Here is a 57,671-nt window from a genome sequence, read left to right as displayed (position 1 = left end):
TTGCAGGCAAAAGGTGCACGTGTTCTATTAGGAAATCATGAAGCCATTATGCTAAAAGCCTGCCGCTCTGGTCATCCTAAGCCGTGGAATCATTGGGTGGAACTTTGCGGTGGCGAGGCAACACTTGCAAGCTATGGTTATCAGTTAGACGATTTTAAGGAAGTCATTGAAGATGAGACATTACCTAGCTTTATTCAGTCCTTACCAAAGCTCGAAGAACATTTACAGCTTATCGAAACCTTTGATACTTACATCGAATTAGAGGATGCCATTTTTGTACATGGCGGTGTTGTTCCTGGTGTAGCTTTAGCAGAAACAGATCCCTTGCAATTTTTATGGATTCGCGAAGAATTTCATGCAGGTTATCAAGGCGAGAAAACTGTAATCTTTGGCCATACACCTACCTATAGACTTCACCAAAACCCAACAGATTACAGTGTCTATTTTGGCGAAAATAATATCATTGGTATAGATGGTGGAGCTGTTTTTGGAGGTCAGTTACACGCATTAGAATGGCCAAGTCATCAAATAATATCGGTGGAAAAGGAAAAGCCAACAAGTGTAGAATAACCTGTTGGCTTTTCGTGCTGAATGAAGATAATAGTTTTAATACAATTTAAAAATAACACCTACTAAAGAGTAAACAATAACCGTTGTAAATAAAATTGTCATATGGATAAGTGAGAAAACAAACATTTTTGTCGCCCACTTTATTTGATCTTTATTACTATGATAACCGTAAATACTCATCACAAGCCATGCAATGCTTAGCAATAGAGCAACAAGCATAATGCCAACACTTAAAGTGCCAAATAAAAAACTTGATAATATTAATAAGATTAAATAAAAGTTCGTTTGATAATAAGTACGACGCATCCCTTTTACAACTGGAAGCATTGGAACGCCGGCCGCTTCGTAATCAGCATGCTTACGAATGGCAATGGCATAGAAATGGGGCATCTGCCAAATAACCATAACTAAAAATAGACCAAGTATCGCAGGATGTGTAATATCAGAAGAAACAGCGGCCCAACCAATATAAGCTGGAATCGCCCCACCTACACTCCCAATTTCCGTATTATAAATCGTATGTCGTTTTGTCCACATTGTATAAGGTACTACATATAAAAATACCCCTAAAAGACCAAAGCCCGCAGCTAATGGAGAAGCAAGGGCCAACACAGCTGCCCCGATAATGAGCATGGCAAAAGCTAAAGTTAACGCTGTTTTAGCTGACATTTCACCAGTTACAGTTGGTCGACTTTGCGTACGAGGCATTATTGCGTCAATGTCGCGGTCATACACATTATTAAATGCTCCAGCAGCACCAATAACAAGTGCTGAGCCAATCGTTGCGAAAATAATTTCAGGTATATTCTCTACAAAAGTCATTTTATTTTTGTACATACCTAGCGTTAAACCAGCCCACATAGGAATTAAATTGGATTTAATGATTCCTGTTTTTACTGTCTGCGCTAAAATAGAAGAGCGTGAGGACTTCTCCAAAGACTTCTTGGAAGATTGTAGTTTGTGCTCCGTTTTTAGATTTTGTTCCATTCATCTTAATTCCTTTTCTCTCTTAATTTCTACACGCTTTACCATTAGAAAGCGACAAATTTTGCATTAGTCATATCAAATTATTATTCTACCTCTTTTAGATAGAGTCTGTCTCAATGTTCACATAAAGTACATCATTTTCTTACTCTTTATATTCTACCCAACGAAAATAGAGATACACGTTCATTCACAACATCTTCTATGATACCACCGACTGACGTGAATTTGAACCTAATTGGCTTGATTCTTTGCATATTACTATTCAAGTAAAACAAACTACTCTATACTAAGGTGTATGTTTTAACTATATAAAGGAGTGTCTACCACGTGAAATACGGATTTATCGGCCTTGGAAATATGACAACGGCCATTATTAAAGGAATGTGTAAAAGCGGAGATTTTGATCCTACTTTTATTTATGGCTATAATCGTACCAAAGCAAAAACAACAAAATTAACAACCTCTTACGGTATTCAAGCCGCAAGCTCTATTGAAGATATTATGTCGAATTGTGACGTCATTATCCTCGGTGTCAAACCCCAAATGTTACCAGATGTTTTACCAGAGGTGAAAAAGCATTTACAAGACAACCATGTCATTGTTTCTATCGCGGCAGGTAAAAACATTTCATATTTTCAAGGTTATCTATCTGAAATTACCCCTATTATTCGTGTAATGCCAAATATTAATGCGCTTATCGGTGCCTCTACAAGCTGCTATATAGCGAGTGAAGAAGTATCAGATGTGCAGCTACAGCATGTCATTTCACTGTTCGAAACAGTTGGCACAATAATCGAGGTCCCTGAACACCTATTTTCCATATTTACAACGATCGGTGGTGCTTCACCAGCCTTCACCTATATGTATATTGACGCTTTGGCACGTGCTGCTGTACGTGAAGGGATGCCAAAAAACATGGCTCTTGATATTGCAGCAAATGCAGTACTCGGCAGTGCAAAAATGATTATACAATCTCAGGAACATCCTTGGGCCCTTGTAGATCAGGTATGCTCACCGGGAGGAACAACTATTCAAGGTGTATCCTCATTACAAAGTAATCATTTTGAAACAACGATTCACGATGCAGTTACTGCAGTGACCGACAAAGATCGAAGCTTATCAAAATAGAGCTTGATTGATCTACTAAAGAATAAAAATAAAACCGAGACATCTTTCATGTCTCGGTTTTCATTTCATTGAATATTATCCTGTAATTCCTGTGCTAAAAATGCAGTTAAGTCACGTAGGTTTTCTGGTGTAACACCATGACCGTCTGGATACTGCTTAAATGTCACAGTCGCTCCAAATTGCTCAAATATTTCTTTACTTTCAGTACCCCATTGCGACGGGATGACATAATCATAATCACCATGAGAAATAAATGCATGTAAGTGATCGATTGGGCGAATTGCATATTCCACTGTCACGAATTTCGGTGTGTAGCCACTTAAAGCTACTATTCCTGTAATTAAATTACCCATTGCAAAAGCAAGTGACTGTGCCAAAACTGCTCCTTGACTAAATCCAAGCATGTACACTTTATGTGGATCAACTTGATATTCATCAATTGCCTCTAGCACAAATCGTTGTAGAGCCACTAATACTTTATCGAAAATTTCACGGTCTGGTTTACCGATGTCTTGGATTGTGAAAAAAGCATAGCCAGGCTTTTGCGTAATAGGTCCACGTAAACTAAAGATATGACATTGCTCTTTAAAGTCCTGCACTAACTGTGGTAAATCATCTTCATTGCTTCCCATTCCATGCAATAAAAAAATCGCTGGATATTTTCTATTTGGATCCATATTCGTTGGTTGTGTATGTTTAAATGTAAATGGTGTATTCATTAAAAAATTCCTTTCAGGTGAACTTAGTGTCACCTTATTATACTGCAAAAAATATCTAGACAAAAACAGGATTGCTTCGTTATCATAAATAGTTTTTGGTGCGTACGATACGACACTTGGAACACGATGTTTTTATAAACGAAAGCGTTATTATAGAACGTATGCTTTTAGCCTTCATTTCTCTCTCAACTCGCTCTAAGGCACTGCAATCGACTTATATACATGACATAAAACAAATATTATCTCAACTTTTGTAATGAGCCAAACTATATTAACTTTGTCTTATTAATAAGACCATCAGTATGATAAGCAATATAGCCGTTAACTATACGAATCGTTTCTTGTGGATCTGCGTTAAATAGCACTTTTGATTGCTCTGGAGTTGAGGCAAGTACCGTTAATAAATCTATGCGCATTGAATGTCCAGCAGAGCTATAAGCATAATCGTAAACAATATCTTCCTCTGTCACATTGTCTGTCACATATTGTTTATGAAACAATTCTTTAGCGGCATCCATTTGTTCCGCGACCTGCTGACGAATACGCATTTGATGCATCAATAGCTCTTCCTCAAGTACAGTGGCCTTTAACCACTCTTTCTTTTCAAGCATCTTCAGAAATTCGTTTTCCCAAACTTGCTCATTTTCAGTAAAATACAGCATATTCATCATTAACATATCCCAAAAATCAATTTGAGACTGTGCCGATTTACGCTGCATCTCTATTACTTCTTTAAAGTGCTCCTCAATCTTCGTAATATTCATATTGCGCACTAAATGATTACATACATTTTCAATAAATTTATTTGCGACTTCTTGTGCCATCAAAAAACCCGTCCTTTATATCTACAAATCATTTCCCCACTATCATACCATGATTGTAGAATAGAAAGAAACGGTTGACGTTTAGGTCTACAATGTAGGCTTTCATAGTTTTACATAGCAAACAAAAAAACATCCTTGTTATAAGATGAAACAAGGATGTTGCATGAACACTTTATACTTCAGATGTAGTAATTGAATCTAAAATAGACTTTGCATCATTGTGAAGCGATTGATAGTTCTCCTGTAAAATATGCGGAGGTACAGGTTTGCTGAATAAGAAGCCCTGTACAGTATCACATTTGCTGTCTATTAGATATGATAGCTGTTCTATCTCTTCTATTCCTTCTGCAACTACCTTTAACTGTAGATGCTTTGCCATAGAGAGAATCATGTCAACTAGTGCCTTATCTGTAGAGTCCGATTGTATTTTCTGAACGAAAGACCGATCGATTTTTAAACAATCTATAGGAAAATCCTTCAAATAAGATAATGACGAATAGCCCGTTCCAAAATCATCTACAGCGATCGTAATCCCAAGCGCCTTCAATTTGTGTAAAATCGTCGTCATATGATCAATATTGATGGTCATACTTTCTGTTATCTCTAGCTGTAAATATTTTGGCTCTAATTGCGTTTTCTCAAGAACATCGTGAATTATTTCAACTAAATTTTGCTGAAAAAGTTGACCTAATGACAGATTGACTGCCACTTTAATCGGTGGCAATCCAGCTGCTTCCCAACTCTTTACTTGTTTACATGCTGTTTCTAGTACCCATTGTCCTATAGGTATAATTAATCCCGATTCCTCAGCAATTGGAATGAAGACTCCCGGCGAAATCCACCCCTTTTTTGGATGCTGCCATCTAACTAAAGCCTCTACTGACTTAATTTGACCCGTATGTAAATCTAGTTGTGGTTGATATTCTAAAAAAAGCTCTTGCTTCGCTAATGCATCATGTAAATCAGTTTCTAATAAAAGTCGTTCTGTCGTTTCATTAGATATTGAAGACTCATAGAACCTAATGCGTGTTGGCGTTTTCTGTGCTTCGTGCATGGCATAAAATGCAAATCTAATAAGTTCCTCTTCCCTATAAGAATCAGTTGGAAATAAAGCAATACCAATATTTAATTGACTATTGAGAGAAAAATGTTGTACTTGAAATGATTCTTCCATGACAAGTTGGAGCCTTTGACTTAGCTGCGTCAATTGATGGGTATCATTCACCTGATCAATATAAACGACAAAATAATCTTCTCTTAGTAAGCATAGTAAATACTTTTCTGGTAAAACATTTTTCAATCTTTGCGCGATTAGACTTATCATTTGGTCTGCATATGTACTACCTAAAGACGCTTTAATAGCAGCAATTCTTTCTATACCGATAGCAAGAATTGCCTTTTGGGATTTAGATATGTATAACTCTCTCTTTAATGATTCCATTAAAAAACGTTCATTTGGTAAATTCGTAATCTCATTATGGTAAGCCATATGATGCATCTTTTCACGAGATTTTTCTAAATGCTCTTGTGTATCAACTAACTGCTGAAAAGGTTTTTCAATAGATGAAAAATAAATAGCTCTAAATAAAAGATAAGATGCACCTAACTCAAACATATGTCCTATGAAGTTTTTAATATCAGAAACATCTTGATACATGGTATAAAGAAAATCACTCATTATTAAATAAATCGAACTACATAATAATAAAAATATAATTTTAGGTGCTTTTTTAAACTTTAGAAGTAATAGAGCCATAATCACCAAATGGAAAGCTACAGCTATATATTGCAAAGTATTTTTTAAAACAGTGGGACCTTCACTTTCTATCAAAAGTGGTGGCAATATAGGCGTTGGGGCATAGATAACGACAAAACAACCAGTGATTATTACAAACGGTAAGCTATAAATAAACCAACGATAAATCGATTTTATTTCCTTTTCCTTTATAAAAAAAATAATGAGAAAACCAATCGATAATAGTAATCGACAAAACATGTAAAACCATGTTGATGCATACGGCGTACTTTCAGTAATAAAAAATGGCATTCCTTTATAGGAAAGTGCGTGAGCCATTTCTAATAAGCTAATCGTTAAAAATAATGACCCAGCATAGAGGACTTTATTCGATAAAATATAAGGCGTAATTAACCATGCCTGAATCGAAATAGACATTGTCACTACAGTAATAAGCATTTCCATCATTAAATGAAGCGTTACATAATTGTTCTCTCCAAATATCCAATAAAATTTATCACTACCCAAATCAATTACGATTAATAACACCAGTGATAATAGGATAAATTGAATGCCCTGCTTCACAAATGAAAAATCTTCATTAAATTTCCACATCATAACACCCCTTCTTAATCTCTAAATAATCTCCTTCCATATACTGTTTTATCGATGTATTTAGGATAATTATACTATAAAACTAACACTAAGAACCAACTTTTCAACTAAATAAAAATAAAAATTTAGGACTAAATATTAAAATAAAGTGAAGCTTCAATCAGTAGGAGGGGTTCTTCATCCTACACTGAATATTAATCTTCACTTATCAGGCTTTTTCGAGATAAAAAGTATCACTACAAAAAACATGTGCTGAATTAAAATAAAAAAGATGCCTCAACTTATTGAGACATCTAATAATTTTTATGAAAATACATAGCTATCCATATTATCTATCGTATTTTGGATAGCATCTTTTAAGGAACGCTGATGTTCGCCACAATCAGCTATTGCCTCTTCTAATGTAATCGCAGCATTTGCCATAAACGGTGCCATCTGCAAATCCTTCGCTAATTGAATAAGAACAAGTGCTTTATTCCATTTCCAACGCGCATTTTTTGGATCCAAGTTAATAGCTTGCTCTAAGTAGCCAAGTGCATCAAATGGCAACCACCCAAAGCGATGCATAGTTTGACCTGTGATGCCCCAATATAACGCCTTGTTAGGGTTTTCTTTTACTGCTTGTCTAAAACAATGGACACTCTCATTGTAATGATGTGCAAACAAAAACAGTTCACCTTGTGTAAAATATGATTGTGCCTTCTCATTTGAAGTACCTGTTGTTGCTACATCCTCAAGTTCTTTAATACGCTTTGAAAACTCTGTTTCATCTTTTATCGCACGAATTTCGACTACGGTATCCGATTCAGGATAACTTTCATCCGCTCGTTCTGCATGTTGAGTTTCAACAACCAGTGCAGACTTTGGATAGCTAGCAAAATCGTACTCTTCTAATAATTTAATATATTTATCAGCTAACACTTTCTCATTTTCATCTGTAACTTGTTTAGCCGCCTCATAACACTTCATTAGCTCACCATTATAAAAATAATCATCCATTGTCATTCAATCTTCCTCCAATGTACAACTCTTCAGTATATTTAGTATACACTACAAAATTCAATTATGCCTCGGCATAATTACGTCCGGAGGATTTAACTAGAAATTAAAAAAAGACTGTTCAAAAATAACTTTTGATCCAGTCTCCGCTTTACTTATTTTTTTAATACTTCTTTATTTAAAAATGTACGTAAATCTTCTTCTGATAAGGCACCTACAAAACGTTGAACCTCTTTACCACCTTCAAAGTGAATGAATGTTGGTGTGTATTCAATGTTATATTTATCCCCTAATTCTCCGTATTCATAAACATTTAATTGGGCAATATCAACACCAAGCTCCTTGGCAATAGGCATTAACTCAGGTGTAAAAGCTTTACAGTGCATACATGTTGGACTGAAGAAATAAGCATTTACATCTTCACCAGCTTTTATTTTTTTTTCAAGCTCGTCAGGCAACATAATATTTTGGTAATTTTTATCATCCAATTGATCAATTGTTTCTTGTTTTAGTTCTTTGTCGCCATAAAGTTTCTCTGCGTTTTCTAATTTGCTATTGTTCGAGACTTTTGTTAGCACAATAATTACTGCAAATAACAAAACAATTACCGAGCCAATAATTAGTAGTTTTTTCATGGGAATGTGTTCCTCCTTTTTTACACCAAAAAATCCTAGTTTTAGTGTATTCGCGATTGATTATAAAGTGTTTTTAAAACCTAGTAAACTAATAAGTCTTCGGAAATAAGTTTTTCCATAATTCAAACATAATCTGGCCCAAATTTGGGAACATACATATATAATGCTCAATACGAATATGGAGTGGTTAATATGAAACACACTATCCGAAATATTTTTCAAATTTATAAAAGTGATATCCATAATATCTTAACAAACTGGGTAGTTGCTGTCATTATTGGTGGACTCATTTTTTTACCTTCTCTTTATGCGTGGCTCAATATTTATGCCTCTATGGATCCCTATGCTCATACAGCCAACATGAAAATTGCTATTGTCAACGAAGACACAGGAGCGAATGTTAGAGGAGAAGATATTAATGTCGGTAACGAGGTAGTAGACAATTTAAGTACCAATCAAAACTTTACTTGGGAATTTACCTCTCATGAACAAGCCATTGATAATTTAAAAAACGGTAACTATTTTGCGGTTATTGTTGTCCCTAGTGATTTTTCTCAAAAACTGACCTCTATAATATCAAATGTGCCTACTAAAGCGCATATCGATTATTATGTAAATGAAAAAATAAATCCAATCGCACCCAAAATTACAAGTAAAGGTGCAAGCGGACTGACGCAACAGGTTTCTAGTGAGTTTATCTCAACTGTCAGCGGAACACTTTTTTCTATTTTTAATACGGTCGGTGTGGAGATGGAAAAGGAAATTCCAGATTTTAAGAAATTCGAAAATTACATTTTTACAATCGAACATAACCTTCCTGATATCGGAACATTTTTAGCAAAAACCGCTAAAGGTGGAAAAGAAGCTGAGACTTTACTGAACCACACGATTACCCAAGTTCCTGAGGTTGAAAAATTAACAAATGATGGTCTAACAACTATCAACTCAGGCTTAAAATTGATTAATGAAGCTGATACATTGTTCAACCAGTTGTCCCCTATCATAAAAAAAGATCTAGAAACTGTACAAAATATTGCCCAACGATTTACAGATATAATAGGGAAAATACAAAATGCTAATGTAGATTCAGCTACCATTGCACAAATAAAGGATACGATTAAAAATCAACTGGATGCATCCCGTGATAAAGTAAACTCTAGCATCCAAACACTCGAAGCACTTCAAAAATTAACACAAGCTGATGCTTCGACTCGTAAACAGCTTGAAAACAAGGTGCAAAACATCCTGACGGCCCTACAGCAAAACAATTCTGAAGATGTTAAGACTTTGCTAACAAATAATAAAATTATTGAACAGCTTGAAGCTATCCGTGGAGATTTACAGGCAAATCCTAGTTTTACTGATTATTCTTTAAGCTCTTTAACAGCATTAAATCAGCTGAATACTTTATTAACGGACGCCTCAAATAAAGTACAGCAATTAAATAATATTGATGTCGAAACAATCAAAAAAGATCTTGCCGATGTTCAAAATGTTGCACAAAATGCTTCTAACAATCTTCATCAATTTCTTACTAATTATAACGATCATCTAGAACCACAAATTCATACGACCTTGACTTCTGCAAAAAATACGTTAACAAATGCATCAACCATGCTAACAAAAGTAAAAAGTGTACTGCCTCAGGCTACAGATCGTTTAACAAATGCTAAAAATATGTTAGCAACAGCTAATAAGACAATTGGTACAGTACAATCAGATTTTCCTGCTTTAAGTACAAAAATTAAAGATCTTGCAGACAAACTAAGAAAATTAGAAAGCGAAGCTGATATTTCTAAAATCGTTCAATTATTGAAAAACGACGTTAACGCCGAGCGAGATTTCTTTGAGGAGCCTATTAAGCTTGAGGAACATAGAATGTTTCCAATTGCTAATTATGGAACAGCTATGACACCTTTTTACACTGTGCTTTCCATTTGGGTTGGTTGTTTATTATTAATTTCTCTTTTATCTGTAGATATTCACGACAATAATCAATATAGTATTCGCCAAATATACTTTGGACGTTTATTAACATTTGCAACTTTTTCATTTATTCAAACGCTCATTATTACAATAGGAGATATTGTTATTTTAGATGGGTCAATTAGTGCTCCTTACTTCTTTATTCCATTTGGGCTATTTATTAGTTTAGTGTTCATTACGGTTGTCTATACGCTAGTATCCGTATTCGGAAATGTTGGAAAAGCGTTAGCCATTGTTATGTTAGTGTTGCAAATTGCCGGTTCCGGTGGCACATATCCTGTAGAATTGCTACCCAAGTTTTTCCAAATGATAAATCCATTTCTTCCGTTCACTTATGCGATTGGAATGATGCGAGAGGCAGTTGGTGGTATTATTTGGTCAAAGGTCTGGATTGATCTTGCCTTTTTATCTTTCTTCTGGCTCATTTTCATTCTATTTGGTTTCTTCATGAAAAAATTACTGAGTGAGAAAATGGAACTTTTAATGAACAAAACACGCGGATTAGATATATTTCATTAATTTTTGCTAGCGCTTCTTGTAAATCCTAAAACGAACGATGTTATAATGGAAGTATTGTAAACATGTAGGAGGCGCTTTTGTTGAAAAAACTACTATCTATTTTTACTTTGTCGTTATTAGTGTTAAGTGCTTGTGTTGAAGATCATCAGGCTGTTGAAAAAAATCAGAATGAAGCGCAAAAAGAAGCTTCACATGAAGAACATGGACATGCTTCTGGAGATATTCAGGAGGAAACTGCTTCTGCTGATGTTTTACCATCGTTTTTAAATAATAAATCAGAAGATATTCGTTTAGTGTATCAAATTGCTGGTCAGTCTACAGAAATTTTAGAATGGATGCCATGTTATTGTGGATGTGGCGAATCAGCCGGACATAAAAGCAATTTAAACTGCTTTATTGAGGAAAAACGTAAGGATGGCACAATTGTTTGGGATGATCACGGTACTCGTTGTCTCGTTTGCCTAGAAATTGCTGTACAGTCTGCAAAAATGCATAAAGATGGTATGAGCCTGAAAGAAATTCGTCAAACAATTGATAACACATATAAAGAAGGCTATGCAAAACCAACACCGACTGATATGCCTGCATAATAACAAAAAACTCATCGTTCTGATGAGTTTTTTTGTTATTTAACGAGTCGTAACACCGTTTTAAAATGTGGATGATCTGCACGTTGTAGTAACTCGTATAAAATCATTTCCATGCTTGTTGGTAAAATCCCAAGTGCCTTCATCTTCTCAAGCCCTAGCTCTTTATTGGCCTTTGTACGAGAGGACACTGCATCTGCAACAACTTCAACCTCAAACCCTTGTTCTTTTAGCTGTCGAGCTGTTTGGTAGACACAAATATGTGTTTCGATACCTGTCACAATAAATTGAGAACGACCACTTTCCTTCATTGCATCGACAAACTCTTGCTCCTGGCATGCACTAAAAGCCATTTTAGCTATAGGTTGTTGACCTTGAATATGCTGAGCAATATCTAATGCTGTCCCACCTAAACGGCTAGGATTTTGTTCAAGCCATAAAATAGGTACCTCCAAAGCTTGCATAGCTTGTACCAGCTTGGCCACATTTTCAATCACCGCTTCACTTTCGTCAACAATTGTCGCTAACTTCCCTTGGACATCGACGACAACTAAACACGCTTCTTCTATTGTAAACATTTAAAACACCCCTTCTATCCGTATTCACAATTCATTATACCGAAAGTTACTTGGTTTATGTTGTAGGTTAGAATAATTCCCCGCCCGAAATTTGATTAGTTTTTATGTAAACCAATATTATTTTTAATATAAACCACATTTAAAACTGAATCAGTGCTAGAAATCAGTCAATGTTGGCTGCTTTTTTTGTTCCTCTCTCTCTACCTAACTATCCCTAGACTACACCTACGGAAAGCGTCCTTCTGGAGTGGAATGTGCAAGCGAGTACTTATTTAGCAAAAGAGATTTCATTTAAACAAACACGAACATTTTATAATTCTACCGTTTTAGCAACGTGTAAATCACGAAACATCAACTCATATATACACATCCATTTTCAATTTGTTCGTATTTAAAGCCAAAACGCTATTATGAATTTTAACTCAATTGTGTATATTTTGTTGCGAGCCTGTCATTATTCTGCTCGAATAGTGAGAATTTTATTTTTTCTCTTGAAAATTAAGTTATAATCCAGTAAAGTGCTTTTAACGGTCAGTATTCCGCTTAATCTATTACCTATATATATAAAGTTGCTAGATGACTATGAACTGATTGTAAAAGCCCGATAGATTCAAATTAGTAGGGACTAAAAACCCTATGATTAAGGTTTAACCTTATAAAACAAACAAGGAGTGTACCACTTTGACACAACGAGCATACAATTTTAACGCAGGCCCTTCTGCCCTACCACTAGAAGTATTAGAAAAAGCCCAACAACAATTAGTAAACTTCCGTGACTCAGGCATGTCAATTATGGAAATGAGCCACCGTAGTGCCATTTTCGACGAAGTACATAATGAAGCAATTGCTTTATTGAAAAAGCTTTATGCTATCCCAGAAAACTATGAAATCCTTTTCCTACAAGGTGGAGCTAGTCTTCAATTTACTATGATACCGATGAACTTCCTACAAGCAGATCAAAAAGCAAGCTACGTATTATCAGGATCATGGTCTGAAAAAGCTTTCAAAGAGGCTAAATTATTTGGTACGCCCGTAGAAGCTGCTAGCACAAAAGAAAATAAATACCGCAATATCCCAACTTTAGCAGACATTCAATTCAATGAAGAGGATGCCTATTTGCATATCACTTCAAACAATACGATTTACGGTACACAATGGAAGAAATTCCCTGAAACGGGTAATGTACCATTAATTGCGGATATGTCTAGTGATATTCTTTCTAAGCCAGTTGATATAAGTAAATTTGGTCTTATTTATGCAGGGGCTCAAAAAAATCTTGGTCCATCTGGTGTAACAGTAGTCATTATTCGCAAAGATTTGTTAGAGAAAGCGAATAAAAATATTCCTACGATGCTAAAATACTCAACGCACGCTGACAGCAACTCTTTATACAATACACCACCAACTTTTGGTATCTATATGTTAGGTGAAGTATTAAAATGGGTAGAATCAAAAGGTGGCGTTGCTGATATTGCCAAGCATAATGAATTAAAAGCAAAAGTAATTTATGATGCTATTGACAATAGCAATGGATTCTATACTGGTCATGCAACACCTGAAAGCCGTTCTTTAATGAACATCACTTTCCGTGTTGCTGATGAAGAGCTTGAAAAACAATTCCTTGCAGAAGCAAAAGCAGCAGGATTTGTTGGACTTAATGGACACCGTTCTGTAGGCGGCTGCCGTGCTTCTACTTACAATGCTGTACCATTAGAGGCTTGTGAAGCATTACGTGACTTTATGGTAGAATTCCAACAAAAACATCAATAATATAATAAAAAGACGAATGATAAATCATTCGTCTTTTTACTATTTACAGAAAGAAGCCATATACCCGTATAGCAGCAAATACCTTCTATTCAATATTAAAGAAAATACATCTTTTTAAATGCCTAGCGGACATATTACCAATCTCCTTTCACTCAAAAATCATAGATTATTAGAGCGATGCGCAATAATAGTCGGGAAAGACCTTTGTACAAAAAAGGGGTGGTTCCAAATGAAACCTCACTTGGAACTACCCCTTTCTTCAAATATTGTCATGTCAGATTTTACAAAGTTTCATGCTTACACTCTGGACATTTACCATAGATCTCAAATTTATGATTTTCAATTTCATAGTCTGGCAGCTTTTCTCCAAGCATTTCCATAGGGCAGAGATTTAGCTCCTTAACATTGCCGCAATCCATACAAATAAAATGATGGTGATGATGTTCAGATTCACAATGCATACGGAAATTTCGTTCCCCAGATAACTCAGTTTCCTCCAGTATTCCTAGCTTCACAAACGTTGAAAGGTTGCGATAAATCGTATCAAAACTCATACCTGGAAAATCTTTTTTCAAAACATCTAATAAATCTCGAGCAGTTAAATATTTATCTGTTGCTGCAAACATATCTAATATTAACTCCCGTTTATCTGTTTTTTTAAAGCCGTTTTCTTTTAAAATTTCCCACGCTCTTGAAACATTCACTGCGCTACCTCCTCCCGTTTTGTAGCCATTTTAAAAACTATTTTCTTCACTAGTATTACAAGTAACAAAATTAAGATAGAAGTAACGACAATTGTACCACCGGGTGCTAAATCTAAATAAAAAGCACTGACTAAACCGATTAACACAGCCGTTTCGCCAAAGACAATTGCATAAATGATTGTTTGCTTAAAGCCCTTTGCAAGTCGCATTGCAGCAGCCACAGGTAACGTCATAAGTGATGATACAAGTAAAATACCGACGATGCGCATACTTGCAGCAATAACAAGCGCTGTAACGATCATAAATAAGAGATGAATCCAACGTGCAGGCAGACCGCTAGCTTTAGCATATTCCTCGTCGAAAGATAAAACAAAAAGTTCCTTAAAAAATATAAATAAAAAGATAATGACAACTGCAGCAATTCCTACCACTACCCATAAATCCTGACGTGATACAGCTGACACTGAACCAAATAAATAGCTCATTAAATCCGTGCTAAAGCCACTCGCAAGCGAGATAAATATAGCACTAATACCTATCCCACCTGACATAATAATTGGAATAGCAAGCTCTTCATAGTGCTTATATAAACGTCTAAGACGCTCAATTAAAACCGAACCGCTGACAGATGCCAATATGCCTAAGTAAATCGGATTTAGCATTGCTAAAGCTGTAACAGATTGACTGATATATAAGCTTCCCGCTATTCCCGCGAGTGTCACATGTGACAAGGCATCAGCAATAAGCGAAAGCCTGCGAACGACAATAAAAACACCTAATAGCGGTGCCAATATGCCAATTAATAGCCCAGAGAAAAAGGCATTTTGTAAAAATTCATAGTTAAAAATTGCTTCAATCATTATACCTTCTCCTTCTAGTGAATCTTTCTCACTGAATGGCCATACCAAGCATCAAGCGCATCATGAGAAATTGTATCAAATTCATTTTTGTAACCGTGGAAATGTATAGTTTGATTTAAACATGCTACATGACTGATACGATTCGACACTGTATCAACATCGTGTGTAACAAGAATCATTGTAATTCCCTGTTCCCGATTTAATTTCGCCAGCATATCATAAAATGACTGCACATTCTCATGATCAATGCCGACAGTTGGTTCATCCAATATTAGTAGCCTCGGTTCACTAACTAATGCTCTTGCAATAAAGACACGTTGCTGTTGCCCACCAGATAGCTCACCAATATTACGATTGATAAATGCTTCCATCCCAACAGCTTTTAATGCTTCCAATACTTTTTCCTTTGCATCTCGTCCAGGTCTTTTAAATAATCCTAATTTTTTCGATAATCCACTTTTCACTACTTCTTGGACAGTTGCTGGAAAACCCGAATTGAAGGCATTAGACTTTTGTGACACATACCCTATCCATTCACGATGCTTAAAAGTTGAACTTGGTTCACCAAATAGCTTTATTTCTCCAGACATTGGTTTTAGTAATCCTAAAATAATTTTTAATAATGTAGATTTCCCTGAACCATTCGGGCCAAGAAGTGCTAAAAAATCTCCCTCTTCTACACGGAAAGAGATATTTTTTAATACTTGCGTATAGTCATATTGAAAAGACACATTTTCAATGTCAATTAATGATTTTTTCATGTATGTTCTCTTCTTTCTAATTCATAATCATTACGATTTAACAAGTTGTAAGTATATATGAAAGTACAGTTTTTGTAAAGAAAATAAGATTGCTATTCTACTGTTTTCGATTTCGAGTTGGTATAGACATTGATTCCAATACATTAATGTGAAGCTTTTCATAGCTAGCACGACGTTCACAAGAATGATTTTTGTTTCAAGAAACTAAACAACTTTAAAAGGAGGATTAGCTTTGAGTATTCAATTTTTACAGCAATTAACACAAAGTAGTGATAAGGAAGTTGTTGCGATTGCACGTGCTGAAGGATTTGAAATTACTACTTCTGAAGTAAGAAAACTCCGTCCTTATTTGGAGCAATTCTCATTTACGTGGCTCTTTTTAGGTATTCCAAAAGATATTCTTGTAGAGGTAGAAGCTGTTTTAGGTAGAAAGCGTTCCAGACAACTAATTGCATTGTTTACGAAATAATCAATTTCTCCAGGCGTAATTGTAGCTGACGCTTTGCTTTCGCTACAGTAAACATTGCCGCTGTCGCTTCGCTTTCTCACAGATAAATTGCCACAGGACGTGGCGTTCTTAGACTGAGTTCCTCTATTTTAGTATGTGTTTAGACACCCATTGAAATAAAGGATCGCATCAGCATTCATCTCATCACCATGAAAATAAAAAAAGCCCGAAAATCAGCAACTATACCGCTGATTTCGGGCTTTTTATTCTATCCTCTTAGAGCATCGATTAACTCTGGTTTAAACTCTCCATTACGAAGCATTTCAATTTCATGTTTATAAGGAGCCGATTTTGATTTGGCATCACTATTTAAAGCAACAAATGGTGTTTCTAAGATTTTAGGAACCTCCATTAATTGTGGATGATGCACAATATTTTTTAATGCATCAAAGCCAATATGACCAAAGCCAATATTTTCGTGACGGTCTTTTCCTGCACCACGGACATTTTTTGAATCATTGATATGCAGGACTTTGATACGATCAACACCTATTAATTTATCAAACTCATTTAAGACGCCATCAAAATCTTCTACAATATTATAACCAGCGTCATGCGTATGACATGTATCAAAGCATACTGAAAGACGCTCATTATGTGTTACGCCATCTATAATTTTAGCAAGTTCTTCAAAGGAACGACCACATTCAGTTCCCTTCCCCGCCATTGTCTCTAATGCGATTTGTACAGGGTAATCCTGTGACAGTACTTCATTTAAACCTTCAATAATCTTGGCAATACCTGCGTCTGCTCCCGCACCGACATGGGCACCTGGATGCAATACAATTTGTGTTGCTTCCAACGCTGCTGTTCGTTCGATTTCAGTTTGTAAAAAATCTACACCTAGACGGAAAGTTTCAGGTTTTTCTGTGTTCGCAATATTAATAATGTATGGAGCATGGACAACAATATTTGTCATGCCATGCTCTTTCATGTGTAGTAAACCATTCATAATATTAAGATCAGCAATTGCTTTACGACGAGTATTTTGCGGAGCTCCTGTATAAATCATAAAGGTATTTGCCCCATATGAGAGAGCCTCTTTACTTGATCCGAGCAGCATTTCTTTTCCACTCATTGAAACATGTGATCCAAGTAGCATTTAAATGCCTCCTTATTTTTTACCGCGAGCTTTTAAACGACGTTCACGTTTTTTAACTTTTTCCATTTCCCATTTCATATTACGCTTGTATCCTGGTTTTACTTTTTTCGGCTTACGCACTAATGCTTTTGCTTTCGCATCGATTTCATTTTCATGCTTCACACGGTTTTTACGTGCATGGCGATCCTTTAGTTCAGACCATTCGCCATCTTTTACATCTTTTTGAACAAATGGAATACCCATTTTCTCAACACGTACTACTGCATCCTCATCTGATGGCTCAAACAACGTGATAGCAGTTCCTTTATTCCCTGCACGCGCTGTACGTCCCACACGATGAATAAAGAATTCTAAGTCCTCTGGAATTTCGTAGTTAATGACATGTGAAATTCCTTGAATATCGATACCACGTGCCGCAAGATCTGTTGCAACGATATATTGATAGTCCAATTCTCGAATTTGCTTCATCATCTTCTTACGATCACGTGGACTTAAGTCACCATGTATTTGACCACAGCGAATCCCGTTTTCATTTAAGTAGCCAGCAACGTGCTCTGCTGTTTTACGTGTGTTAGTGAAAATTACCGCTAAAAACGGATTGATTCCTTCAATGACTTCCAACAAACGTTTGTTACGTGATTTAGAACGCACTGGTACAAGCACAAAGTCAATTCCTTCTGCGACCGGGCGTTTATCGTTCATATGGACATGAACAGGTGCTTCCATATATTTTTTTAAGAAAGGCTGAAGCTTTTCTGGAATTGTTGCTGAGAATACAAACATTTCAAGGTTTTCTGGCATTTGGGAAGCAAAACCATCGATTTCCTCTATAAAGCCCATATCGAAGGCTAAATCTGCCTCATCGACAACTAAAATTGGTGCCGTATGCACAAATAACGCTTGCGCTGAAACGAGATCACGAATACGTCCTGGCGTTCCGACAACAATTTGTGGTTGCGTTTTTAACTTATCAATGGAGCGTTGCTTGTCCGTACCTCCAATAAATAGTTTCGCTTGAATAGTTGTTCCTTCAATTAATTGATTTAATGCATCAAAAATTTGTTGTGCAAGCTCACGTGTAGGTGACGTAATAACAGCTTGTACTTCCTGCTTGTCAGCATTAATTCGTTGCACAATAGGAATTAAAAAACTATGTGTTTTTCCCGTCCCTGTATGCGCTTGTCCGATTGCACTCTTTCCTTTTAATAGTAGCGGAATGATTTCCTTTTGAATCGGCGTTGGTTCTGTAAAGCCAAGTTTTGCAATTGCGTCCTGCAAAAATGGCTGAAAATTATAATCAGTATATTTTGACATAATTCGTTCCTCCTAACATCTTTCTCATTGTATCATGATTCAACTTTTAGGTATATTAACGTCCTATTATCTAAAGCATGAACATAATTGTATATTTTTATCATAGCTGTAGCGAAGCCCTTATCAAAGTTACTCGAAATACTGTGAATATGCAATAAAAAAAGCGCTAACCTTTGTTTTTTGATACACTTTATATTTATTATTTTGTCGACAAGCGGATAGCACTATAATGCTATTGGAAAAATCCAAGAATTAGTATTTTTTATGTCAATTTATTGTTAACTAATGCTTTGAAGAATTACCATATGTTACGATAAAAATGTAAGATACTAGAGGAGGTTGACTTATTATGAAAGCAGCAAGATGGTATAAAGCAAAAGACATCCGTGTAGAGAACATTGAAGAACCAGTAATTTCACCTGGAAAGGTAAAAATTAAAGTACATTGGACAGGGATTTGTGGTAGTGATTTACATGAATACGCAGCTGGCCCAATATTCATTCCTGTGGAACAACCTCACTATGTCAGTAAAGATATTGCGCCAATTGTTATGGGACATGAGTTCTCTGGTGAAGTAGTAGAAGTTGGCGAAGGCGTTACAAAGGTACAAGTTGGAGATCCTGTCGTTGTAGAACCTATTCTTGCATGTGGCGAATGTGCTGCTTGTAAAAAAGGGAAATATAATATTTGTAAGCACCTAGGCTTCCACGGTCTTTCTGGCGGTGGCGGAGGTTTCTCTGAATATACAATGGTAGATGAAAAAATGGTACATAAAATGCCTGAGGGGCTTTCCTATGAACAAGGTGCACTTGTTGAACCAGCGGCAGTAGCATTACATGCAGTTCGTCAAAGCAAACTAAAAGCTGGCGATACAGCAGCTGTCTTTGGTACTGGGCCAATCGGTCTTCTTGTAATCGAGGCTTTACGTGCAGCTGGAGCAGCAGAAATTTATGCGGTAGAACTTTCAGCAGAGCGTGCTGCTAAAGCATTAGAGCTAGGCGCTACAGCAGTTATTAATCCTAAAGATGAGGATGCAGTAGCTCGTCTACATGAATTAACAAATGGTGGCGTAGATGTTGCATTTGAAGTAACAGGTGTTCCTGTAGTATTACAGCAAGCTATTGATTCTACAACATTTGAAGGAGAAACAATTATCGTTTCTATTTGGGAAACTGAAGCTTCTATTCTGCCAAACAATATCGTACTGACAGAGCGTTCTGTAAAAGGGATTATTGCTTATCGCGATATTTTCCCAGCCGTTATGGAATTAATGAAACAAGGTTACTTCCCTGCTGAAAAACTTGTAACGAAACGAATTACTCTTAATGAAGTCGTAACAGAAGGCTTCGAGGCACTAATGAAAGAAAAAAATCATATTAAAATCCTTGTAAATTCACAAGCTTAATTTATTTATAGCGACAGGTAGAGAAAACTAAGAAGCTTTTCTCTACCTGTTTTTATTTGTTAAATTTTTATCCCTCTATTGCTCATCATCATAACGTAGGGTTGATTTCCGTTCCGACTGGGCGCTTTGTTGCTGACGCTTCGCTTTCGCACAGAGCAGAGCTTCCTGGGGCGTCCGATGAGCCGCTTCGCTTCGCTGCAGGGTCTCGGGCCAACACGATGTTGGTCACGAAGGCGTTATCACAGGATGTGATGGTTTTAGCCTTCGTTCCTCTATCGCTGATCCCCGAGGAGTCGCCCAGCCTCCACTCCAATCAACTTATATACATGGTAAACTTATTAACAAATGTCATCCCTAACTTTTGGTGATGAACCTATTTCTCATCCATTTTTTTCATAATATCTAGATTGGCCATTAGGTAGTTTACCTTATTTTCTCCAAAAGTTCCCAACGTCCGTTTTTCCGTATTTGCTGCTATAATTTTTTCAATCTCATCCTTCGCAAGCCCACTTGCTTGGGCAATTCGATCGACTTGTAATTCTGCAGCCTTCACACTAATATGCGGATCCAAACCTGAGCCTGAAGCGGTCATTAAATCAGCGGGTATGTCTTGTCGTTTTACGGATGGGTTTGCTAGTAAAAACTTCTCGATATCTGCTTCTATCCGTTTCTTTAATTCTGGATTGGATGGTGCATAGTTAAACGTTCCAGAGCTAACACCACTATAGTTCACCTGGCCATTTTCGTCTGGTATCGTATCCTCTTTCGTATAGACATTATAATTAACAGAGGAGACACGCCCCCAGAAATATTCCGGTGCAGTAAAAGCTTGACCGATTAATTCTGAACCAACAGCTTCACCATCTGCTTCTATTAAACTACCATTTGCTTTATGATGAAATAACCCTTGAGCTAATGCAGTTACTGCAAATGGGTATATAAAACCACATAAAACGAACATTGTCATTGTGATTAAAAATGCTTGCTTTGAATTCTCAAAAAGTTTTCGCATGTCCTTCCTCCTATAACCCAAACGTATGGAATAGTGGTCCAATTAGTAAATCAATCAACTTAATGCCGATAAAAGGAGCGATAATTCCGCCTACGCCATAAACAAGTAAGTTTTTATTTAATAATTTTTCAGCACTCATCGGCTTATACTTAACACCCCTCATTGCAATAGGTATTAATAGTGGTATAATCACTGCGTTAAAAATTAAAGCAGAAATTATCGCACTTGATGGAGAATTGAGATGCATAATGTTTAATGTCCCCATCTCTGGTACTGCGACCATAAGCATAGCTGGAATAATTGCAAAATACTTTGCGATATCATTTGCAATACTGAACGTTGTTAACGCACCTCGAGTCATGAGCAACTGCTTCCCTATTTCTACAACTTCAATAATTTTAGTAGGATTTGAATCTAAATCGACCATGTTCGCAGCTTCCTTTGCTGCATTTGTTCCTGAATTCATGGCAAGACCTACGTTAGCTTGTGCTAATGCAGGGGCATCGTTCGTCCCGTCACCAGTCATAGCTACTACTTTCCCTTGTGCCTGCTCATCTTTAATAACTTGAATTTTGTCTTCTGGCTTACTTTCTGCAATAAAACTGTCCACCCCTGCTTCCTTTGCAATAGCTGCTGCGGTTAATGGATTATCTCCTGTACACATGATCGTTTTAATACCCATTGCTCGAAGCTGATCAAAGCGTTCCTTAAGTCCGGCCTTTACGACATCCTTTAAGTAAATGACACCTAAAATTTTATCGTTTAACGCTACTACTAGTGGTGTTCCACCAACAGAAGATACTTGTTGAATCAGCTGTTCCAAATTTGTAGGAATGCTATGACCTGCTTTTAAGCTCTCTTTTTTTATCGTATCATAGGCTCCTTTTCGAATTTTTGTGCCATCCTTCATATCCATACCACTCATACGAGTCTGTGCGGTAAAGGGAATATGTTCACTTGACTTAATAATGTTTTCTTCATCGTTAGTATTCACCCCTAATTCACAAGCAAGTGACAAAATAGACTTTCCTTCCGGTGTATCATCTGTTAAAGAACTAAGCCATGCAGCTTGCATTAAATCTTTACTGTCCACCCCTTTTACTGGGAGAAATTCAGCTGCCATGCGATTTCCATAAGTGATAGTTCCAGTTTTATCCAAAATTAATGTGTCTACATCTCCACATGCCTCTACGGCTCTTCCAGACATCGCAATAACATTAAACTGAGTAACTCTATCCATTCCTGCAATACCGATTGCCGACAATAATCCACCAATGGTTGTAGGAATTAAACAAACTGTAAGGGCAATTAATGTTGCGATAGAAATCGGTACATTTAAATAAGTTGTCATTGGATAGAGCGTCACAACAACTAATAAGAAAATAATCGTTAAGCTTACTAAAAGTGTATTGAGTGCTATCTCGTTTGGCGTTTTTTTACGACTGGCTCCTTCAATGAGCGTGATCATTTTGTCTAAAAATGATTCCCCAGGCATCGAAGTAATTTCGATCATCAGCCAATCACTCGTAACCGTCGTACCACCTGTAACTGATGAAAAGTCTCCACCCCGCTCCTTTACAACAGGGGCAGACTCACCTGTTATCGCCGATTCATCCACAGTAGCAATTCCCTCAATAACTTCTCCATCATTTGGAATAACCTCTCCTGCCTGAACTAAAACAATGTCACCCTTTTTTAATTCATGTGCCTGTTTAAGTATTTCAGAACCATCACTAAGTAAGACACGAGCCTGTGTAACTGTTTTAGTATTTTTTAACGTTTGAACTTGTGCCTTTCCTCGGCCTTCAGCAATCGACTCAGCAAAGTTTGCAAATAGAATGGTTACAAAAAGAATGACCGCGACGATCGCATTATACAATCGATCATGTTCTCCTCCTCCGCTACCAAACATATTCGGAAAGAGGGTTAATAACAGCACAAACATAAACCCAACTTCTACTACAAACATAACTGGATTTTTCAGCATATATAGTGGACTAAATTTCTTTAAAGCGTCTATAATCGAGCTTTTTAGCATATTGCCCGTAAGCAAACCTTTTCTTGCTGTTTCCATAGGTGTCTCTCCTTATTTATGAATAAAGTTGTAAATGCTCTGTAATTGGCCCGAGTGCTAATGCCGGTAAAAATGTAAGAGCACCAATCATTAAAACGATAGCAACAAGTAAAAATGTAAAAATAGTATTATCTGTTTTCAATGTTCCTACCGAGTCACTGTGAAACATTTTTTTCGCTAATAGAGACGCTATTGCGAGTTGAATAATGATCGTCAAATAACGTCCGAAGAACATGGCGAGCCCTGTCGTTACATTCCAAAATGTTGAGTTGTCAACTAATCCTTCAAAACCTGAGCCATTATTTGCTGAGGCAGACGCAAATTCATATAGTACTTGAGATAAACCATGTGCCCCTGGATTCGTTATGCCTGCTACACCTGCTGTTGTTGCAACTGCAAGTGCTGAAAATAATAGAATAATAGCAGGATGGATTAAAATACAAAGAGCAATTAGCTTCATTTCCTTCTCCTCAATTTTCTTGCCTAAAAACTGAGGTGTTCGACCAATCATCAAACAGGCGATAAAAATTGTTAGTAACACATACATCATCATGTTCATTAGGCCGACTCCCTTGCCTCCAAAGACAACATTTAGCATCATATTAAACATCGGTACAAGACCACCAAGCGGCGTTAATGTATCATGCATATTGTTGACAGACCCCGTTGTAAAAGCAGTGGTCACTGTCGTAAATAACGCTGATTGTGCCACCCCAAAGCGCATCTCTTTTCCTTCCATACTGCCAAGCTCCTGTGCAACTCCGAGCTCATTAATGATCGGATTACCCGCTCTCTCCGCAACATACACAGTTACCAATCCGACTAGGAATAGCGCACTCATTGCCACAAAAATGGCTAGCCCTTGCTTTCCAAAGATCGTTCTTCTTTTTCCATATGCAACCATTAAACTAAAGGCAACTACACAAGCACCTGGTAATAGCATCATAGATAGCATTTCCACAATATTAGAAATGACCGTTGGATTCTCAAAAGGTGTTGTTGAATTCGCCCCATTAAAGCCACCACCATTTGTTCCTACATGCTTGATAGATTCAAGAGAAGCTACAGGTCCAAGTGCAATATCTTGTAATTTACCTTCTATTGTTTGTACAGTTTTATTCGCACTCAAGGTTTGTGGTGTACCTTGAGATACTAAAATAATGGCCACAACAATAGATATAGGCATTAACACACGTGTGATAACACGCACAAAATCCACAAAGAAATTACCAATAGTGTCGGTTTTAGCAACAAGACGACGGCAGAACGCCATACAAGCCGCATAACCAGTAGCTGCAGATGTAAACATCATAAAGATAATGATTAGCATTTGTGATAAATAACTTAGTCCTGATTCGCCACTATAGTGCTGAAGATTTGTATTCGTCATAAATGAAATTATGGTATTAAATGAAAGTGTTGCTTCCATATTGTCAATCTCATTTGGGTTTAAAAACAACATAGCTTGAATTCGTAAAAGAACGTATCCAATAAACACCATAAAGGCGTTCGACAAAATTAATGAAAGTACATACTGTTTTCCCGTCATATCTATTTGCTTAATGCCACATAATTTATATATAACGGCATCAAATCTGTCCATTATTGGATCAAGCCATGTTTTTTGTTGCATTGTCACCCGAAATAAATAGTGACCAGTTAGAATAACGATTGGTAAAGAAATAATTAATACGATGGCGATTTGCCACATACCGCAATACCTCCTACAAGCCTATTAATAGTTTTCAGGATAAAGTAATGCATGCCCTAGATAACCGAAAAGGAATACAAGTACAATTCCCATAACAATCCACATTTTTTATTCCCCCCTTACTTTTCATCGACTAACTTGAAGCACCAAGCTGTTAATGCATATAGACTTGCAAAGCTTATGATGAGTAAGCCAATCATATAAAAGTCCATCAATCGAGCACCCTCCTTTATTTGGATGCTCTCATCATACTGACTTTCAAATTAATGTAGTGTTAGGAAATCGCTTTTCCTATTAAGAAACTATAAAGAGGGAAAATCTTAATACTTTCTTAATGGAAGATAACGCTATAATACAAATGAGGTGAAAGAGGATGGAAAATACACGTCCAACTCCAGAGACGTTTTTAGCGAGGCTTCAACAGGAAGAACAATTTGTAGGGAAGCTAAAGATCTTTCTTGGTTATGCTGCTGGAGTAGGTAAAACTTATGCAATGCTAGATGCAGCACATCAAGCACGAAAACTTGGTAAAGATGTGGTAGTTGGCTATGTAGAACCACATCCTCGTCCAGATACGTTAGCTTTACTCGAGGGACTTGAGCAAATTCCTACGAAAAAAATAATTTATAAAGGGAAACCTTTTCAGGAATTAGATATTGATGAAGTACTAAAGCGCAAACCAGAAATTGTCATTATTGATGAATTGGCACATAGCAATGTTCCAACGATGCGTCACAAGAAACGTTTTGGAGATGTAGAGGAATTACTTGCAAAGGGCATTCATGTCTATACAACCGTAAATATTCAACATATTGAAAGCCTACACGATATAGTAGAAGAAATAACCGGAATAAAAGTACGAGAGCGTATTCCAGATTATTTAATTGATCAAGCCGCACAAATAAAAATTGTCGATATTGAACCAGATGAGTTAATTCAACGCCTACAAGAAGGCAAAATTTATGTAAAACAACAAGCTGAAAAAGCGTTGCAATCTTTTTTTCGTAAACAAAATTTAGTATCACTTCGAGAAATTGCATTACGGAGAGCTGCAGATACGATTAACTATAAGCAGGTAAATAGCGACGAATCTATAAAGCATCATGTACAAATCGAAGAGCATTTACTTGTTGGTATTAGTAGCTCTCCTACGAATGCCAAGGTTATTCGAACTACTGCGCGACTAGCACAGGCATTACACGGGAAATTTACGGCTCTTTACGTTCAAAACGTACAGGAGCATGACAGGAGAAACGCAAATTCTGAACGACTTCAGCAACATATAAAGCTTGTTGAACAGCTTGGCGGCCATGTCGTAATTGTTCAGGAAGATGATGTAGCTGTTGCCCTTGCCAACTATGCACAAATTAGTGGTGTCACTAAATTAGTCATCGGTAGAACTAGCATGAGAAAAAAATGGTGGCGACCAAACACCAAAATTAGTGATCGACTCAATGAATTTGTGCCGAATTTAGCCATACATATAGTGCCAGATCAGGAAAACGAACAGTTCTACTTCCCTACTGTAAAAAATAAGCTGTCATTTGAATGGCTTGACTTATTAAAAATGGCTGTAGTATTTGGCATAGTATCAGTTGTTGGGCTATATTTTTACACAATTGGTGTCAGCGACTCGAACATTATCACTATCTACATTTTAGGTGTCTTAATACTTGCCATTTGGTCATCAGGATGGATGATGAGCATTATTAGCTCCATTATGGCGGTACTGCTTTTTAATTATTTGTTTACAGAACCACGATTTTCATTTAACGCCTATCATCGCGACTATCCGATAACCTTTGTGATCATGTTCCTTTCAGGAGTGATTACAAGTAGCTTAACGAAAAAAATAAAGGAGCAAACCATTGTCGCTGTTCGTAAATCTTATCGAATGGAGGTGCTCCTTGATACAAATCGAAGACTTCAACATGCTAAGTCTATAGAAGAAATTATTACTGAAGGCATGTCACAAATCGTTAAATTAGTAGAAAAGCCAGTACAATTTTTTGAGATAGAAAATAACTTAATTGTGAACTCTATTTTTTTCCGTACCGAGAGCATATCTAGTATTGAAAATAAGAAGATAGCTTCCCAATTTGAGAATCCGAATGAGCATGGTGTAATAAGCTGGGTTATCAATAATAAGCATGTAGCAGGCGTATCCACCGATATATTTCCTGAAGTGAATGCCTACTATTTACCGGTTATTTCAAACGGGAGTGTTAAAGGCATTATCGGTATTGCCCTGTCAAAGCAATCACCCTTACCTGCATTTGAGCGTAATATTTTGCATGCCATTATTAATGATTTTTCATTCGCACTTGATAAATGGTATTTACAAAAATTCAATGCAGAAGTAGCTAGAGAAGCTGAAATGGAACAAATGCGAGCAAACCTTTTGCGCGCCGTTTCTCATGATTTAAGAACACCACTAACTGCTATTTCCGGTAATGCAGATATATTACTATCTAATGCACCTTTAATTCGAGAGGATGAAAAAAGCAAAATATATGAGGATATTTATAAAAATTCAAAATGGCTTGTACAAATGGTTGAAAACTTACTTGCTGTGTCTAAGTTAGAAGATGGACAATTTGCTATAGAGATGCAATTGGAACTTGTAGAAGATATTATTCAAGAGGCACTAACACATGTCGTTCGCCTAAACAATACACATGAAATATCCTATCATATTGAACCAGAATTTTTATTTGCTGTAATGGATGCGCGACTGATTATTCAAGTTCTAATTAATATTATTGATAATGCATTGACCTATACACCGTCAGGCAGTGTTATTACTATAAATGTCAAAGAATCTGAACGTTTCGTACACTTTAGTATTTCTGATGATGGACCTGGCATTGATGATGCTATAAAAACCAGCCTTTTTGAGCCATTTACTACCGGAAAAGTACAGCGTAGCGATAGCCGAAGAGGCTTAGGACTAGGCTTGGCTCTATGTCAAACTATTTTAAAATTACATGGTAGTGAAATAACAGTTTCGGATAATAGACCAAAAGGAACGATTTTTAATTTTTCACTAAAAAAAAGCCCTTTATCAAATGTTAGAGATAACATTTATTAAAACGTTCGTATAAGTTGATTGGAGTAGAAGCCAGATGACTTCTTGGAATCAGTGCCACAGAGAAGATCCGAAGCGGGCGCTCCCAGGAAAGCTCAAGTCGACAATGAAATCAACCACACGTTTATGGTGATGAGCTAAAAAGGAGTAATGAAATTCGATGAATAAACGAATTCTAGTAGTAGAAGATGATATAGCCATTGGCAATTTAATTAAAATGACATTAGCTACTCAGCAGTATGAATTTGACATTGCACGAGATGGTCATAGTGCTTTACAAAAGGCTCTTGCTATGAATCCAGACGTGATTATTTTGGATTTAGGACTACCCGACATAGACGGGGTAGAGCTTATAACGAAAATTAGAAGCTGGACTCAAACACCTATTATCGTAGTTAGTGCACGCGGCGAAGAGCACGATAAAATCAATGCTTTAGATGCCGGTGCAGACGATTATGTTACAAAGCCTTTCAGTGTTGAAGAGCTATTAGCCCGAATTCGAGTAGCTTTGAGAAGAATGTCATTTGAGCATCAGCTAGAAAGTGAACCCTCTGTCTTTGTAAATGGTCATTTACAAATAAACTACTTGGCAAATACAGTGTTTGTAAATGACAAAGAAGTACATTTGACGCCTATTGAATATAAACTCTTGGTTATTTTATCAAAGCATGTCGGCAAAGTTTTAACGCATAATTTTATTTTAAAGGAAGTTTGGCATAATGCACTTCAATCGGATGTTCCAAGTCTAAGAGTTTTTATGGCTACTCTTCGAAAGAAAATAGAGGATAATCCAGCTAACCCAAAGTTCATCCAGACACATGTCCGCGTTGGTTACAGAATGCTTCGTTGTCACGATGAAGAATAATGTTTAATCTTACTTTAACTTTGCTATTCCAATATTACTTTCTACAGTAAACTTAATATTGATACACTAGATAAAAAATGATAAGATTTTTTTGATAATGATTATCACTCACAAGAAAGTAGGTAGATCTTATGAACCTTCACGCGGTTCAATTGGGGGGAAAAGTTAAAGTGAAAGATCTACAGCAAATTGACTCTCTTTTATGTAAACGATTAAATGCTTTTGGTATAAAAGAAGGCTGTCAAGTTTGTATGGTCCAAAAAGGATGGTTTTCTGGAGCTTGTATATTGGAATGTCAAGGGCAAAAAATCGGGCTTAGAAAAAAAGATTTAATGGATATAAAGGTCGAACAAGTATGAGTAGATTAGCTTTAATAGGAAACCCTAATATCGGTAAAACATCATTGTTCAATACGTTGACAAATTCATATGAATACGTTGGCAATTGGAGTGGTGTAACCGTTGAAAAAAAAGTAGGACAAGTAAAAAAACTACAAAAAGAAATTATTGATTTACCTGGTGTATATACGCTTAATCCGATTTCAAGAGATGAAAGTGTTGTTACTTCATTTTTACTTGAAGATCAGGTAGATGGAATTTTAAATATTATCGATGCTTCTAATTTCGAACGAAATATGCAATTAACAGTAGATATACTTGAACTTAGAAAGCCTGTTTTCATCTGTTTAAATATGATTGACGTAGCGAAAAAGAAAGGCATTTCAATTGATGTCGAAAAATTACAGAGTTCTTTAGGAGTACCTGTTATTCCAATAAGCGCTCGTACTGGTAAAGGTGTCGAAGGTATTTATACTGCTATTCAGGCCTCCGATCGTACTCAACAACGTTTTACATTAACCTATGATGACTTAATTGAAGAAGGCATCTCAAAAATTGAAGCATTGTTACAGCATGTTCCTGAAGAACAAAGAAGATGGTGTACGATTCAATTTTTAATAGGAAATGAAGCCGTTGACGCTTATTTGAAAGAAAAGGAATACTTTGAAAAGCTAGATGCAATGCGCGATGCTTTAGAAAAGCAAATTGGTGAACCATTAAATAAAGCTATTGCTAAAAAACGTGATTTATATATTTCTAACATCAACAGCAAAGTAATTATACAAGAGAAAAGTGAAACACAATGGTCAGAGAAAGTTGATAAAATTCTAACACATCCAATTTTGGGTGTTCCGATTTTCTTAGCGCTTATGTTTTTAATGTTTCAAGCAACGTTTGCATGGATCGGTACCCCACTTTCTGATTTCCTGGATGGCATTGTAGGAGGCTCTCTTACAGATGCTGTTACTCAGGGCTTAGAAGCTATTGGTGCAGCTCCTTTTATTGTTCATTTAATATGTGATGGGATCATTGCGGGTGTTGGCGGTGTTTTAGTTTTCATTCCACAAATCTTTGTACTATTTTTCTTTATTTCACTATTAGAAGATTCAGGTTATATGGCGAGAATTGCCGTTGTCATGGATCGCCTTATGGAATTTTTCGGTTTAAACGGCAAAGCGTTTATTCCGATGATTGTAAGCTTTGGATGTAATGTTCCAGGTGTAATGGCGGCGAGAACAATTGAACAGCCGAAAGAACGATTATTAACAATTCTTGTTGCGCCGTTTATGAGCTGCTCAGCAAGGTTACCTGTATATGCTTTGTTCGGTGCAGCATTCTTTACTCAACATCAATCGTTAGTGGTATTCTCCCTATATGTAATGGGTATAGTGGTAGCGCTTATTGTGACAAAAATATTATCAATGACGATTTTGAAAAATGAAACTTCAGTTTTTATTGTTGAATTACCAGCCTATCATGTACCACAGCTTAAGACACTTTGGCGTTCTACTTTGGAAAAAGGAAAAGGATTTTTCCGCAAAGCTGGTACTATTATCTTTGCCGGCTCCGTTATTATTTGGCTTCTTTCTTATTTAGGACCACATGGCGCTAATGTCAATATGGATGACAGCTTTTTAGCAATGATCGGTGGCGCTTTTGGTGTGTTGTTTATCCCACTAGGCTTTGGAACATGGCAAGCCGGTGCATCCCTTATTGCTGGATTCCTGGCAAAAGAAGTAATTGTTTCAACAATGGCGATTATTTATAGCGTAAGTGAAGGTGTCTTATCCTCTACAATGACAACTCATTTTACTGCTTTAAGTGCTTATACATTCTTGGCCTTTGTTTTACTTTATATGCCTTGTTTAGCCACAGTAGGCGCAATAAAAAGGGAAACACAGTCTGTGAAATGGACTTTATTTGCAACCATTTATCCATTTGTTGTAGCTTATCTTATTGCACTTATGATTTATGGCATTGGGAATTTATTCATGTGAGGTGTAAAGAATGAGTTTATTGATTAATATCTTAATCGGTTGTATTATTTTTGGCTATGCTGGTATTACTTTATATAAGAGCATTAAGAAGCAGAAGAAGGGCAAATGCGCATCATGCTCATTACAGAAAAGTTGTTCTTCTAACACTTGCGTCCCCCCTTCTCAACTGAAAGATTTTACTACTAAATAAATAGAGCGAGGTATTTCCAAACTGTTAATTCGTTGGAAATTATCTCGCTTTTTTTTTGCACTTTTATACATGGAGGGTAGGAATTTTGAAATGACATTTTGCTAAAACGTATACCATTGGATAAGTTGATTGGAGTGGAGATTGGGCGACTCCTTGGGGATTAGCGATTCAGAGGAACGAAGGCTAAAACCATCACGTCCTGTGATAACGCCTTCGTGACCAACATCGTGTTGGCCCGAGACCCTGCAGCGCAGCGAAGCGGCTCATCGGACGCCCCCAGGAAGCCTTTGCTCTGTGCGAAAGCGAAGCGTCAGCAATTGTTTTATCTGTGCGAAAGCGTAGCGACAGCAACAACAAAGCGCCCAGTCGAAACGGAAATCAACCACTCGCTTTGCTGATAAGCCTCTTAAATTTTTAATTTATTGATTTCTTCCTTCACAGTCACCGCTTCTTCACTTAATGCCTTAGCAACAGTATTTATTTCTTGAATGGTCGCAACTTGCTCTTCTATTGTCGATGCTATTGTTTCAGATTGCTGTGCAGCATGCTTGGAAGAAGAGGACATTTCATTGACCGATGCTGCCACTTCTTCAGTACTTGCAGAAATTTGTTGCGTAGAAGCAGATACATCCTCGATTTGAGATGTCATTTCACCAATCGCTTTTAAAATTCCATCGAAGGCATTTTGGGCATTCTGAATAAATGTGACACCTTCATCTACATTCAATACTGTTACATTTACGGCCTTTTCTACTTCTTTCGTTTCTTGCTGAATAAGTGCTATTACATCCACTATTTGATTGGCAGAAGCTTTGGATTCCTCAGCTAATTTGCGCACTTCATCTGCCACGACTGCGAAGCCTTTACCATGCTCTCCCGCACGAGCGGCCTCAATCGCAGCATTTAAAGCTAAAAGATTTGTTTGCTCAGTAATGTCAGTAATTACTTTCGTAATATGAACGATTTCAGCTGATTGCGTGCTTAGCTTCTTAATACGTTCATTTGTTGTATTTGAAGATTGTTGGATAATTGACATTTGGTTTTCTGCAATATACAACGTTTTTTCACCATCATTTGCAATAGATTGTGTGTCTACTGCTTTAGAATGAAGCATTTGAGTAGCCTCAGCAATACGTTGAACACCTTGAGCAGTTTCATCCATTGCTATCGAACTTTCACGACCTGTAACAGCTGCTTGATTATCACTAATCGCCATTCTCTCTACAAGGTTTGCAATATCATGAGAGGAATTTGAAATTTCTTCTGTACTTGCTGCTAGTTCTTCAGCAGCTGATGATGTATGCTCAACATTTGCCGTCATGCTATGTATTAGTGAATGTAAATTAGACTTCATCAAATTAAAAGAATCAGCCAAATCTTTAATTTCATCCTTCGTTCTAACTTCGATATCCTTTTGACATAAATCTCCTTTAGCAATTACCCTTGCTGCAGAAGTTAGCTTATTTACAGGAACAACGATGGAACGTACAAATATAATTCCAACTACTACACAAATCATTAAAATAATACAGAACATCCATAAGAACCATTGTTTATTATCATCAATAAGCTTTTCAACATGTGCTAAAGAATTTTGCATGTCTGTAATGTTTTCTTGTTGAAACAAATCTACTTTGTCATTAATCTCAACTGAAGTAGTATCAAATTCAAGCATCAGTTTATTCCCTTGCTCAGGCCCGCCTTGAATATAACTATGAGCCATTTTCTGACCAGTACTATAATACTCATCAAACGCTACTTTAATCGCATCTAATCTTTCCTGGTCTTCCTGATGCATTTTTTTCACTTGTTCCAAATCTTTATTAAAGATTTTACTATATTTTTCTGCTTGCTCAAATCCATCATCTAAATTATCGAGTGCTCTTGTGGCACTAATATCAGTCAAATACTGCTGAACCTGTACAACTGCTAACTTCATCTCATCTGCTAATAACGTCGTTTGAAGTGTTTTTTCTTTCATCAAATGTACTTGCTCCAGTTGGGATTTAGCATTTTGTTGCTGAAAAATTCCCATAACTAAAACTAATACTACCATTAGGCCAAACGACACTATACTTCTTACTTTAATTGACACAAAATACCTCCTATTTTTAACCTCTGCTATTTTAGTCTAGTAAAAAATATTTTAACAATTTATTTACATTAATGTAACATATTTCACAGAACTAACTTTAAAATCATCTTTTTCTAACTTGATGATTTACCAACAAAACATTATACCTTTCTTATCGACTGGAATAGAGAAAAAAGTGTGTAGTTTTTAAGAATTTTTTACCACTTACTGTCTACATCTATAATAAGTAAACCTTACTGATATAGTGAGATACATTTATAATCGCCCTAGTTATTTATTTTGTGCGTGTCGAACGCTAACTTACCCTTCTGCATATCATATTTATAATCAGGTATGTCATCAATGTCAAATCACTATCGAAAGGAGATCGTTATGGTATTTAGACCACAGTTCCCGATGTATCCTGGTGGCATGAGAATGCCCATGCAAATGCCAATGCAACAAATGCCGATGCAAATGCCGATGCAAATGCCAACACCTCCACAAATGTCACCGCAGTCCTTTTTCCCGCCTGGAGGCTTCCCGAATCAACCACGAATTCCCGGTGGCTTTCCTATGTCTAGTGGAATAGGAGCATTTGGAGGACAAATGCCAATGCAGGAACCTTCAAAAATCGGTTCATTTTTGCAGCAAGCGAATAGCTTATTTAACTCAGCGAAAACATATACACCTTACATTCAGCAAGCAATGCCAATGGTAAAAAATATTCCGTCACTTTTAAAATTGTATAAAGGATTTCAAGGTCTTCCTGCTGCAGGAGCTGCCGCAGGGGCTGGAGCAGTAGCAGCTGGAGCAGCGGCTAGTGAAGGAGCAGGTTCAACTAAAAGTCGAAAAGCGTCTCGACAAAATGGATCATTTACTCCTGCTGAACCACTTCCATCTAAGCCCCGTATATTCCAGCCGCCTATGTAGATGAAGGTTTCTTTGTATTCGCCGTCCCTGTCCGTTATAATGTAGGTAGGTAAGCTTGAAAGGAGTCACAACCATGCAAGTATTAAAAGTTAATCCACGTGGCTATTGCTACGGTGTTGTTGATGCGATGGTCATCGCTCGAAACGCCGCACTCGATAAAACATTACCAAGACCTATCTACATTTTAGGTATGATTGTGCATAATAAACATGTCACGGATGCCTTTGAAGCAGATGGCATCATCACATTAGATGGCGAGAATCGTTTAGAAATTATTGAACAAGTTGAAACTGGCACTGTTATTTTCACAGCACATGGTGTTTCACCTGAAATTCGTGAAATTGCGAAGCGAAAAGGCTTAGTATCCATTGATGCTACATGTCCTGACGTAACAGTTACACACGATTTAATTCGTGAAAAATCAGCAAATGGCTATGATATTATATATATCGGTAAAAAAGGCCATCCCGAGCCAGAGGGAGCAATTGGGGTTGCACCAGATCATGTACATTTAGTGCAATCATCCACGGATATTGATGCATTAAATTTAACGAATGATAAATTACTAGTAACAAATCAAACGACGATGAGTCAATGGGATGTCGCTCATTTAATGGATAGTTTAAAAGAGAAATTCCCACATATTGAAGTGCATAAGGAAATTTGTTTGGCAACCCAGGTCCGCCAAGAGGCAGTTGCACAGCAAGCTGGGGAGGCAGATTTACTTATTGTTGTTGGTGACCCAAAATCCAATAACTCGAATCGTTTAACGCAGGTTTCTGTTGAAATAGCAGGGACGCCATCTTATCGAATTGCAGACGTTTCTGAGCTTAAAGTTGAATGGTTAAAAGGAATTAATTCTGTCGCTGTTACAGCAGGTGCTTCTACGCCAACACCAATTGTAAAAGAGGTTATTTCATTCCTTGATCATTTCGATGAAAATGATGAATCAACACATATCATTGAGCGTACAGTTACATTAGATAAAATTTTACCTAAAATTAAAACGCCAAAGCCTGTTGACAAAATTATGCCTTACTAAGAACAAATGCGCTAAAGCTTTGGAGAGCCCGAAGCAAAAGTAAACGCTCCACCACTTTTGCCCGAGGGATCGAAGCGACCTCGAGGATAGTAGCGCTTTAGCTTAGACGATAACTATGACTTTGGTTATCCACAGCTTAAAAATCTATAGTAGTAAAAAATCCTGATTGTCTATTTTGACAATCAGGATTTCTCATTATTTACTAAAATAATAATTGACTGGACGACCAATGCCACCATAATGCACATCCATCGTAATTTCCTCTTGCTTCTCTAAATAATCTAAGTATCTTCTTGCTGTTACGCGCGCAATACCTACACCACTGGCTACTTCTTCTGCTGATGCTCCTTCTACAGATTGCAAATAGTGCACAACTTTCTCTAGTGTTGCACGATTAAAACCTTTAGGTAAACTTTTTTCTGACCGTAAGACATTGGATTGCTGAACCTCATTATCCCCTCCATGATAATGGAATAACTGATCAAGCTCCCCTTGTGTTAGCTCATGTTCCGTTTGCATTTGCTTTTTGAAGCGCAAATAATTTTCAAGCGTTCCTTGCACTCGTTCAAATGAAAAAGGTTTCATAATATAATCAAAGACGCCAAGATGCAGGACCTGTTTTACAGTTTCCATATCATTAGCAGCGGTTACCGTAATGACATCTACCGGTAACTTGAGTTCACGAATTTTCCGTAAACTTGTCACTCCATCCTGCTCTGGCATAAAAATATCCATAAATACTAAATCTGGTTTCAGTTTTTGAATTTGAGCAATCCCTTCAACTCCATTTGAGGCTTGTCCAATTACTTCAAATCCAGCTATCTTTTCAATAAATTGGCGATTAACCTCTCGCACCATTGGATCGTCCTCTATTAATAAAACCTTTGTTTGTGTCACTGTTAGTCCTCCATACACTCTGTTCTATCTCTATATGTGCAAATTTTCACTTAAGGAAGATATCTACGAGAGCGCCACACTGTTCCCATAGAATTTCTCGCTTCTATTTCAACTATTCATATTGCATTACTCATAGGATTGATTTTCATGACAACCAAGCGCTTTCTTAGGGATGTCAAATGAACCCCAAAGAGTCGCCCAGCATTTGATGATGGGCCTATTAAGTATGGTAAAAAGTTATTAAAAAGCTTGTTCCTTTATTCGGTTCACTTATGACTTCGATTTCTCCCTTTCCTTTTTGTACAATTTCTTTTATTAAAAAAAGTCCAATGCCTCGACCTTTTTTCTCTTTTGTCGAATAGCCATTATCAAAAATATGTGCCTTGACTTCATTTGTCATGCCTTTACCATTATCCGTTACTAATATTGCCAGAACATCCTCATCTTCATCAACAGAAACATGGATTATTTTTTCTTCAATTTGTACATCCCTTAATGCATCAAAAGCATTTTCAATTAAGTTACCAAATAAAATAACGAAATCATGATGATCTAAATTGTTTGGAAATGTTGTCAAACGGCTTTCTCTGTCAATCTCCAGTAGAATTCCCTGTTCTTTTGCATAGGAGATTTTACTAAGCAATAGCCCAGAAATATTTTCATTTTTAATCCGTTCATTTAGAAAGTTTGTAATTTCATCGTGTTCCTCTTTTACTTGTGTTAAGTAAGAAAGTGCTTGTTCATGATGTCCAAGTTGTAAAAGACCAGCAATTGTGTGCAATTTATTTTTATGCTCATGTGTTTGTACGCGTAATGCTTGTACAAATGCCTTAACACCCGTTAATTCCTCTGCAAGCTTTTTCACTTCTGTACGATCCTTAAACATGGCCACAGCTCCAACCGTTTTTCCATTAACTTGTATAGGAATACGATTACTCATAATATTGTTATCATTAATATAGAGCTCACGATTAAAAATGGGTTGATCTAGCTCCAAAATTTCAGGTAATCGTGTATCAGGTAAAACGTCAAAAATTTTCTTCCCTATTAATGTTGAAGGCTTTTTGTGAACCCCCAATATGTCACACGCTTTTTCATTAAATATTGTGATTGTCAAATCATTATCAATGGCAATAATCCCTTCATGCATCGCGTTAAATGTTTCCGTTCGTTCTACATACATTTTAGCAATTTCGTGGGGCTCTAGCCCAAACATTTGCTTTTTCATATGAAGCCCTAATGTATGAGCCCCCCATGCACTAAAGAAAAGAGATAATAAAATAGTAATCATTAATTCTGTTTGAATAGATTGTAGCAACTCTGCCACAGTTAAAACACTATAGCCCACTACTACTACGCCTATTTGTTTACCTTCTTTACTCATGATTGGGACGAATGCTCGTACCATATCTCCATGGTCACCATGTGCGATGGATGTATAATAATGCTCAGAAAACGCAGCGTTTAGATCTCCTGACTCCGAGATTTGCCCAATCTCCTCTGTATTTGGATGTGAGTACTTGCGCCTTTGCATATCCAGTACAACAATATACTGTGCGCCATTTATATCACGTATTTCCTCCACTACAGGATTTATGTGTTTGGTAGCCTCGTTAAAATTATTATTTGATATGTAAGTTTTCAGCTCGGGAAGCTGTGATACTGTTTTTGCCACAAGTAAAGCCTGATCTCCAAGCTTATCCTTTTGCACAGTCATGACGAACCCTAGCAAAAATGTTCCACCTATACTAAAGGAGAGCATGAGAATAAAAAAAGTCAGAGACATAATTTTTCTCTTCATCGATATTTTTTGAAATTTCAAGATGTACGCCTCCCTCTTACTATATTTTAACTTACTCCATATGTTAGAATAACAAAAACATCAGAAAATACGAATAAATTAGGTGTAATAGATGAAAAAATTTATTATTGGAACAATAGCAACTGTTTTATTGTTAACGATAGCGTTTGGTGTTCAACAAGGCTTACTATTCGCCAAGCCTCTTCCCTATGACGATGAGCAAAAAGGTTTGAATACGCAAATTACGATTCATTTAAGTCATGTTGTTGCTGAGAATACGCCAAAAGGACAGGCGGCAAGTAAATTCGCCGAGCTTGTAGAGGAAAAAACAAATGGCAAAGTGAAGGTACACGTCTACCCAAACTCCTCCTTGTTTAATGATGAAAACGAGTTTCAGGCTTTGCAAAATGGACAAGTAGAAATGATTATCCCTACTTTCTCAAAGATGACATCCTATATACCAAATTGGCAGGTTCTTGATTTACCTTACCTTTTTAATACGGATGATGAAGTGCATGAGGTACTTACAGGTTCGATTGGTGAACAATTGTTAAATGAGCTTAAGCCTTTTCATATAAAAGGACTAGGCTTTTGGCATAATGGCTTTAAACATTTAACCTCTGTCGATCACCCTATTCATACTTTTGAAGATTTAAAAGGCTTACGTGTTCGTACAATGCCAAGTAAAACCCTTGAAAAGCAATTCGAGGCTGTTGGAGCTACACCAATCCCAACTCCATTCAGCGAGGTTTTTACTGATTTAGAATCGAATGCCATCGATGCTCAAGAAAACACAGCGTCAAATATTTATTCTAAAGGTTTCTATAAAGTGCAGAAACATATGACATTAACTAAGCATGGCATTTTAGGCTACGCCGTTTTAATGAACGACAAGTTTTGGAAATCTCTACCTCCGGAAATCCAAAAACAGATTATGGAGGCTATGAAAGAAACAACAGATTGGCAATTTGAACAAGCTGTAGAAATGAACGAAGAAAATTTGCAAAAACTTAAGCAGCAAGATAACTTTGAAACCTATACGATGAGTAATAAGGAACGCCAACGCTTTAAGGAAAAACTAGCGCCTGTTTATGATTTTTATAGAAACAATGTACAAGAAAACGATGTTTTATCGGAAATTGAAAAAATTGTTTCTCCTTAAAGTATTTCATCACTGCGGGAACAATACTTTTGTTCATTAATGATAAAATCCTCACTAGAGTGGGGATTTTTTTCTTGTGTATTATAATAGATTCCAAAATTACAAAACTACTATAAAACAGCCACGAACCCTTGATATCACTAGTTTTATTGATTTCCCAACAAAAAAATGAACAAAATGAACAATAGAAACTTTACGGTCATAAAAACTATTGTCGGAAAATTTCAGCTAAGATAACCTCATGAAAGCGTTCACATAATATTCATAAACAGTGTTAGGGGAGAACTTCATGCGTATAAATTTTAAAAACTTAACTGTACAAGTACTGATTGCCATTGTGCTAGGTATTATTGTAGGTGCTACGTTCCCAGAATTCGGAGCGAAGTTGAAAATATTAGCAGATATTTTTATTAAATTAATTAAGATGTTAATAGCTCCTATCATTTTCTTAACAGTTGTTATTGGAATTGGTAGTATGGGCGATGTAAAAAAAGTTGGTAAAATTGGCGGGAAGGCATTAATCTATTTTGAAATTGTCTCTACTTTCGCACTAGCAATCGGCTTAATCGTAGTCAATATTGTAAAACCTGGTAAAGGCTTTAATACAGCAGCTGCAAACGGTGCAGATGTATCCCAATATACAGAGGCAGCAGCCGCTACAGAGCATGGTATTGGTGCATTTATTATGCAAATTATACCTGATAATGTTGTCGGAGCACTTGCAAATGGAGAGTTATTACCTGTTTTATTCTCAGCTGTTTTATTCGGCATAGCTGCTGCAGCTATTGGTGAACCAGCTAAACCAGTTATTAAATTTTTTGAACAAGTAGCAGATATATTCTTTAAAATTGTTAATATGGTCATGAAAGTTTCCCCGATTGGTGCATTCGGCGCTATGAGCTACACAATCGGAAACTTCGGTCTTAAATCACTAGGAAACTTAGGATTTTTAATGCTTTCTGTTTATATTACAATGTTTATCTTTATCGTATTCATCATTGGTCTTATTACACGTTACTTTGGATTCAGTATCTTTAAGTTTATTAAATATATTAAAGATGAAATTTTTATCGTTATTGGAACATCATCATCAGAATCTGCCCTTCCTTCGATGATGCGCAAATTAGAAAACTATGGTTGCTCTAAACAAGTCGTTGGTCTTGTCATTCCAACGGGGTACTCCTTTAACTTAGATGGTACGTCCATTTACCTATCTATGGCAGCTATTTTTATCGCACAAGCTTATGGAGTTGATTTAGATGTATGGCATCAAATTACATTACTTGCTATTTTAATGCTAACATCTAAAGGTGCGGCCGGTGTAACAGGCTCTGGCTTTATTACACTCGCAGCAACATTAGCAGCATTCCCAATGATTCCAGTAGAAGGAATTGCACTTTTAATCGGGGTCGATCGCTTTATGTCAGAAGCGCGCGCCGTTACAAACTTAATTGGTAATGGTGTAGCAACAGTTGTCGTTTCAAAAATGGAAAAAGAATTCGATCCAGAGCAGGAAAAACGTGCTCTTGCAGGAGAAGTCACAACTCAACAATAAAATGAAAGGCTGTCCGGTAGTGAAGAAATTCACATTATCGGCCAGCCTTTTTCATTGTTAAATTTCATATTCCTTTTTTAAAAACTCAAATGTACTATCATTTGTTGCTTGCATAAAAAATCAATCGAACTTTATCGCCTATTGAATCAATTATGCCTCGGCACAATTACCACTGACGCTTCGCTTTTGCACAGAAGATATTTGCCGCTGTCGCTTCGCTTTCGCGCAGAAAACATTTGCCGCTGTCGCTTCGCTTTCGCGCAGAAAACATTTGCCGCTGTCACTACAGATAAACAATGCGTCCGGAATCGGCTTTGTGCTTTGGCCTGCATAACCCTTCCTGATTTTGAGGACGATATTAAATTAAAAATAATAAAGGGCTCCGTTCTGATTGAAATAGATTAACTTTTAAGAATGTTGATCTATTTCACCACCAGCCTTTTTCAAAGCTCTTTGAAGTTGATAAATTTTCATCATACTAATTAATCCAGTTAGTAGGGCTCCCAATAGGACTGACCCAATAATGACGAGGATCAATGGCCACTCAGCTTTTCCAAATAAATAATTAACCGTTACCATGTCAACATTGATAACTGAAAAAACTGCGATAATTAAGACCACAATTAGTGCTAATATTAAGTTCCATTGCTTTTTCATAAGCCACCTCATTATTGTTAATAAACTATTACATTCACTATTATAGAATCAGAATTAGCTTAGGACAATCACTATTTCGCAGCAAGGGTATACCCTTTGATATTCAACTCACCACCTATAGTTGTGGTAGACTTCTGTACCTGTCGCTACGCTTTCGGTACACAAAACATTTGTAGCTATCGCTTTGCTTTCGCTACACAAAACATTTGCTGAAAGAAGTTAAAATTTTTGTTGAAGGTGAAACCTAAGGTTAAGCTTCTCCGTATAGTAAGTAGATTGGAGGCTTTTTTATGACTACATTTACCCTTACCTACCCAAAAGCTTTCGAAAGCTTTTCAAATATCCCTATTGTGAATGAACAAAATGAGACGGTTTGCGTGCTACAAAAGGTTGAACGTTCATCCGTTGGAAAAGTAATCAATTCTGTTATGCTAGTTACAGCACAACAGTCATTACCGCATCGCTATGAATCACGCACTACTTTAGGGGCACCACTTTTTCAAGTGCAATCTACACTATTAACAAAGGGTGTTAGCCATCAGCTTATTATGCCAGATGGATCCATTTTACCGATACAACGGAAGACGGTTCAATTACTTGAATCCTCCTACTCTTTTACAATGGATGGGCTAGCTTTTCGCTTTGAAAAGGATTTTACTTCAACCGCTTATTTATATTGTAATGATGAAAAAATAGCTAGCGCTAGTAATGTAGAAACTGAACTTGTGCGTACTGGTATATCTTTTAAACTTTTTAACTCTGACGATACGCTCTTTGTTGCTTTGCTAGCAACTTTATATCAGGCTTTATTCTCAATGAGTAATTAGGAGGCTTATCACCATAGAGTGGGGTTGATTTCCGTTCCGACTTGGCGCTTTCCTAGGGGTGTTCGGCTTTAGCGGTGGAAAAAGTAATTTTAGCGGTGAAGTGGACGGCTTTAGCGGCGGAAAATGCAGTTTTGGCGGCGAAGCTCTAGCAGCGTAAAACAAAGTTCAACTAACGGAGAGAAAGCTCTTAATTAACATAAATACATACCGGTTTAAATAGATAATGAAAAAAAACTCCTATTGTTAGTTTATTGCATTTTACAACTACTTGTCGCTGATTTCTCATAAAAGCTAGCTCGTTCTTTTTTGTCTTTCACTACTGCTAGAATCATTCAATATATTCCGGGACACGAAATAAATTCGCTTTGTTTTGACCATTTTACGCCGACCTACTAAAAAAGGAGTACACTAAAGAGGTAGAAATACTATACATTTGGAGGCATTTAACATGGATACAAAAGCAGCAGATATTAAAAATTTAATGACGTTAGATCTACTTGTTCAAATTCTAGAAGAACGCGGTATTATGACAGAAAGAGAATTGCAAGAACGTCTTACAAATAACGTTAAGCTTTCCTCAATGGATGCAGATTTAAAAGAAAAGGTCATTGAAGAAATAAAACATTAATGGAATGGATGACATTTCAAAAGGGGCCGCTTCCTAGGTAATAAAAATACTGTAAGCGGCTCCCTTTTTATATATGCACTTTTAGGTCCTTCACATGTACAGCAGTCCCTGAAATCGAAATATTCAGTTTACCATCGTCATTTTTGACATGTACATGCACTCGCCCATCCTTTCCAAGTTCCTGACCTTGTTCAACGGTAAGTGTTTTTGGCAATTGAGCTTCTCGATCGATATAATTAGCAAAATATGCTCCCATAACACCAGAGGCAGTGCCTGTAGTTATATCTTCAATTGTTCCAGAATAAGGTGATGAAAAATGTCGTGCGTGCATATCTGCATACTTATCAAATGCCTCTAAGCAAAAAGGATGCACGGATGCTTTTGGCATTTCTTCAAGGACATCCGGAAAATCTGCAGTTTGCGGAGTCATTTTTTCAAAGTATGATAAATTTTTTATAGGTACTAGTAATGTCCAAATTCCTGTACTTCCATAGACTATCGGTAATTCAGGATGTATTGCTTCTTCTGTTAGTCCAATAGATTGTGCAAGCTTAGTTTTTGAACCGTTAAATGCCTCAAACTGAGGTGCTGCATGTTGCATAGTGATATGAATTTTCCCTTTTTGTTCTTTTATCTCAATTGGGAGAATTCCTGCTTTCGTTTCAATAGTTAGCTTTGACTTATTTTCTAGTAAACCTTGTGTTTTCAGTGCATAGATTGTTGCCATTGTTGCATGTCCACATAAATTCATCTCATGCCCTGGCGTGAAATAACGTATACGTAAATCTGCTTTATCCGATTTTAGCGTAAAGGCTGTTTCGTTAAAGCCTACTTGCTTAGCAATAGCTTGCATTTCTATTTCACTATACTGATCTCCTTCTACGACGACACCTGCTGGGTTCCCCATATTAGGTATCATGCTAAACGCATCATAATGATGGACGGTAACCATTTTCATTTTCTTTTCCCTTCCTTTTATAAAGTCTGGAAGCCAGGTACATAAATGCTAATTTCAACTAGCGACTTGCTTTTTCACCTTTATACTACCATTTACTCAATATAATTTACTATATTCCACTTTATTCTTTATATCTACGTTTTATGGCTACATAATAGCTTAGTAAATAAAATCCTCGCAGCATAAATAACCATTTTTAAAAATAAATAGATAATTTTTACAAGTAATATATTTACTTTATTACCATATTGATGTAATATAGCTATTAAATACATAGGAGGTGATAGTTATGAAAAAATTAGGACATTTGGTTTTAGCAGCTACTTTGTCATTAGGAGTATTTGGTTTAGGTAGTAATACTGCGCATGCAGCCCCTTTCGAAAATGCTGTAGTAAATATTGATGGTCTTTCATCAAACCAAACTAGAGCTATAACAGCGAACGGACAAGGTAGTATTAGTGTTGTAAATACAGGTAAAGTTGGTATTGGTTATGTTCTTAAGAAAGATGGCGTGAACATTGGTCCGGTTATAGGTTTAGCTGCAGGAGCTTCTACTAATTATCAAGTTCCAATGACTAAAAATGCTAAATATACTTTAGAGCTAACTTGTTTCTCAGGAACTAGCTGTTCTGGTATGGGTGTAATATCTAATTACTAAGTATCTAGTAGTCCGGGGTGACTAACCCCCGACTACTCGTAGTAAGGTTCCGTATACGGCGGTTTATTTCAAACTTGTAGACTTTTGAGCCCTTGATGATTCCAGTAGGTGTTGTTAAGGGCTTTACTTAATTTAGGCTTTTCGTATTCTCTAATACCCTTTGCAAGCATTTTCCCATTCATAGGCTTAATAAGGGATACCTTATCGAATAAGCTTTCTTATTCTTGTCCTAGGTTTCTTCCAAACCTTCCATAAGTACATACTAAATATTCTCCTAACTAATCTGTTAGCGATATCAAGATTGGTTTCGTGTCTGCTAGTGTAAAATAACCAAATCATTCGATCAAGTAATGATTCAATATTCCACGTCACTATGCACATCCTTTCGATTGGCTTACCACTACTTATGTCTTCATAACCCAGGTTTAATCACCTATAGATTGCGCTCGTGCTGCGCATAAAAAAGCAATATGCATTTATTACTATGCATACTGCTAAAGGTAATTATCGAATTGTTTTTAATGCCGTTGACCAAGAGATAAGTTGATCTAGCATTTGATTTATTGAATCTGCTTGCACATCCTTTGGTTTAAATACTGTGCCGTTTTCGAAATCTGTAAATAAAGATAAAGCGGGATGGACGCGAACATCTGCAACTAATAATTCACCAAGAATTCCACGTAAATGTTCAGCAGCTCTTGCTCCACCAACAGAACCGTAAGAAACAATACCTGCCGCCTTATTATTCCATTCCACGCGTAAGTAGTCTAATGCATTTTTTAACGCCCCAGTAATGGAATGGTTATACTCTGCGACGATAAATACAAAACCATCACATGCGGCGACTTTTTGTGACCATGTAGCTGCTCCAGAAGCATCGCCACCTGGCTCACCTAGAAGTGGTAATTTAAAATCTGCGATATCAATAATTTCATATTCCGCATCACCACGTTTTCCAGCGACTTCCTTTACCCATTCGCCTACTTGTGGACTTAAACGACCTTCACGCGTACTCCCTAAAATTACCCCTATTTTCAACATGTTGTTCCTCCTTTATTCATCCCTCAAATTGTGACCGAATCACTCATTTAAAACTAAAAACGGTTCTCTTAGCCATGTTGTACAGGAATCCAATTCTTTATTCAATACATTGATGGTTAATGAAACCATTGTTTTTTACTTCGAATTAAATTATCTTTAATCCAAGATAAAAATATCATATATTTATAAAAATTTCCAGTTATTTAATTCGGATTAAATTATTTTATTTAATCGGTCTTTCTAATGCTGCAAGTTCATCCTCAATCGATGCATATTGTCTTTCTACAACATATTTTGCATCCGAGATAGCCGCATTATAAATATGTGGAGCAATATTTTCCTTTATAAAGTCTAATACTCTTTCTGCTTCAAATTCTGTAATATCCTCATCACGATTATTATAGAAAAAACGTTGAATATCAGCAATTATTGTTTCCTGTTGTTCTTTTGTGAAACGAATAAACAATTCAAAAATCCCCTCTCATAGCAATTTATACTCACCTATCATAATACTCTAAAATTAATTCATGCATACACAAAAAGACTGAATTATATTAAATACTATAATTCAGTCTTCATATTCCGCATTATGTCAATTATATTAAAGTTTCACAATAAATTATGTTTGGCTCTTCGGCAAAACGAGGGGTTGATTTCCGTTCCGGCTGGGCGCTTTCCTGGAGGCGTCCGATGAGCCACTTCACTCGCGAAGCTCGCTCCAGGGTCTCATCTGTGACGCTGATCCCCAAGGAGTCGCCCAGCCTCCACTACAATCAACCATTTAGCATGTATCTATTGGCATGTTACTCTAATTAATAATGATACAACGAAACAGCGACGGCATCTTTGTGCGAAATCTTAGCGTTAGCAATAATAGGTTTACAATTGCGTCACTGTTATAAGTCTTTTCTGTTTGATTATGGTGAATAGTAATAGTGTTCACTTTTGAAATGAATAAAATTTATAAAAGTTATACGCTATTGCTGATTGGAGTGGAAGGCTACTCGACTCCCGTGGGAAAGCGAGACAGGCGAGACCCTGCACGGAGCGCAGCGGAGGAAGCTTCTGCTCTGCGCGAAAGCGAAGCGTCAGCGGCAAAGCGAGTAGCCTGGAACGGAAATCACCCTCATTTTTAGAGCACAACATCCACAAAGATTTCCTTAAGCGTTTTGTTTTCTACATAAAAAGGCTGAATTATATTACATATTATAATTCAGCCTTTTTATTATTACTGGTTACATTTAAATGAATAGTTTGTTGATAGAAAACTCTTTTCCTTTGAGACGATGGCTTCTCCACCATCTTTTTCACATTGCTCGGTCATAGTATCAATTTTTTTGGCATTCATCGTATTCGTCATCAATGTCATACCTACCCCAAACACAGCAATCAGCAAACCAATCATTATCCATAACTTGCCGGCTTTATTGCCGGCAGGTCTTTCATTCGCCATAGATATTCCCCTCTCTTACACGAATAAAAATGGTTCTGTATGAATAGCAGATTGGACAAATTCAACAGAATATTTTTTATCCTCACACATTCTTGCCATCTTTTTAGCTACTCCTGCAATCATCACTTTCTCCACATGATGTCCTGGATCTACGATTTGTAGACCAATTGCTTGAGCGTCCTGTGCAGTATGGAAATACATATCTCCTGTTAAAAATACATCTGCCCCAGCACGTTTTGCAGAATAAATATATTTATTGCCGTCACCACCGACAAGCGCAACTTTTTTCACCTTCGATTGTAAATTACCAACAACGCGGACAGCGGGTACATCTAGCTGCTGTTTGACGAATTGCGTAAATTCATGAAGAGTCATTTCTTGTGGTAAATAACCAACGCGTCCTAAGCCCATTACATTCGTTTGCTGGTCTAAGCGAATGATATCATAAGCAGGTTCTTCATATGGATGTGCGTTTAACATTGCCTTTAATACACGATTTTTTATAGATTCCGGAAATACAACTTCTACCTTCACTTCTTCTTCAACATGTAATTCTCCAATAGAACCTACATGTGGAGCTGCACCCTCTAGTGCACGGAATCGCCCTTCTCCTAAGGTAGTATAGCTACACGCTTCATAATCTCCAATACGACCGGCTCCTGCCTTTGCTAATGCCTCACGTAAATCATTGGCATTTGCAGTCGGTATAAAAACGGCAAGCTTCAACATATTTTCCGCATATGTTTCTTCTAAAATAGAACGGTTTTCAAGCTGTAGAGCATCTGCTATTAAATCGTTAACACCGCCTTCAGCCACATCTAGATTCGTGTGTGCTGCATAAACGGCAATATCATTTTTTATAAGTTTTTCATATAAACGCCCGGCAGGATTGTCCGTACGAATATTTGAAAGACGTCTGAAAATCGGTGGATGATGCGCTATTATTAGCTCACATCCTTGAGCAATAGCTTCCTCAGCTACTACTTCATTAACATCTAATGTAACTAATACTTTACTTACAGATTTATTTAATGTACCGATTGCAAGACCAATTGGGTCATTTTCCATACAGGCTAGTTTTTTAGGCGACCATGATTCGAACAATTGTATAATTTCCTGACCGTTAACTGTTTTCATCTCATAGAACCCCTTCCACTAAATTGAGTAAAGCTACTAACTCTGCACGTTTTTCTTCAATTTCAGGTGTTTGATCTGCCCCTTCAATGGACTTTAATACACGCTGCCAATTTTCTTTTTCACGTGACCATTTTTTTATAAATGATGGTGATTTTCGTTGCATTAATTTCGGACCAAATAAAATTTCCGGTTCCGATAACGTCATTGTGCTTCTTTGCAAAACAAGAATTTCATAAATTTTTTCGTCTTCCTCTAAAATCTCTTCGTCCTGGATTGCCCAATTATTTGCTAATGCCCATTCGCGAATCACTTTAGCATGAATATTTGGTTGCAAAATAAGCCTTGTTACCCCTTGCAACTTTTCAGGATGCTTTTCCAAAATGGAGACAATAAGAGGTCCACCCATTCCAGCAATAGTAACTGTATCTACATGGTCAGCTTCTTCAACAGCCGCTAAGCCATTCGCGAGTCGTACTGTAATTTTTTCTGTTAAGCCTTCCTTTTGCACTTGTCCTACTGCTGATTCAAATGGTCCTTTCACAACTTCCCCTGCTATTGCGTAAGAAGCAATACCTTTATGAATTAAGTAGCATGGCAAATATGCATGGTCGCTGCCAATATCAGCCACAACTGCACCAGAGGGTACATATTTTGCTACTGTTTCCAATCGCTTTGATAAATTTTTTGCATTCATTTTTTTTACCGCCTGTCTTAAATAGTGTCCACTCTTAGTATGTATGATGTCGTGAAAAAAAACAAATGGAGTTGACTCAAAAATTTTGAGCAACTCCATTTTCCATTTACTGAATGAAGAAAAATAAATTGTAGCTGTACCGATGACGATTAAACGCTTTCAGTACAGCTACTTTTTTAGACTATTTTAGAGTTGAAATGTACTCAGCGATTGCTTTTGCTTCCGCTTCGTTTTTCATACCAGGCGTCATTGGAGTTCCTGGGATTCCGTTTGTTAAAACATCTACGATACGAGCTTCATCTTTGCCATGTAAGCTTGGACCAAAACCACCACTTAGGTCATCACCATGACAACTAATACAAGATTGTACTAAAGCTGAGCCGTCATCAGTAGCTTCTGTTTTTTCGCCTCCACCTTCTTTTTCTGCAGCGATTTCCTTTTTGTTCTCTGCGCCCATTAAAGACATAAAGAAAATAAGACCAATACCAAATGCTAAAATTAAGATGTAAGGAACGACTGGATTGTTTTTCATATGTTTCCCCTCCTCATTGTAAATCTACTTCTATGATAATATAGAATCAGTCAACATCTAACATTGTACTTCATTAACCATGAAACGAAAAGACCATTCGCTAAGTTTTCCTTTGTTTGTAACAAATTCGACATTTCTGTAACTATTGGATAAAATATGTCTTGAAATCCCCAATATTTGGACTATCTATTATCTTTTTAACGACTTCCTTACATGTTGTTATCTTTCCTCTCTTTACGCATCATATACCAAGAAAATCAAAATAACTTATTGATATTTGCTAATAGAATAAGCCATAGCAATAAGTCCTATTATCATGGCTCATCACCATAACGTATGGTTGATTTCCGTTCCGGCTGGGCGCTTTGTTGCTGACGCTTCGCTTTCGCATTGTTTTTAGTCTTCAGCAATTTACATGGGATAAATTTCCAGATCACATTTTGATAAAAAAAAGAATCTGTTAGCTATTTGAAAGCAAACAGATTCTTGTCATTGTTAGCGAAACTATTTTACAAAATGAGTTCCTATAATAAGTTTATGGTATAATAGCTAATCAGTGCCAGTAAACCTAGGGCACCTGAGACCGTGAAATAAAGTAGCTTCATTTTTAAACCTGACCAAAGCCAAACCCCGCAGTTTGCTGCAATCAAGCAAAACAAAGCAATATTATTCCCATTAAAATATGTAGTGTAAATTCGAATAGACATACTAAACAATAAAACAGCACCCAACAAATGGAAAACAGGGGCTAATAAATCATTTTTACGTGCCATTCTAAATGCTGTCAGAAATAATATCACAGCAGCTATTCCAACAACAACCGTTAAAATTATCATTAAGGATGCTATTGTAAAATAAATAGACAACAGTGTAATCATGGCAATACATATACCTGCAATAATAAATAGTAGCCTTCTCTTTTCTGAAGGCAATATAGCCTGTTTATGATGTACTGGTTCTAACTCCTCTACATCTGCCCCCTCTGCATATAGAGCCGCTAAAAAATCACAGTAATGTTCTGGTAATAGCTTATTCTGCTTCCAAAACAAAATCTCATTCAAGATTATTTTTTTTCGAGGATTTGTCATAGTGTATACTCCAAACATTGCTTAATAATGGTTATTATTACAATTTTATCTTAATACCTTTAATAACACATCTGTATAAAGTAGCAAAAATAATAAGACTGTTTCATTCTAATTACTCGCTATAACATTTATCGAAAAAATATCTATTATGTTTAGTATGTTCTAGGGAAAAATAATGAAAATTTTGCGCCGCTATTTACTTCACATTCACAGGTATTCTCCTATTTCATGCAAATATAATAGTAGCCTAAAAAAGGGCTATCCAATTAGTCATTACTAATTAGATAGCCCAACTTTTTATCTTTATTCTAAGAAGTCTTTTAAACGTTTGCTGCGAGAAGGGTGACGTAGCTTTCTAAGAGCCTTAGCTTCAATTTGGCGAATACGTTCACGCGTTACACCAAATACTTTCCCTACCTCTTCTAATGTACGTGTGCGACCATCATCTAAACCGAAACGTAAGCGAAGGACATTTTCTTCACGGTCAGTTAATGTATCTAACACATCCTCTAATTGCTCTTTTAACAATTCATAAGCTGCATGGTCAGATGGAGATTGAGCTTCAGAATCCTCAATAAAGTCTCCTAAATGTGAATCATCTTCTTCTCCAATTGGTGTTTCAAGAGATACTGGTTCTTGTGCAATTTTTAAAATTTCACGTACTTTTTCAGGTGTTAAATCCATTTCTTCGCCAATTTCTTCTGGTGAAGGCTCACGACCTAAGTCTTGTAATAATTGGCGTTGTACACGAATTAATTTATTAATTGTTTCTACCATATGCACTGGAATACGAATTGTACGTGCTTGGTCCGCAATTGCACGTGTAATCGCTTGGCGAATCCACCATGTTGCATAAGTGGAGAATTTAAAACCTTTACGGTAGTCAAATTTCTCAACAGCCTTGATAAGCCCCATATTCCCCTCTTGAATTAAATCAAGGAATAGCATTCCACGGCCAACATATCGCTTTGCAATCGATACAACAAGACGTAAGTTCGCTTCAGCTAGGCGTTTACGTGCTTCTTCGTCACCTTGCTCAATACGCTCAGCTAATGCAATTTCTTGCTCGGCAGAAAGTAAATCAACTCGACCAATTTCTTTTAAATACATACGTACAGGGTCATTTATTTTAACACCTGGTGGTACACTCAAATCATTTAAATCGAAAGTCTCTTCGTTTGCTTCTTCTTTCATTAAGCTTTCTTCTTCAAACTCTTCTTTCCCAATGATTTGAATGTCTTTAGCCTTTTCAAGGTCCTCAGCAAAGTGGAAAATCTCTTCGTTCTCCAATTCATAAGGCGCTAGTTTCTCTGAAATTTCTTTCATAGAAATTTCACCTTCTGTTTTTGCTTTTTCTTGTAGTATTTTTTTTGCTTCATCTAATGTAATTTCTACTTCTACCTCTTTTGAACGTTCTGACTTGTCCGCCATAAACCTTCCTCCTTCTAAACAACCGAATCGGGTTAAATCGCCGATAACGATTTTCTTAAATGAATAATCTGTTGGGCGATTTCAAGTGCACGTGCATACTCATGCATCTTCTCCGCTTCCTTTGACTCATGCATCTTTTGTTGAATTTCTTGCTCAATTCTATATTTTTGCAGCTGACGAATTGAGTCTGCGACCTCTGCATCTGCTTGGTCGGGATCTCGTTCCGCTAAAGCCGCTTCCATTACAATCTTGCGTAATTCAGAGTCATCTAATATCTCAACAAAACGCTGATAATCAGGATGACCATATTCCTCATAAAATCCTACTAAGCGAACAAAAACTGCCATATAGGCATCTCGTACAAATGGATCTTTTTGCTCACTACGTAATACCCTGTCCACTACATCTATATTATGAAGCATATGAGCCAGTAATAAACGTTCGGCACGTTCAGCTGCGTCCATAGGCTTATGTTGCTGAGTGACCGGCATCGAAGGCGTTTGAACAGGCATTTCTACTTTTGCAGAACGAACCTGACTTGCCTCTAGCTTTCGGAATTGAGCATAAATCGCTTCTTCCGAGATGTTTGTTTCATTCGATAGCTGTCTTATATACAAATCTCGTTCAACTGGTGATGATCTACCTACCAGTTGCTCAAGAACTTCTTGAATATATTGAAGCGTATCATTTTCAAACTGAAAGTTCTTATTTCGTCTAGCATGCATCATCATAAAAGCAATATACGCATGAGGGTTTTCCAAAATTTGTTCTTTAAATGCTTGTCCACCTAAACTTTGAATGTATTCATCGGGATCTAGCTTATCTGGTAACACCGCAATATTGACTTTCATACGTTCCGTTTGAAGTAACTGTGCCGCTCTTTTCGCCGCATCAAACCCAGCATTATCACCGTCATAGCAAATCGTAATCTGCTCTACTAAGCGCTTTAGCTTTGTGATATGCTGATTCGTAAGCGAAGTGCCCATTGTTGCTACAGCATTCGTTACACCCACAGAAGTTGCTGCTAAAACATCCATAAATCCTTCCATCAATACTACTTGACGATTTTTTCTAATCGAGGTTCGTGCTTTATCTAGGTTATATAGCACTTCACTCTTTTGAAAAATTGGTGATTCTGGACTATTTAAATATTTTGCCTCTTCACCAGTTGATGCAAGGATTCGTCCTGAGAACGCTATAATCTTACCGTTCTCATCACGAATGGGAAACATAATACGCCCTCTAAAACGATCAAAATAGCGTTCTTCCCCTTCACGCTTGATTACTAAACCACTTTCCGCGATTTCTTGTAAGTTATAACCTTTTCTTTCAAGCAATATCGTTAATGCATCAAAGCTTGGAAGAGACCATCCAATGCTATTAGATTCTATAAGTTCCCTTGTAAATCCTCTTTCTAGCAAATAATTTAAAGGTTCTTCACCATCTTCAGTATTTAACAGTAAATGATGAAAAAAATCTGCTGCAAAAGCGTGAGCTTCTTTCATCCTTTCTTCCGCTTTAGATACCTTTTTCGTTACTTCAGGTAAACTTGGCCCAATATCTAACTGTATGCCAACACGTTCACCAAGTTTCACGACAGCGTCAGGAAAAGAAATACCTTCTATATCCATAACAAAAGTAATAGCATTACCGCCTGCACCACAACCAAAGCAATGAAAAATTTGTTTGTCTGATGACACAGAAAAAGATGGCGTTTGTTCTCCATGAAATGGACAGAGCCCAAACCAATTGCGCCCACGCTTTGTAAGCTGCAAGTATTCGCTTATGACATCAACAATCTCCGATTGTGAGCGAATCTGTTCAATCACTTCTTCAGGAATCTTCCCTGCCACATTCATCACCATCTTTAATTACGTTCTAAAACACAATTCGCTATCCGATTTAAAAATCCTTTATTTCTCGACAAAAAAATAGGATTTTTCTCTTAATAAATATTTTTACCACAATTTTATTATTATAAAACAAAAATTAGTTTTTATCTATACTATTTTCAAAACCGACTCAAAAAAACCGCCTCTTACATGAGGTGGTTTATCATCATTCGTTTCTTATTTACAGTTCGAGATATGCTCAATAATGACGTTCGCTGTTTCTTCAACAGCTTTGTTTGTCACATCAATAACCTTACAACCGATTTTAGCGACAATTTTTTCAAAATGCTGGATTTCTTCTAATATTCGATTATGCTGCGCATAGATAGCATCATCATTCAATCCAAGAGACATTAATCGCTCTTTTCTAATTGAGTTTAATTTATCAGGAGAAATAATTAAACCAATACATTTTTTCGGATCTATTTGTAATAGTTCTTCTGGTGGCTCCACTTCTGGTACTAAAGGTACGTTCGCCACCTTATAGCGTTTATGTGCTAAATATTGTGATAACGGTGTTTTAGAGGTACGTGAAACACCGACTAACACAATATCAGCCTGTAATAGACCACGTGGATCTCTACCATCATCATATTTTACCGCAAATTCAATAGCCTCTATTTTTTTAAAATAATCATCATCTAGCTGGTGCACAATTCCTGGTGCTTCTAATGGGAATTCTTCCACAAATGTTGTCATTGTTTTTAAAGCAGGCCCTAAGATGTCGACAGCATAGACATTTTCTTGCTCACACAGTTCATGTAATAACGATCGCATCTCCTGGCGAACAAGCGTATACACAATAAATGCATTCTGTTTCGCTGCAAGGCATACAATTTTCCGAATGAGCTCCTCTGATTGTATATGAGGAAAACGGCGAATAACCGTGTTTTCCAAACTAGGTCGAAACTGGCTAATAACCGCTTTCGCTACTTGATCACCAGTTTCACCGACTGAATCAGATACAACAAAAACCCGTAGTCTTTTCATGCTGCTCTCCTTCAAATATTTAGACATTCTGTACAAGTGATAAGAAAGCTCGTGTAATCGTCGTTTTTGTAAGACGACCAACGATTTTCAAACCACCTTCTTGTGGCTCTACTACTGGTAGCGAATCAACTTCCCGTTCAATTAGTTTATTCGCAGCAACAACTAAAGAATCTGATCTCTCACAGTACGAAATATTTGGCATACGTGTCATAATTATATGTACAGGAATTTTGTTTAAATCCTGCGTACCAATACTTGTACGTAGTAAATCTTTACGAGAAAGTACCCCTGTCAAAAATTCATTTTTATCTACGACAAAGAGTGTTCCAACATCCTCTGAAAACATGAAGCAAATCGCATCATAAACAGTCATTGTTTCCGGTACAACAACTGGTCCTGAATGAAAATCTTTCACCTTTAAATTGTTAATACTATCCGTCAATGTAACGGATGCTTTTTTACCTGAATAGAAATAGCCAACACGAGGTCTAGCATCTAAAAAGCCCGCCATTGTGAGTATTGCTAAATCTGGTCTTAAAGTTGCTCTTGTCAGATTGAGATGTTCTGCAATATGTTCGCCTGTGATTGGGCCGTTTTCTTTCACAATTTGTAAAATGTTTTCCTGACGTTTATTGAGTTCGATTGGACTCACCGCCTCAAATCTAATAGTGTTATACTTATGCTCAATTATTATATACTATTTTAATAATTATTGCGAAGAAAAGAACTACATGCTACAATATTGACACATACGCTTGCTCTAAATGTATTTTCGAGCGATTTGCGTTATATAGGCGATGACGGGAAAAAAAGTATCTGTTCCACTTTAAAGCGAGTAGAAGATGGTGAAAGTCTACATAGCAACAGAGAAAAGGCACTCCTTGAGCTAACTTTTTGAAAAGAGGTTTTAAACAACGCGTTTAAAACAATCAGGGTGGAACCGCGGGTTTTAGCACTCGTCCCTGGGCATTCATTGTGCCCGGAGACGGGTGCTATTTTTTAATTTAGTCCTACCTAAATTAAAAAATATCTCTAGCGAATTGTATAAATTCGCTTAAACAAAATTAATGTTCACTCTGTGAAAACTTTGAAGGAGGCTATTTTTATGGCAAACAAATCAATGGAAACAATAGTATCTTTAGCGAAGCATCGCGGCTTTGTCTTCCCTGGTTCTGAAATCTACGGAGGCTTAGCAAACACTTGGGATTACGGTCCATTAGGTGTTGAATTAAAAAACAATGTTAAAAAAGCATGGTGGCAAAAGTTTGTCCAAGAATCAGAGCACAATGTTGGGATAGATGCTGCAATTTTAATGAACCCAAAAGCTTGGGTTGCTTCTGGTCACGTTGGCAACTTTAATGACCCAATGATTGATTGTAAGGCATGTAAAGCGCGCCATCGTGCTGACAAAATCATCGAGGACGCTGCGCTAGCAAAAGGCGATGAAATCATTGTCGATGGTATGACATTTGATCAAATGAAAGAAACGATGATTAAGTATGACGTAGTGTGCCCGGATTGTGGTAAAGCTGATTTCACAGATATTCGTCAATTTAATTTAATGTTTAAAACATTCCAAGGTGTAACAGAATCTTCTACTAATGAAATTTATTTACGCCCAGAAACAGCACAAGGTATTTTTGTGAACTTTAAAAACGTACAACGTTCAATGCGTAAACGTACACCATTCGGTATTGCACAAATCGGTAAATCATTCCGTAACGAAATTACACCAGGTAACTTCACTTTCCGTACGCGTGAATTTGAACAAATGGAACTTGAATTTTTCTGTAAGCCTGGCGAGGACCTTGAATGGCACGCATACTGGAAAGAGTTTTGTAAAAATTGGTTGTTAAATTTAGGCATGAAAGAAGATTCTATGCGTCTTCGTGATCACGAGGACGACGAATTATCTCACTACTCAAATGCTACAACTGATATTGAATTTAAATTCCCATTCGGTTGGGGCGAACTATGGGGCGTAGCAGATCGCACGGATTTCGATTTAAAACAGCATATGGAGCATTCTGGTGAAGATTTCACTTACATTGACCCAGTATCAAACGAACGTTATGTTCCATATTGTATCGAGCCTTCTTTAGGTGCAGACCGTGTAACATTAGCATTCCTTTGCGATGCTTATGACGAGGAAGAGCTTGAAGGCGATGATAAGCGTACAGTTTTACGCTTCCACCCTGCTCTAGCACCATTTAAAGCTGCAGTCCTACCACTTTCTAAAAAGCTTTCAGATGAAGCTACTGATGTTTGGGCAGAGCTTCGTAAATCATTCCCAGTTGATTTTGACGAGTCACAATCAATTGGTAAACGTTACCGTCGTCAAGATGAAATTGGTACACCATTCTGTATCACGTATGACTTCGACTCAAAAGAAGATGGTCAAGTTACAGTGCGTCATCGCGATTCAATGTCTCAAGTTCGTATGCCAATTACAGATGTTAAAGCATACATCGAAAAACATCTTCAATTCTAAAATTCATCAGTATATAAAGAGGGAGTCGCATTTTAAGCGACTCCCTCTTATTTTGGTTCTATAATATTTGTTGGGGTATTCACATAATTCCACGCATAAAAAAAGCACAGATTCACCGATTTATATATACTTGAATTGTCGAGAAACAA

51 protein-coding genes (1 of these 51 running past the window's edge) are annotated in these 57,671 nt (G+C 36.8%); 20 read left to right on the top strand and 31 right to left on the bottom strand.

Translation table 11 applies throughout. The annotated features are described in order from the left end of the window. Nucleotides 1-570: the 3' portion of a metallophosphoesterase gene (locus ACIQ7T_RS08000; protein WP_402869601.1), read on the top strand. 165 nt of this gene lie to the left of the window's left edge; 570 of the gene's 735 nt are visible here — the last part of the coding sequence; its start codon lies beyond the left edge, outside the window; the stop codon is at nucleotides 568-570. Nucleotides 571-606: 36 nt separating this feature from the next. Here ACIQ7T_RS08000 and cyoE read toward each other — a convergent pair whose 3' ends face one another. After that, on the bottom strand, nucleotides 607-1,557 hold the full coding sequence (gene cyoE / locus ACIQ7T_RS07995; RefSeq protein WP_402869599.1) for a heme o synthase: 951 nt from the start codon (nucleotides 1,555-1,557) through the stop codon (nucleotides 607-609). Nucleotides 1,558-1,884: 327 nt separating this feature from the next. Here cyoE and proC point away from each other — a divergent pair, with 327 nt between their 5' ends. Beyond that, entirely contained in the window at nucleotides 1,885-2,685 is an 801-nt protein-coding gene (gene proC / locus ACIQ7T_RS07990; protein WP_370081573.1) for a pyrroline-5-carboxylate reductase, read from the top strand. A 65-nt stretch (nucleotides 2,686-2,750) separates the two neighbouring features. Here proC and ACIQ7T_RS07985 read toward each other — a convergent pair whose 3' ends face one another. The 5 genes from ACIQ7T_RS07985 to ACIQ7T_RS07965 form a co-directional block, all read right to left on the bottom strand. Then, nucleotides 2,751-3,404, bottom strand: coding sequence for an alpha/beta hydrolase (locus ACIQ7T_RS07985; RefSeq protein ID WP_370081571.1), 654 nt, complete (start codon nucleotides 3,402-3,404; stop codon nucleotides 2,751-2,753). A 266-nt stretch (nucleotides 3,405-3,670) separates the two neighbouring features. Beyond that, nucleotides 3,671-4,228: a hypothetical protein gene (locus ACIQ7T_RS07980; protein WP_370081569.1), complete on the bottom strand. Its 558-nt coding sequence runs from the start codon at nucleotides 4,226-4,228 to the stop codon at nucleotides 3,671-3,673. 172 nt (nucleotides 4,229-4,400) lie between these two features. Then, nucleotides 4,401-6,581 (bottom strand): bifunctional diguanylate cyclase/phosphodiesterase, encoded by a 2,181-nt coding sequence (locus ACIQ7T_RS07975; protein WP_402869596.1) that lies wholly within the window; start codon nucleotides 6,579-6,581, stop codon nucleotides 4,401-4,403. Between the two features lie 300 nt (nucleotides 6,582-6,881). Then, nucleotides 6,882-7,583: a tetratricopeptide repeat protein gene (locus ACIQ7T_RS07970; protein WP_370081565.1), complete on the bottom strand. Its 702-nt coding sequence runs from the start codon at nucleotides 7,581-7,583 to the stop codon at nucleotides 6,882-6,884. A 149-nt stretch (nucleotides 7,584-7,732) separates the two neighbouring features. Then, nucleotides 7,733-8,212, bottom strand: a complete 480-nt coding sequence (locus ACIQ7T_RS07965; protein ID WP_370081563.1) for a thioredoxin family protein — start codon at nucleotides 8,210-8,212, stop codon at nucleotides 7,733-7,735. A gap of 192 nt (nucleotides 8,213-8,404) precedes the next feature. Between ACIQ7T_RS07965 and ACIQ7T_RS07960 the strand changes: the two genes are divergently transcribed. Continuing rightward, nucleotides 8,405-10,717 (top strand): YhgE/Pip family protein, encoded by a 2,313-nt coding sequence (locus tag ACIQ7T_RS07960; protein ID WP_402869594.1) that lies wholly within the window; start codon nucleotides 8,405-8,407, stop codon nucleotides 10,715-10,717. 80 nt (nucleotides 10,718-10,797) lie between these two features. Next, nucleotides 10,798-11,307 (top strand): PCYCGC motif-containing (lipo)protein, encoded by a 510-nt coding sequence (locus ACIQ7T_RS07955; RefSeq protein ID WP_402869592.1) that lies wholly within the window; start codon nucleotides 10,798-10,800, stop codon nucleotides 11,305-11,307. Between the two features lie 35 nt (nucleotides 11,308-11,342). Here ACIQ7T_RS07955 and ACIQ7T_RS07950 read toward each other — a convergent pair whose 3' ends face one another. Then, nucleotides 11,343-11,882: a hydrolase gene (locus tag ACIQ7T_RS07950; protein ID WP_402869590.1), complete on the bottom strand. Its 540-nt coding sequence runs from the start codon at nucleotides 11,880-11,882 to the stop codon at nucleotides 11,343-11,345. Nucleotides 11,883-12,563: 681 nt separating this feature from the next. On the opposite strand from ACIQ7T_RS07950, the gene serC reads away from it, so the two are divergent. Beyond that, nucleotides 12,564-13,652: a 3-phosphoserine/phosphohydroxythreonine transaminase gene (serC, locus tag ACIQ7T_RS07945; RefSeq protein ID WP_402869588.1), complete on the top strand. Its 1,089-nt coding sequence runs from the start codon at nucleotides 12,564-12,566 to the stop codon at nucleotides 13,650-13,652. 281 nt (nucleotides 13,653-13,933) lie between these two features. Here serC and ACIQ7T_RS07940 read toward each other — a convergent pair whose 3' ends face one another. The 3 genes from ACIQ7T_RS07940 to ACIQ7T_RS07930 are packed head-to-tail and all read right to left on the bottom strand — an operon-like array spanning nucleotide 13,934 to nucleotide 15,977. Then, nucleotides 13,934-14,356 carry a Fur family transcriptional regulator gene (locus ACIQ7T_RS07940; RefSeq protein WP_142509824.1) on the bottom strand — a complete coding sequence of 141 codons (423 nt, stop codon included), beginning with the start codon at nucleotides 14,354-14,356 and terminating at the stop codon, nucleotides 13,934-13,936. Beyond that, nucleotides 14,353-15,216: a metal ABC transporter permease gene (locus ACIQ7T_RS07935; protein WP_370081553.1), complete on the bottom strand. Its 864-nt coding sequence runs from the start codon at nucleotides 15,214-15,216 to the stop codon at nucleotides 14,353-14,355. Before ACIQ7T_RS07935 ends, ACIQ7T_RS07940 begins: the two co-directional genes overlap by 4 nt. A gap of 14 nt (nucleotides 15,217-15,230) precedes the next feature. Beyond that, complete coding sequence (locus ACIQ7T_RS07930; protein ID WP_370081551.1) at nucleotides 15,231-15,977, bottom strand: metal ABC transporter ATP-binding protein; 747 nt, start codon at nucleotides 15,975-15,977, stop codon at nucleotides 15,231-15,233. A gap of 232 nt (nucleotides 15,978-16,209) precedes the next feature. Here ACIQ7T_RS07930 and ACIQ7T_RS07925 point away from each other — a divergent pair, with 232 nt between their 5' ends. Continuing rightward, on the top strand, nucleotides 16,210-16,446 hold the full coding sequence (locus tag ACIQ7T_RS07925; protein ID WP_053484617.1) for a Nif11 family protein: 237 nt from the start codon (nucleotides 16,210-16,212) through the stop codon (nucleotides 16,444-16,446). A gap of 247 nt (nucleotides 16,447-16,693) precedes the next feature. Here ACIQ7T_RS07925 and ACIQ7T_RS07920 read toward each other — a convergent pair whose 3' ends face one another. After that, nucleotides 16,694-17,587, bottom strand: coding sequence for a deoxyribonuclease IV (locus tag ACIQ7T_RS07920; RefSeq protein ID WP_402869585.1), 894 nt, complete (start codon nucleotides 17,585-17,587; stop codon nucleotides 16,694-16,696). A gap of 12 nt (nucleotides 17,588-17,599) precedes the next feature. Next, complete coding sequence (locus ACIQ7T_RS07915; protein ID WP_402869583.1) at nucleotides 17,600-18,901, bottom strand: DEAD/DEAH box helicase; 1,302 nt, start codon at nucleotides 18,899-18,901, stop codon at nucleotides 17,600-17,602. 349 nt (nucleotides 18,902-19,250) lie between these two features. Here ACIQ7T_RS07915 and ACIQ7T_RS07910 point away from each other — a divergent pair, with 349 nt between their 5' ends. Then, on the top strand, nucleotides 19,251-20,306 hold the full coding sequence (locus ACIQ7T_RS07910; RefSeq protein ID WP_402869581.1) for a 2,3-butanediol dehydrogenase: 1,056 nt from the start codon (nucleotides 19,251-19,253) through the stop codon (nucleotides 20,304-20,306). A gap of 373 nt (nucleotides 20,307-20,679) precedes the next feature. Here the strand turns inward: ACIQ7T_RS07910 and kdpC are convergent, their stop codons facing one another. Genes kdpC through kdpA form a run of 3 tightly spaced genes read right to left on the bottom strand, consistent with a single transcriptional unit; the run spans nucleotide 20,680 to nucleotide 25,103 of the window. Further along, a complete protein-coding gene (gene kdpC, locus ACIQ7T_RS07905; RefSeq protein ID WP_402869579.1) occupies nucleotides 20,680-21,318 on the bottom strand; it encodes a K(+)-transporting ATPase subunit C in 639 nt (212 codons plus the stop codon). Between the two features lie 10 nt (nucleotides 21,319-21,328). Beyond that, complete coding sequence (gene kdpB / locus ACIQ7T_RS07900) at nucleotides 21,329-23,392, bottom strand: potassium-transporting ATPase subunit KdpB (protein WP_402869577.1); 2,064 nt, start codon at nucleotides 23,390-23,392, stop codon at nucleotides 21,329-21,331. A gap of 16 nt (nucleotides 23,393-23,408) precedes the next feature. Next, entirely contained in the window at nucleotides 23,409-25,103 is a 1,695-nt protein-coding gene (kdpA, locus tag ACIQ7T_RS07895; RefSeq protein ID WP_402869575.1) for a potassium-transporting ATPase subunit KdpA, read from the bottom strand. Between the two features lie 373 nt (nucleotides 25,104-25,476). Between kdpA and ACIQ7T_RS07890 the strand changes: the two genes are divergently transcribed. The 5 genes from ACIQ7T_RS07890 to ACIQ7T_RS07870 all read left to right on the top strand — a co-directional run bounded on the left by ACIQ7T_RS07890 (nucleotide 25,477) and on the right by ACIQ7T_RS07870 (nucleotide 31,581). After that, nucleotides 25,477-28,194, top strand: coding sequence for an ATP-binding protein (locus ACIQ7T_RS07890; protein WP_402869573.1), 2,718 nt, complete (start codon nucleotides 25,477-25,479; stop codon nucleotides 28,192-28,194). A gap of 157 nt (nucleotides 28,195-28,351) precedes the next feature. After that, on the top strand, nucleotides 28,352-29,056 hold the full coding sequence (locus ACIQ7T_RS07885; RefSeq protein WP_402869571.1) for a response regulator transcription factor: 705 nt from the start codon (nucleotides 28,352-28,354) through the stop codon (nucleotides 29,054-29,056). Nucleotides 29,057-29,187: 131 nt separating this feature from the next. Beyond that, nucleotides 29,188-29,415, top strand: coding sequence for a FeoA family protein (locus tag ACIQ7T_RS07880; protein WP_402869569.1), 228 nt, complete (start codon nucleotides 29,188-29,190; stop codon nucleotides 29,413-29,415). After that, nucleotides 29,412-31,391 (top strand): ferrous iron transport protein B, encoded by a 1,980-nt coding sequence (gene feoB, locus ACIQ7T_RS07875; protein WP_402869567.1) that lies wholly within the window; start codon nucleotides 29,412-29,414, stop codon nucleotides 31,389-31,391. The genes ACIQ7T_RS07880 and feoB overlap by 4 nt, the downstream gene beginning before the upstream one ends. 10 nt (nucleotides 31,392-31,401) lie before the next feature. Then, nucleotides 31,402-31,581, top strand: coding sequence for a FeoB-associated Cys-rich membrane protein (locus tag ACIQ7T_RS07870; RefSeq protein ID WP_370081531.1), 180 nt, complete (start codon nucleotides 31,402-31,404; stop codon nucleotides 31,579-31,581). 406 nt (nucleotides 31,582-31,987) lie between these two features. On the opposite strand, the gene ACIQ7T_RS07865 is transcribed toward ACIQ7T_RS07870, so the two are convergent. Further along, the gene (locus tag ACIQ7T_RS07865; RefSeq protein WP_402869565.1) at nucleotides 31,988-33,676 is read right to left on the bottom strand and encodes a methyl-accepting chemotaxis protein; all 1,689 of its coding nucleotides are present in this window, start codon (nucleotides 33,674-33,676) and stop codon (nucleotides 31,988-31,990) included. A 372-nt stretch (nucleotides 33,677-34,048) separates the two neighbouring features. Here ACIQ7T_RS07865 and vrrA point away from each other — a divergent pair, with 372 nt between their 5' ends. Both vrrA and ACIQ7T_RS07855 read left to right on the top strand, forming a co-directional pair. After that, nucleotides 34,049-34,588, top strand: coding sequence for a VrrA/YqfQ family protein (gene vrrA, locus ACIQ7T_RS07860; RefSeq protein ID WP_370081527.1), 540 nt, complete (start codon nucleotides 34,049-34,051; stop codon nucleotides 34,586-34,588). Between the two features lie 73 nt (nucleotides 34,589-34,661). Beyond that, nucleotides 34,662-35,630 carry a 4-hydroxy-3-methylbut-2-enyl diphosphate reductase gene (locus ACIQ7T_RS07855; RefSeq protein WP_370081525.1) on the top strand — a complete coding sequence of 323 codons (969 nt, stop codon included), beginning with the start codon at nucleotides 34,662-34,664 and terminating at the stop codon, nucleotides 35,628-35,630. 195 nt (nucleotides 35,631-35,825) lie between these two features. Here the strand turns inward: ACIQ7T_RS07855 and ACIQ7T_RS07850 are convergent, their stop codons facing one another. Both ACIQ7T_RS07850 and ACIQ7T_RS07845 read right to left on the bottom strand, forming a co-directional pair. Continuing rightward, a complete protein-coding gene (locus ACIQ7T_RS07850; RefSeq protein ID WP_402869562.1) occupies nucleotides 35,826-36,527 on the bottom strand; it encodes a response regulator in 702 nt (233 codons plus the stop codon). Between the two features lie 220 nt (nucleotides 36,528-36,747). Further along, on the bottom strand, nucleotides 36,748-38,328 hold the full coding sequence (locus ACIQ7T_RS07845; protein ID WP_427447726.1) for an ATP-binding protein: 1,581 nt from the start codon (nucleotides 38,326-38,328) through the stop codon (nucleotides 36,748-36,750). Between the two features lie 112 nt (nucleotides 38,329-38,440). On the opposite strand from ACIQ7T_RS07845, the gene ACIQ7T_RS07840 reads away from it, so the two are divergent. Together ACIQ7T_RS07840 and ACIQ7T_RS07835 are read left to right on the top strand one after the other, a co-directional pair. Next, entirely contained in the window at nucleotides 38,441-39,490 is a 1,050-nt protein-coding gene (locus ACIQ7T_RS07840) for a TRAP transporter substrate-binding protein (RefSeq protein WP_402869560.1), read from the top strand. A 289-nt stretch (nucleotides 39,491-39,779) separates the two neighbouring features. Then, nucleotides 39,780-41,045, top strand: a complete 1,266-nt coding sequence (locus tag ACIQ7T_RS07835) for a dicarboxylate/amino acid:cation symporter (RefSeq protein ID WP_370081519.1) — start codon at nucleotides 39,780-39,782, stop codon at nucleotides 41,043-41,045. A gap of 408 nt (nucleotides 41,046-41,453) precedes the next feature. On the opposite strand, the gene ACIQ7T_RS07830 is transcribed toward ACIQ7T_RS07835, so the two are convergent. Next, a complete protein-coding gene (locus ACIQ7T_RS07830; protein ID WP_370081517.1) occupies nucleotides 41,454-41,702 on the bottom strand; it encodes a LapA family protein in 249 nt (82 codons plus the stop codon). Between the two features lie 290 nt (nucleotides 41,703-41,992). On the opposite strand from ACIQ7T_RS07830, the gene ACIQ7T_RS07825 reads away from it, so the two are divergent. Then, the gene (locus ACIQ7T_RS07825; RefSeq protein WP_370081515.1) at nucleotides 41,993-42,529 is read left to right on the top strand and encodes a tubby C-terminal domain-like protein; all 537 of its coding nucleotides are present in this window, start codon (nucleotides 41,993-41,995) and stop codon (nucleotides 42,527-42,529) included. A gap of 448 nt (nucleotides 42,530-42,977) precedes the next feature. After that, on the top strand, nucleotides 42,978-43,157 hold the full coding sequence (locus ACIQ7T_RS07820; RefSeq protein ID WP_132356806.1) for a hypothetical protein: 180 nt from the start codon (nucleotides 42,978-42,980) through the stop codon (nucleotides 43,155-43,157). Nucleotides 43,158-43,224: 67 nt separating this feature from the next. Here ACIQ7T_RS07820 and ACIQ7T_RS07815 read toward each other — a convergent pair whose 3' ends face one another. Next, complete coding sequence (locus tag ACIQ7T_RS07815; protein WP_402869557.1) at nucleotides 43,225-44,115, bottom strand: PhzF family phenazine biosynthesis isomerase; 891 nt, start codon at nucleotides 44,113-44,115, stop codon at nucleotides 43,225-43,227. A 289-nt stretch (nucleotides 44,116-44,404) separates the two neighbouring features. Here ACIQ7T_RS07815 and ACIQ7T_RS07810 point away from each other — a divergent pair, with 289 nt between their 5' ends. Next, entirely contained in the window at nucleotides 44,405-44,773 is a 369-nt protein-coding gene (locus tag ACIQ7T_RS07810) for a hypothetical protein (protein WP_402869555.1), read from the top strand. A 504-nt stretch (nucleotides 44,774-45,277) separates the two neighbouring features. Here ACIQ7T_RS07810 and ACIQ7T_RS07805 read toward each other — a convergent pair. The 11 genes from ACIQ7T_RS07805 to ccpN all read right to left on the bottom strand — a co-directional run bounded on the left by ACIQ7T_RS07805 (nucleotide 45,278) and on the right by ccpN (nucleotide 55,683). Beyond that, nucleotides 45,278-45,814: an NADPH-dependent FMN reductase gene (locus ACIQ7T_RS07805; protein WP_402869553.1), complete on the bottom strand. Its 537-nt coding sequence runs from the start codon at nucleotides 45,812-45,814 to the stop codon at nucleotides 45,278-45,280. Nucleotides 45,815-46,037: 223 nt separating this feature from the next. Beyond that, nucleotides 46,038-46,280, bottom strand: a complete 243-nt coding sequence (locus tag ACIQ7T_RS07800; RefSeq protein ID WP_402869551.1) for a DUF2164 domain-containing protein — start codon at nucleotides 46,278-46,280, stop codon at nucleotides 46,038-46,040. A gap of 762 nt (nucleotides 46,281-47,042) precedes the next feature. Next, nucleotides 47,043-47,267 (bottom strand): hypothetical protein, encoded by a 225-nt coding sequence (locus ACIQ7T_RS07795; protein ID WP_402869549.1) that lies wholly within the window; start codon nucleotides 47,265-47,267, stop codon nucleotides 47,043-47,045. Nucleotides 47,268-47,282: 15 nt separating this feature from the next. After that, nucleotides 47,283-48,404, bottom strand: a complete 1,122-nt coding sequence (locus tag ACIQ7T_RS07790; protein ID WP_402869548.1) for a Nif3-like dinuclear metal center hexameric protein — start codon at nucleotides 48,402-48,404, stop codon at nucleotides 47,283-47,285. A gap of 1 nt (nucleotide 48,405) precedes the next feature. Then, nucleotides 48,406-49,098, bottom strand: coding sequence for a tRNA (adenine(22)-N(1))-methyltransferase (locus ACIQ7T_RS07785; protein ID WP_402869546.1), 693 nt, complete (start codon nucleotides 49,096-49,098; stop codon nucleotides 48,406-48,408). Nucleotides 49,099-49,279: 181 nt separating this feature from the next. Beyond that, on the bottom strand, nucleotides 49,280-49,630 hold the full coding sequence (locus ACIQ7T_RS07780) for a c-type cytochrome (RefSeq protein WP_402869545.1): 351 nt from the start codon (nucleotides 49,628-49,630) through the stop codon (nucleotides 49,280-49,282). Between the two features lie 524 nt (nucleotides 49,631-50,154). Next, nucleotides 50,155-50,718 carry a hypothetical protein gene (locus ACIQ7T_RS07775; protein ID WP_402869543.1) on the bottom strand — a complete coding sequence of 188 codons (564 nt, stop codon included), beginning with the start codon at nucleotides 50,716-50,718 and terminating at the stop codon, nucleotides 50,155-50,157. Between the two features lie 303 nt (nucleotides 50,719-51,021). Next, entirely contained in the window at nucleotides 51,022-52,149 is a 1,128-nt protein-coding gene (gene rpoD / locus ACIQ7T_RS07770) for an RNA polymerase sigma factor RpoD (RefSeq protein WP_049663796.1), read from the bottom strand. A 32-nt stretch (nucleotides 52,150-52,181) separates the two neighbouring features. Next, nucleotides 52,182-54,014, bottom strand: a complete 1,833-nt coding sequence (dnaG, locus tag ACIQ7T_RS07765) for a DNA primase (protein ID WP_402869542.1) — start codon at nucleotides 54,012-54,014, stop codon at nucleotides 52,182-52,184. A 204-nt stretch (nucleotides 54,015-54,218) separates the two neighbouring features. Further along, a complete protein-coding gene (locus ACIQ7T_RS07760; protein WP_370079391.1) occupies nucleotides 54,219-55,031 on the bottom strand; it encodes a pyruvate, water dikinase regulatory protein in 813 nt (270 codons plus the stop codon). A gap of 19 nt (nucleotides 55,032-55,050) precedes the next feature. Beyond that, nucleotides 55,051-55,683 carry a transcriptional regulator CcpN gene (gene ccpN, locus ACIQ7T_RS07755; RefSeq protein WP_370079393.1) on the bottom strand — a complete coding sequence of 211 codons (633 nt, stop codon included), beginning with the start codon at nucleotides 55,681-55,683 and terminating at the stop codon, nucleotides 55,051-55,053. A 453-nt stretch (nucleotides 55,684-56,136) separates the two neighbouring features. Here ccpN and ACIQ7T_RS07750 point away from each other — a divergent pair, with 453 nt between their 5' ends. Next, complete coding sequence (locus ACIQ7T_RS07750) at nucleotides 56,137-57,522, top strand: glycine--tRNA ligase (protein ID WP_370079395.1); 1,386 nt, start codon at nucleotides 56,137-56,139, stop codon at nucleotides 57,520-57,522. Nucleotides 57,523-57,671: the final 149 nt, after the last annotated feature.

Source organism: Lysinibacillus sp. NPDC096212 (genome assembly GCF_044763105.1).
Taxonomy (GTDB): Bacteria; Bacillota; Bacilli; order Bacillales_A; family Planococcaceae; genus Lysinibacillus.
Note: the sequence above shows the minus strand (reverse complement) of the source record. Positions and strands in the feature narration are given on the sequence as shown.

Coding starts and splice junctions, on each gene's coding strand:
- ACIQ7T_RS07820 (WP_132356806.1), top strand. CDS start 42,978: ATGGATACAAAAGCAGCAGATATTAAAAATTTAATGACGTTAGATCTA.
- kdpA (WP_402869575.1), bottom strand. CDS start 25,103: ATGTGGCAAATCGCCATCGTATTAATTATTTCTTTACCAATCGTTATT.
- ACIQ7T_RS07890 (WP_402869573.1), top strand. CDS start 25,477: ATGGAAAATACACGTCCAACTCCAGAGACGTTTTTAGCGAGGCTTCAA.
- ACIQ7T_RS07815 (WP_402869557.1), bottom strand. CDS start 44,115: ATGAAAATGGTTACCGTCCATCATTATGATGCGTTTAGCATGATACCT.
- ACIQ7T_RS07870 (WP_370081531.1), top strand. CDS start 31,402: ATGAGTTTATTGATTAATATCTTAATCGGTTGTATTATTTTTGGCTAT.
- ACIQ7T_RS07805 (WP_402869553.1), bottom strand. CDS start 45,814: ATGTTGAAAATAGGGGTAATTTTAGGGAGTACGCGTGAAGGTCGTTTA.
- ACIQ7T_RS07785 (WP_402869546.1), bottom strand. CDS start 49,098: ATGAATGCAAAAAATTTATCAAAGCGATTGGAAACAGTAGCAAAATAT.
- dnaG (WP_402869542.1), bottom strand. CDS start 54,014: ATGGTGATGAATGTGGCAGGGAAGATTCCTGAAGAAGTGATTGAACAG.
- feoB (WP_402869567.1), top strand. CDS start 29,412: ATGAGTAGATTAGCTTTAATAGGAAACCCTAATATCGGTAAAACATCA.
- rpoD (WP_049663796.1), bottom strand. CDS start 52,149: ATGGCGGACAAGTCAGAACGTTCAAAAGAGGTAGAAGTAGAAATTACA.
- ACIQ7T_RS07970 (WP_370081565.1), bottom strand. CDS start 7,583: ATGACAATGGATGATTATTTTTATAATGGTGAGCTAATGAAGTGTTAT.
- ACIQ7T_RS07965 (WP_370081563.1), bottom strand. CDS start 8,212: ATGAAAAAACTACTAATTATTGGCTCGGTAATTGTTTTGTTATTTGCA.
- vrrA (WP_370081527.1), top strand. CDS start 34,049: ATGGTATTTAGACCACAGTTCCCGATGTATCCTGGTGGCATGAGAATG.
- ACIQ7T_RS07920 (WP_402869585.1), bottom strand. CDS start 17,587: ATGCTACTTGGATCACATGTTTCAATGAGTGGAAAAGAAATGCTGCTC.
- ACIQ7T_RS07930 (WP_370081551.1), bottom strand. CDS start 15,977: ATGAAAAAATCATTAATTGACATTGAAAATGTGTCTTTTCAATATGAC.
- ACIQ7T_RS07915 (WP_402869583.1), bottom strand. CDS start 18,901: ATGTCAAAATATACTGATTATAATTTTCAGCCATTTTTGCAGGACGCA.
- ACIQ7T_RS07885 (WP_402869571.1), top strand. CDS start 28,352: ATGAATAAACGAATTCTAGTAGTAGAAGATGATATAGCCATTGGCAAT.
- ACIQ7T_RS07830 (WP_370081517.1), bottom strand. CDS start 41,702: ATGAAAAAGCAATGGAACTTAATATTAGCACTAATTGTGGTCTTAATT.
- ACIQ7T_RS07835 (WP_370081519.1), top strand. CDS start 39,780: ATGCGTATAAATTTTAAAAACTTAACTGTACAAGTACTGATTGCCATT.
- ACIQ7T_RS07810 (WP_402869555.1), top strand. CDS start 44,405: ATGAAAAAATTAGGACATTTGGTTTTAGCAGCTACTTTGTCATTAGGA.
- ACIQ7T_RS07985 (WP_370081571.1), bottom strand. CDS start 3,404: ATGAATACACCATTTACATTTAAACATACACAACCAACGAATATGGAT.
- ACIQ7T_RS07750 (WP_370079395.1), top strand. CDS start 56,137: ATGGCAAACAAATCAATGGAAACAATAGTATCTTTAGCGAAGCATCGC.
- kdpC (WP_402869579.1), bottom strand. CDS start 21,318: ATGCGAAAACTTTTTGAGAATTCAAAGCAAGCATTTTTAATCACAATG.
- ACIQ7T_RS07855 (WP_370081525.1), top strand. CDS start 34,662: ATGCAAGTATTAAAAGTTAATCCACGTGGCTATTGCTACGGTGTTGTT.
- ACIQ7T_RS07840 (WP_402869560.1), top strand. CDS start 38,441: ATGAAAAAATTTATTATTGGAACAATAGCAACTGTTTTATTGTTAACG.
- ACIQ7T_RS07910 (WP_402869581.1), top strand. CDS start 19,251: ATGAAAGCAGCAAGATGGTATAAAGCAAAAGACATCCGTGTAGAGAAC.
- ACIQ7T_RS07880 (WP_402869569.1), top strand. CDS start 29,188: ATGAACCTTCACGCGGTTCAATTGGGGGGAAAAGTTAAAGTGAAAGAT.
- ACIQ7T_RS07935 (WP_370081553.1), bottom strand. CDS start 15,216: ATGATTGAAGCAATTTTTAACTATGAATTTTTACAAAATGCCTTTTTC.
- kdpB (WP_402869577.1), bottom strand. CDS start 23,392: ATGGAAACAGCAAGAAAAGGTTTGCTTACGGGCAATATGCTAAAAAGC.
- ACIQ7T_RS07780 (WP_402869545.1), bottom strand. CDS start 49,630: ATGAAAAACAATCCAGTCGTTCCTTACATCTTAATTTTAGCATTTGGT.
- ACIQ7T_RS07975 (WP_402869596.1), bottom strand. CDS start 6,581: ATGATGTGGAAATTTAATGAAGATTTTTCATTTGTGAAGCAGGGCATT.
- cyoE (WP_402869599.1), bottom strand. CDS start 1,557: ATGGAACAAAATCTAAAAACGGAGCACAAACTACAATCTTCCAAGAAG.
- ACIQ7T_RS07825 (WP_370081515.1), top strand. CDS start 41,993: ATGACTACATTTACCCTTACCTACCCAAAAGCTTTCGAAAGCTTTTCA.
- ACIQ7T_RS07795 (WP_402869549.1), bottom strand. CDS start 47,267: ATGGCGAATGAAAGACCTGCCGGCAATAAAGCCGGCAAGTTATGGATA.
- ACIQ7T_RS07760 (WP_370079391.1), bottom strand. CDS start 55,031: ATGAAAAGACTACGGGTTTTTGTTGTATCTGATTCAGTCGGTGAAACT.
- ACIQ7T_RS07775 (WP_402869543.1), bottom strand. CDS start 50,718: ATGACAAATCCTCGAAAAAAAATAATCTTGAATGAGATTTTGTTTTGG.
- ACIQ7T_RS07960 (WP_402869594.1), top strand. CDS start 8,405: ATGAAACACACTATCCGAAATATTTTTCAAATTTATAAAAGTGATATC.
- ACIQ7T_RS07950 (WP_402869590.1), bottom strand. CDS start 11,882: ATGTTTACAATAGAAGAAGCGTGTTTAGTTGTCGTCGATGTCCAAGGG.
- ACIQ7T_RS07845 (WP_427447726.1), bottom strand. CDS start 38,328: ATGAAGAGAAAAATTATGTCTCTGACTTTTTTTATTCTCATGCTCTCC.
- ACIQ7T_RS07980 (WP_370081569.1), bottom strand. CDS start 4,228: ATGGCACAAGAAGTCGCAAATAAATTTATTGAAAATGTATGTAATCAT.
- ACIQ7T_RS07790 (WP_402869548.1), bottom strand. CDS start 48,404: ATGAAAACAGTTAACGGTCAGGAAATTATACAATTGTTCGAATCATGG.